Origin of the sequence: Sphaerisporangium flaviroseum (genome assembly GCF_039537005.1) — a bacterium.
Taxonomy (GTDB): Bacteria; Actinomycetota; Actinomycetes; order Streptosporangiales; family Streptosporangiaceae; genus Sphaerisporangium; species Sphaerisporangium flaviroseum.
In genome coordinates this window covers 184,933-242,603 of record NZ_BAAAZR010000004.1, presented here as the reverse complement: position 1 = coordinate 242,603, position 57,671 = coordinate 184,933, and the positions used below count along the sequence as shown (strand labels likewise).

At 71.1% G+C, this 57,671-nt stretch carries 41 protein-coding genes and 1 riboswitch (2 of these 42 only partly in view); of the genes, 16 read left to right on the top strand and 25 right to left on the bottom strand.

What is annotated here, in order from left to right; translation table 11 throughout:
- The 7 genes in view from ABD810_RS12755 to ABD810_RS12725 are tightly spaced (at most 8 nt apart) and all read right to left on the bottom strand, a layout consistent with a single transcriptional unit that may run on beyond the window.
- Positions 1 to 447: the beginning of a condensation domain-containing protein gene (locus tag ABD810_RS12755; protein ID WP_344938300.1), read on the bottom strand. The gene continues 1,437 nt to the left of window position 1, outside the view; 447 of the gene's 1,884 nt are visible here — the first part of the coding sequence; the start codon lies at positions 445 to 447; the stop codon falls past the left edge of the window.
- Entirely contained in the window at positions 444 to 1,760 is a 1,317-nt protein-coding gene (locus tag ABD810_RS12750; protein WP_344938298.1) for a 2-oxo acid dehydrogenase subunit E2, read from the bottom strand. Before ABD810_RS12750 ends, ABD810_RS12755 begins: the two co-directional genes overlap by 4 nt.
- On the bottom strand, positions 1,757 to 2,770 hold the full coding sequence (locus ABD810_RS12745; protein WP_344938296.1) for an alpha-ketoacid dehydrogenase subunit beta: 1,014 nt from the start codon (positions 2,768 to 2,770) through the stop codon (positions 1,757 to 1,759). Before ABD810_RS12745 ends, ABD810_RS12750 begins: the two co-directional genes overlap by 4 nt.
- Positions 2,767 to 3,693, bottom strand: coding sequence for a thiamine pyrophosphate-dependent dehydrogenase E1 component subunit alpha (locus tag ABD810_RS12740; RefSeq protein ID WP_344938294.1), 927 nt, complete (start codon positions 3,691 to 3,693; stop codon positions 2,767 to 2,769). Before ABD810_RS12740 ends, ABD810_RS12745 begins: the two co-directional genes overlap by 4 nt.
- A complete protein-coding gene (locus ABD810_RS12735) occupies positions 3,690 to 5,024 on the bottom strand; it encodes a glycosyltransferase family 4 protein (RefSeq protein ID WP_344938292.1) in 1,335 nt (444 codons plus the stop codon). The genes ABD810_RS12740 and ABD810_RS12735 overlap by 4 nt, the downstream gene beginning before the upstream one ends.
- Positions 5,021 to 6,376, bottom strand: coding sequence for a glycosyltransferase (locus ABD810_RS12730; RefSeq protein ID WP_344938290.1), 1,356 nt, complete (start codon positions 6,374 to 6,376; stop codon positions 5,021 to 5,023). Before ABD810_RS12730 ends, ABD810_RS12735 begins: the two co-directional genes overlap by 4 nt.
- 8 nt (positions 6,377 to 6,384) lie before the next feature.
- Positions 6,385 to 6,708: a phosphopantetheine-binding protein gene (locus ABD810_RS12725; RefSeq protein WP_344938288.1), complete on the bottom strand. Its 324-nt coding sequence runs from the start codon at positions 6,706 to 6,708 to the stop codon at positions 6,385 to 6,387.
- Positions 6,709 to 7,099: 391 nt separating this feature from the next.
- Between ABD810_RS12725 and ABD810_RS12720 the strand changes: the two genes are divergently transcribed.
- From ABD810_RS12720 to ABD810_RS12710, 3 genes are read left to right on the top strand one after another with little or no spacing between them, the layout of a single operon-like run.
- Complete coding sequence (locus ABD810_RS12720) at positions 7,100 to 13,417, top strand: amino acid adenylation domain-containing protein (RefSeq protein ID WP_344938286.1); 6,318 nt, start codon at positions 7,100 to 7,102, stop codon at positions 13,415 to 13,417.
- A gap of 55 nt (positions 13,418 to 13,472) precedes the next feature.
- Positions 13,473 to 19,025, top strand: a complete 5,553-nt coding sequence (locus tag ABD810_RS12715) for a non-ribosomal peptide synthetase/MFS transporter (RefSeq protein WP_344938284.1) — start codon at positions 13,473 to 13,475, stop codon at positions 19,023 to 19,025.
- Positions 19,022 to 19,213, top strand: a complete 192-nt coding sequence (locus tag ABD810_RS12710) for an MbtH family protein (RefSeq protein WP_344938281.1) — start codon at positions 19,022 to 19,024, stop codon at positions 19,211 to 19,213. Before ABD810_RS12715 ends, ABD810_RS12710 begins: the two co-directional genes overlap by 4 nt.
- A gap of 89 nt (positions 19,214 to 19,302) precedes the next feature.
- On the opposite strand, the gene ABD810_RS12705 is transcribed toward ABD810_RS12710, so the two are convergent.
- From ABD810_RS12705 to ABD810_RS12670, 8 genes are all read right to left on the bottom strand, one after another.
- The gene (locus tag ABD810_RS12705; RefSeq protein WP_344938279.1) at positions 19,303 to 20,622 is read right to left on the bottom strand and encodes a GH1 family beta-glucosidase; all 1,320 of its coding nucleotides are present in this window, start codon (positions 20,620 to 20,622) and stop codon (positions 19,303 to 19,305) included.
- A gap of 82 nt (positions 20,623 to 20,704) precedes the next feature.
- A complete protein-coding gene (locus tag ABD810_RS12700) occupies positions 20,705 to 21,724 on the bottom strand; it encodes a LacI family DNA-binding transcriptional regulator (RefSeq protein WP_344938277.1) in 1,020 nt (339 codons plus the stop codon).
- Positions 21,725 to 21,752: 28 nt separating this feature from the next.
- Entirely contained in the window at positions 21,753 to 23,186 is a 1,434-nt protein-coding gene (locus tag ABD810_RS12695; RefSeq protein ID WP_344938275.1) for a GH1 family beta-glucosidase, read from the bottom strand.
- Complete coding sequence (locus ABD810_RS12690; protein ID WP_344938273.1) at positions 23,183 to 24,067, bottom strand: carbohydrate ABC transporter permease; 885 nt, start codon at positions 24,065 to 24,067, stop codon at positions 23,183 to 23,185. The genes ABD810_RS12695 and ABD810_RS12690 overlap by 4 nt, the downstream gene beginning before the upstream one ends.
- The gene (locus ABD810_RS12685; protein ID WP_344938271.1) at positions 24,064 to 25,044 is read right to left on the bottom strand and encodes a carbohydrate ABC transporter permease; all 981 of its coding nucleotides are present in this window, start codon (positions 25,042 to 25,044) and stop codon (positions 24,064 to 24,066) included. The genes ABD810_RS12690 and ABD810_RS12685 overlap by 4 nt, the downstream gene beginning before the upstream one ends.
- Before the next feature lie 236 nt (positions 25,045 to 25,280).
- Entirely contained in the window at positions 25,281 to 26,627 is a 1,347-nt protein-coding gene (locus ABD810_RS12680) for an ABC transporter substrate-binding protein (protein ID WP_344938269.1), read from the bottom strand.
- Positions 26,628 to 27,155: 528 nt separating this feature from the next.
- The gene (locus ABD810_RS12675; protein WP_344938267.1) at positions 27,156 to 27,824 is read right to left on the bottom strand and encodes a CHAP domain-containing protein; all 669 of its coding nucleotides are present in this window, start codon (positions 27,822 to 27,824) and stop codon (positions 27,156 to 27,158) included.
- A gap of 10 nt (positions 27,825 to 27,834) precedes the next feature.
- A riboswitch (cyclic di-AMP (ydaO/yuaA leader) is annotated at positions 27,835 to 27,984 on the bottom strand.
- A 456-nt stretch (positions 27,985 to 28,440) separates the two neighbouring features.
- Positions 28,441 to 28,722, bottom strand: a complete 282-nt coding sequence (locus ABD810_RS12670) for a hypothetical protein (protein ID WP_344938265.1) — start codon at positions 28,720 to 28,722, stop codon at positions 28,441 to 28,443.
- A 225-nt stretch (positions 28,723 to 28,947) separates the two neighbouring features.
- Here ABD810_RS12670 and ABD810_RS12665 point away from each other — a divergent pair, with 225 nt between their 5' ends.
- Together ABD810_RS12665 and ABD810_RS12660 are read left to right on the top strand one after the other, a co-directional pair.
- Positions 28,948 to 29,934, top strand: coding sequence for a hypothetical protein (locus ABD810_RS12665; protein ID WP_344938263.1), 987 nt, complete (start codon positions 28,948 to 28,950; stop codon positions 29,932 to 29,934).
- Positions 29,931 to 31,160, top strand: coding sequence for a DUF6716 putative glycosyltransferase (locus ABD810_RS12660; protein ID WP_344938262.1), 1,230 nt, complete (start codon positions 29,931 to 29,933; stop codon positions 31,158 to 31,160). Before ABD810_RS12665 ends, ABD810_RS12660 begins: the two co-directional genes overlap by 4 nt.
- 44 nt (positions 31,161 to 31,204) lie before the next feature.
- On the opposite strand, the gene ABD810_RS12655 is transcribed toward ABD810_RS12660, so the two are convergent.
- The 4 genes from ABD810_RS12655 to ABD810_RS12640 all read right to left on the bottom strand — a co-directional run bounded on the left by ABD810_RS12655 (position 31,205) and on the right by ABD810_RS12640 (position 37,039).
- Positions 31,205 to 32,470, bottom strand: a complete 1,266-nt coding sequence (locus ABD810_RS12655) for a polysialyltransferase family glycosyltransferase (RefSeq protein ID WP_344938260.1) — start codon at positions 32,468 to 32,470, stop codon at positions 31,205 to 31,207.
- Positions 32,467 to 33,429, bottom strand: coding sequence for a glycosyltransferase family 2 protein (locus ABD810_RS12650; protein ID WP_344938258.1), 963 nt, complete (start codon positions 33,427 to 33,429; stop codon positions 32,467 to 32,469). The genes ABD810_RS12655 and ABD810_RS12650 overlap by 4 nt, the downstream gene beginning before the upstream one ends.
- 44 nt (positions 33,430 to 33,473) lie before the next feature.
- Positions 33,474 to 35,534: an N-acetylneuraminate synthase family protein gene (locus ABD810_RS12645; protein ID WP_344938256.1), complete on the bottom strand. Its 2,061-nt coding sequence runs from the start codon at positions 35,532 to 35,534 to the stop codon at positions 33,474 to 33,476.
- Positions 35,535 to 35,680: 146 nt separating this feature from the next.
- Positions 35,681 to 37,039 carry a sensor histidine kinase gene (locus ABD810_RS12640; protein ID WP_344938254.1) on the bottom strand — a complete coding sequence of 453 codons (1,359 nt, stop codon included), beginning with the start codon at positions 37,037 to 37,039 and terminating at the stop codon, positions 35,681 to 35,683.
- Between the two features lie 228 nt (positions 37,040 to 37,267).
- Between ABD810_RS12640 and ABD810_RS12635 the strand changes: the two genes are divergently transcribed.
- Together ABD810_RS12635 and ABD810_RS12630 are read left to right on the top strand one after the other, a co-directional pair.
- Positions 37,268 to 38,668, top strand: coding sequence for a right-handed parallel beta-helix repeat-containing protein (locus ABD810_RS12635; RefSeq protein WP_344938252.1), 1,401 nt, complete (start codon positions 37,268 to 37,270; stop codon positions 38,666 to 38,668).
- 160 nt (positions 38,669 to 38,828) lie between these two features.
- Complete coding sequence (locus ABD810_RS12630) at positions 38,829 to 39,437, top strand: ACT domain-containing protein (RefSeq protein WP_344938250.1); 609 nt, start codon at positions 38,829 to 38,831, stop codon at positions 39,435 to 39,437.
- 24 nt (positions 39,438 to 39,461) lie between these two features.
- On the opposite strand, the gene ABD810_RS12625 is transcribed toward ABD810_RS12630, so the two are convergent.
- Positions 39,462 to 40,754, bottom strand: coding sequence for an ABC transporter ATP-binding protein (locus ABD810_RS12625; RefSeq protein ID WP_344938248.1), 1,293 nt, complete (start codon positions 40,752 to 40,754; stop codon positions 39,462 to 39,464).
- A 420-nt stretch (positions 40,755 to 41,174) separates the two neighbouring features.
- Between ABD810_RS12625 and ABD810_RS12620 the strand changes: the two genes are divergently transcribed.
- The 6 genes from ABD810_RS12620 to ABD810_RS12595 are packed head-to-tail and all read left to right on the top strand — an operon-like array spanning position 41,175 to position 47,980.
- On the top strand, positions 41,175 to 42,473 hold the full coding sequence (locus ABD810_RS12620; protein ID WP_344938246.1) for an extracellular solute-binding protein: 1,299 nt from the start codon (positions 41,175 to 41,177) through the stop codon (positions 42,471 to 42,473).
- Positions 42,474 to 42,476: 3 nt separating this feature from the next.
- Entirely contained in the window at positions 42,477 to 43,472 is a 996-nt protein-coding gene (locus ABD810_RS12615) for a carbohydrate ABC transporter permease (RefSeq protein ID WP_344938244.1), read from the top strand.
- Positions 43,466 to 44,332: a sugar ABC transporter permease gene (locus ABD810_RS12610; RefSeq protein WP_344938242.1), complete on the top strand. Its 867-nt coding sequence runs from the start codon at positions 43,466 to 43,468 to the stop codon at positions 44,330 to 44,332. Before ABD810_RS12615 ends, ABD810_RS12610 begins: the two co-directional genes overlap by 7 nt.
- 49 nt (positions 44,333 to 44,381) lie before the next feature.
- Complete coding sequence (locus ABD810_RS12605; protein ID WP_344938240.1) at positions 44,382 to 45,998, top strand: glycoside hydrolase family 13 protein; 1,617 nt, start codon at positions 44,382 to 44,384, stop codon at positions 45,996 to 45,998.
- Positions 45,999 to 46,008: 10 nt separating this feature from the next.
- Positions 46,009 to 47,034, top strand: a complete 1,026-nt coding sequence (locus tag ABD810_RS12600; protein ID WP_344938238.1) for a LacI family DNA-binding transcriptional regulator — start codon at positions 46,009 to 46,011, stop codon at positions 47,032 to 47,034.
- A gap of 28 nt (positions 47,035 to 47,062) precedes the next feature.
- The gene (locus ABD810_RS12595) at positions 47,063 to 47,980 is read left to right on the top strand and encodes a carbohydrate kinase family protein (RefSeq protein WP_344938235.1); all 918 of its coding nucleotides are present in this window, start codon (positions 47,063 to 47,065) and stop codon (positions 47,978 to 47,980) included.
- A gap of 117 nt (positions 47,981 to 48,097) precedes the next feature.
- Here ABD810_RS12595 and ABD810_RS12590 read toward each other — a convergent pair whose 3' ends face one another.
- Positions 48,098 to 48,766, bottom strand: coding sequence for a choice-of-anchor C family protein (locus ABD810_RS12590; RefSeq protein ID WP_344938233.1), 669 nt, complete (start codon positions 48,764 to 48,766; stop codon positions 48,098 to 48,100).
- Between the two features lie 381 nt (positions 48,767 to 49,147).
- Between ABD810_RS12590 and ABD810_RS12585 the strand changes: the two genes are divergently transcribed.
- Positions 49,148 to 50,596: an MFS transporter gene (locus ABD810_RS12585; RefSeq protein WP_344938231.1), complete on the top strand. Its 1,449-nt coding sequence runs from the start codon at positions 49,148 to 49,150 to the stop codon at positions 50,594 to 50,596.
- A gap of 93 nt (positions 50,597 to 50,689) precedes the next feature.
- Positions 50,690 to 52,111, top strand: a complete 1,422-nt coding sequence (locus ABD810_RS12580; protein ID WP_344938228.1) for an MFS transporter — start codon at positions 50,690 to 50,692, stop codon at positions 52,109 to 52,111.
- A 22-nt stretch (positions 52,112 to 52,133) separates the two neighbouring features.
- Here ABD810_RS12580 and eda read toward each other — a convergent pair whose 3' ends face one another.
- The 4 genes from eda to zwf are packed head-to-tail and all read right to left on the bottom strand — an operon-like array spanning position 52,134 to position 57,254.
- Positions 52,134 to 52,748 (bottom strand): bifunctional 4-hydroxy-2-oxoglutarate aldolase/2-dehydro-3-deoxy-phosphogluconate aldolase, encoded by a 615-nt coding sequence (eda, locus tag ABD810_RS12575; protein WP_344938225.1) that lies wholly within the window; start codon positions 52,746 to 52,748, stop codon positions 52,134 to 52,136.
- Positions 52,745 to 53,803: a glucokinase gene (glk, locus tag ABD810_RS12570; RefSeq protein WP_344938223.1), complete on the bottom strand. Its 1,059-nt coding sequence runs from the start codon at positions 53,801 to 53,803 to the stop codon at positions 52,745 to 52,747. Before glk ends, eda begins: the two co-directional genes overlap by 4 nt.
- Positions 53,800 to 55,722 (bottom strand): phosphogluconate dehydratase, encoded by a 1,923-nt coding sequence (edd, locus tag ABD810_RS12565; RefSeq protein ID WP_344938221.1) that lies wholly within the window; start codon positions 55,720 to 55,722, stop codon positions 53,800 to 53,802. Before edd ends, glk begins: the two co-directional genes overlap by 4 nt.
- Positions 55,719 to 57,254, bottom strand: a complete 1,536-nt coding sequence (zwf, locus tag ABD810_RS12560; protein WP_425566894.1) for a glucose-6-phosphate dehydrogenase — start codon at positions 57,252 to 57,254, stop codon at positions 55,719 to 55,721. Before zwf ends, edd begins: the two co-directional genes overlap by 4 nt.
- A 189-nt stretch (positions 57,255 to 57,443) precedes the next feature.
- On the opposite strand from zwf, the gene ABD810_RS12555 reads away from it, so the two are divergent.
- Positions 57,444 to 57,671: the start of an ROK family transcriptional regulator gene (locus tag ABD810_RS12555; RefSeq protein WP_344938217.1), read on the top strand. Its footprint extends 1,029 nt past the window's final position; only the first 228 of its 1,257 coding nucleotides appear in the window; it begins with the start codon at positions 57,444 to 57,446; its stop codon lies beyond the right edge, outside the window.

The window sequence follows — 57,671 nt, the reverse complement described above, 5'->3', positions numbered from 1 at the left end:
ATCGAACCACTCGCCTCCCGCGGCCACCGCCAGCCTGCGCGCCGTGCGTTCCCCATCAGGATCGCCGGTGAGGTCGACCACCGTCACAGGCGCGTCGACCGAGCCGAGGACCATCTGGCGCGGTTCGCCGCCGGAGTTCACGAACACCGTACGCAGCGTCTCGTGCCGCTCGGTCAGGCCGATCAACGCCTTGGCCAGGGCTCCGAGGTCGAGCGGTCCGGACAGGCCGAGCCCGAGCGTGGCGTTGGGCGCGGCTACCTGGCGGTCCATCTGGGCGGCGAGCCAGAGCCGCCGTTGCTCGGGCGAGCATTCGAGCAGGCCGGAGTCGCGGGGGACGAGCGGGATGGCGTCGCCCGCCGGTCGCTTGCGCGCCGCGAGCAGCCGGGCGACCAGTTCCTGCCGTTGGGAGGGCAGACCGGCGACCCGCCCGCGCGTCTCGTCACTCATGCCGTCGCCCCGCCTTCGGCTTCCGGCGAGGCAAGGGATCGGGGGGAGGCGGGGCCTTCGGCGGAGGTGGCGTTTCCCGGGGCGGCCAGGGTTTCGGGGGAGGCGAGGGCTGTGCGGAGCGCGTCGAGGAACTGGACGGCGTCGCGGCCGTTCACCACGCGGTGGTCGAACGCCACTCCGAGCTGCACCACATCCCGTACCTCGAAGCCGCCCCCGCCATCCGGGACCACCTCCTGGTACGGCGCGGCGAGCGACAGCGCGCAGACGTGACCGGGGAAGATGATCGGCACGGCCAGCAGGACTCCGGGCTCGTTGTGCAGCGTCACGACGATGCCGGCCCCCCGCAGGTCACGTTCCCGGAACTCACCGCGCATGGCGGTCAGCCGGAAGGCCATGAGCGCGCGGGAGATGTCGGCCAGCGAACGCGCCGAGGCGTCGGTGAGGACGGGGATGACCAGGCCCTTGCCGACGTCGAAGGTGACCCCCACATGCGCCGCCCCGGCCACCCGTACGGTGCGCGCGTCGATGGGGGAGGCGAAGAACAGCGGGAACCGTTCGTGGAGCGAGCCCACCGCCTTGACGAGCAACTCGGGCAGCCCGACCAGCGTCCGCAGGCTCCTGGTGAGCGCGCGGCCCGCCGAGAGCGCCGCGCCGACATCGACCTTCATGACGGTGAAGGCGGCGGGGATGGTCCGGTACGACAGTTCCACAACCGAGGCGGCCCGCTGTTGCGCACGGGAGAGCGTGACGATCCGGCCTCCCCGCGCCTCATCCGCGCGCTCGGATGGCGGAGGGGCGGTGGACAGGAGCTCTTCGATGTCGGAGCGACGGATGATCTTCTTGTCGAGGGCGCGTATCCGCTCGGTGGTGATGCCGAGCCGGTCCATCAGGGCCCGTGCCGGTGCGGTGATCACCGGCTCGCCTTCGGTGAAGGTCGCGGGTTCCCGGCCGGCTTCGGTGGTCACCGGCTCGCCTTCGGTGAAGGCCGCGGGTTCCTGGCGGGCTTCGGTGGTCACCGGCTCGCCTTCGGTGAAGGCCGCAGGTTCGCGGCCGGCTTCCGTGAAGACCCTGCGTTCCTGGTCGGTGTCGAACAGGCGGGCGATGACCTGGCCGGGTTCGCAGTCGGCGCCCTCCGGAAGGTTCCGGCTGAGTAGCCCCTCGCCCTCGGAGACGATCTCCTCGGCCGTCTTCGAGGTCTCCACCACGGCCAGCGGATCGCCCGCCCGCACCGGGCTTCCGTCCTCGGCGACCCACTCCACCAGCACGTACTGGGCGTCGTTGGTGTTCAGCTTGGGCACGCGTATGTCGATCATGTGAGGCCCTCCAGGACGGCCTGGCGGATGGTGGTGTCCTGGAGCAGGACGTCGCGTTCGAGGTGGAACGCGGTGGGGACCACGTCCGGCGCCGAGTGCACCACGCTCACCGGCCGGGGAAGGGAGTCCCACAGGTGGCCGTGCAGCCGGTGGGCCACCTCGCTTCCCCAGGTCCCCCCGGCGGCGCTCTCCTCGGCCACGCAGATGTGCCGCGTCCCGCCGAGCAGGGGGAGCAGCGGCCCGGGGTCGAAGGGGTACAGCCGGGCCGGTACGAGTAGCTGGCAGGTGATCTCGTCCTCCAGCAGCAGGGTGCGCATCGCCGAGAGCGCCCGGTGCGCGACCCCGCCGGGCGCGATCAGCGTGCAGTCCGGCTCGCCGCCGTCGACGAGCCGGACGCGGGCGGTGTACGGCGGCGGGCCGGCCATGTCGAAGACGAACAGGTCGTCGAGCCGCCCCTGCCGGAATGAGCGCCGCGTGTACAGCACCTTGTCCTCGAAGAGCATGCACGGCTCGCCCAGCGACAGCAGGTGGGGGAGCAGTTCGCGGGCGTCGTGGAACGGGCTCATCTCGAACACCGACAGCCCGGGGATCCCGATGAAGTGCTTCTGCAGGCTCTGGCTGTGGGTCGGGCCGTACCCCCGGCCGCCGCCCGTCGGGCAGCGTACGACCAGGGGGATGGGGACGCGCCTGCCGTACATCATGGTGGACTTGCTCGCGAAGTTGAGCAGCTGGTCGAACGCCAGACCCGTGAAGTCCGCGAACATGATCTCGACGATGGCCTTGTCACCGGCCAGCGCGAGCCCCGCGCCGACCCCGACGATCCCGCCCTCGCTCAGCGGGGTGGCCATCACCCGGGAGCCGTACCGGGTGGAGAGCCCTTTGGTGATCTTGAACGCGCCGCCGTACGGATCGACGATGTCCTCGCCGAGCACGTGCACGCAGGGATCATCGGCCATGACCTGGTGCAGTGCCTGGTTGAGGTTGTCGGCGACCCGTTCCGTCCGGGTCACGGACGTTCCCGGGTGACGACCGGCCTGGCCGTGACCTCGGCGGCGACGCGGGCGACCAGGTCGCGCTGGCAGGCGTCGATCCTGGCGAACCGCTCGGGGAAGGCCTCGCTGTAGGCCCGGTGCCAGCCGGACAGCTCGGCGTCGAGCCGGTCGCGCGCGGAGCGGGTGTCGTCCCCCTTGCTGTGCGGGCCGATCCGGTGCGTGACGAACTCCACGACCAGCGGCCGGGAGCTCTGCCTTACCCCCGTGACCAGCGGCCCGAGCTGGTCACGGATGTGCGCGACGTCGACGGTCGCGATCCGGTGGTACCGGATGCCGAACGCCTCGGCCCGCGCGGCCACCGTGCCGGACATCTGCGCCGCCGTCGGAGTCGACTGGGCGATGCCGTTGTTCTCCACCACGACCAGCAGGGGCGCCCGCCACAACTGCGCCATGTTCAGCGCCTCGTACACCGAACCCTCGCCGAAGGTGCCGTCCCCGATGTAGGCGCAGGCGAGCCCGCCGTGGCTGGTCCGTTTCAGACGCAGGGCCACCCCGACCGCCACCGGCAGGCTCTCTCCCTGCACCCCGGTGGACAGGAACCGGCGGTGGTAGATGTGCTGGCTGCCGCCGACGCCCCCGCACAGTGCGCCCTCGCGGCCCATGATCTCCGCGAGCAGCCCGTGCGGCTCGGCGTACCGGGCCAGGAAGTGACCGTGCCCGCGGTGGTTGCTGAAGACGAAGTCGTCCTCGTACAGCAGCGGACTCAGCGCTACGGGGATGTGCTCCTGACCGAGACAGGTGTGCGTGGTGCCGTTGAGCGCCCCACGCTCGAACAGCTTCAGCAGGGTCAGCTCGAAGTGGCGGATGAGCAGGAGCCGCTCGAGGTCCTCGTCGTGGACCTTGGCCACGGGCAGCCGGTACGCCTGCGCGGTGCCGGTCACGATGGATGGTCTCCTTGCTCGGGGACGGATTCCGGAGCCGGTGGCGGCGGGGGAGCGGCGTGGCCCGCCAGCAGCGCGGCCAGCGCGGCCCGCCGCTCCGGGGTGAGCGCCTTCGCCCGGGGCCGGACGGCGGGGACGGGCGTGTCCGCGGGCCTCAGCTCGGTCAGGTAGCGCTCGAGCGCCCTCTCGTCCAGCGAGGCCACGAACGACGCGGCGGCCTCCCTGGACCGGCGGCCCAGCTCACGACGGTGGCCGGGGTCGGACAGCAGCCGGTCCAGCGCCGCGGTCCACGGCCCGGGGTCCTGCTCGGGCACGATCGGCGCCGGACGCGCGTGCGCCTCGGCCTGGTACCCGGTGATGCGCCGGACGGGCAGCAGGTACGGCACGCCGAGCTTGGCCTCCGAGAGCCCGCCGACATCGGACGCCAGCACCGGGACGCCGCGAAGCATCGCCTCCACGGCCGTGTAGCCGAACGTCTCGTCCCACAGCGACGGCATGACGAGGATCTCGGTCATGGCGAGGATCTCGCCGATGTCGTCGACCGGATCCACGAGCCTGATGTTCGGCCTGCTCCGCAGCGCGTCGAGGTCGGCGTCGGTGGAGCCCCAGGTGGGCACGGCCACGAAGGAGGTGCCGGGGTGGGCGTCGGCCAGGGCCAGGAAGAGCGGGAGCCCCTTGTAGGCGCAGGGGTTCACCATGGTCACCGCCCCCTGTTCGCCGGCCGGCGACGGCCGGGCGCGGGTGAACGGGCCGGGGCCGTACACCTGGGGATGGATCAGCTCCGACTCGATCGATCCCCAGGTGCGCAGATGGTCGCGCGCCGCGCGGCTGACGGCGACGACCCCCGCCGCGGCCCTCACCATGCGGGTTCCGGCGGCGCTCGGGTAGAACGCCTCCGGCCCGAAGGGCAGTTGCTGCAGCGTGTGCGCCAGGTAGACCACCCGTCCCGGCGTCGCGCGCGATGCGGCCCCGAGCATGATCAGCCCTGGGTCGTCGGAGGGCACCAGCGTCCAGGTGGGGTCCACCGCGCCGGCGACCGCGCCGACCTGCCGGGCCAGCCGCGAGGGATTGACGACGGCATGCGCCACCACTCCCCGGTACTCGTAGACCACCACATCGTCGCTCACCGACCGGATCTCCGCCCCCAGCCCCTGGAGGTAGGAGAGATGGGCGTTCAGGGACGTACGGCGGAGCGCGCCGCTGAGCGGGGCGATGACGTGACAGGCGTGGCCCTGGGCGGCGAGCTGCTCCATCATGATGCGGTTGGACTTGTTGGCCCCGCCGTGGGCCGGCAGGTGGAACATGTTCTGCGCGAGCAGGATCCGCATCATGACCCCCGCTGTGCGAGCCGGCCGCGCAGGCGCTCGGCGACGATCCGCCGTTGCTCGGCGGACAGGTGGTCGAGCCGGTGGCGCATGGCGTCGGCCCGGGACTCGGGGACGGGCGCCCCCAGCAGCGCCGCGATCCGCGCGGCCGCCTCAGCCGATCCGTCGGCCTGGGCCGGCCCGTCGGCCTCACCCGGCTCACCGGCCCGGTTCGGCCCGTTCGCCCCGGTGAGCCGGGCCGGACCGCCCGGCGTCCGGGCCCCCGCGATGCCCTCATGGGGAGCGGTGGCCTTGCCGAGGAGTAGGCCCACCTCCCCGGGGGTCCAGCGTGGCGCAGGGAGCCGGGAGGCCAGGCCGTGGCGTTCCAGGCGTTCGGCGTTGTCCGGCCGGTCGACCCCGTGGGCCAGGATGACCTGCGGGACGCCGGCCGCCAGCGCGCGGCTCAGGGTGCCGATGCCGCCGTGGTGAACGACGGCCGCGACTTCCGGCATGACGGCGCGGAAGGGAAGGCGCGGGTACCAGGTCACGCCCGCTGGCAGCGGATCCGGGACCAGATCGCGGTGCCGTACGACGAGCAGCACGGGACGTCCGGCCAGCCTGCCGCCCTCGACGGCGGCCGTGTAGAACTCCGGGTGCAGCATTCGCCCGGTGCCGCCGGTCACCAGCACCGGCCGTACGGGCCCGGCCAGGAGCTCCGCCACGCCTTCGGGCAGCGTGTCGTCCTCGTCGTCGTCGGGCAGGGGGAAGCCGGTGAGCCGGACACGCGCCGGGGAGCGCACGCCCGCCCGGTCGAACCAGCGTGGCCACAGCCCCAGTTCGAGCCGTGCCGAGGCGAACCAGGCGTCCCAGTCGGCGATCGGCCCGAGCCCGAGCTCCCGCCGCACGCGGCCGAGGCCGTCCGAGAGCACATGCCGGTAGGCGTGCAGCGCGGCCCGCGAGGCCATGACCTGGATCGGCGCCACGGCCACCCAGGCCGCGGGCGCACCGAGCGCCTCGGCCGCGAAGAGCACCGACAGCGCCGAGGTGTGCCGCCCGACGAGTACCGTCTCGCCGGGCCGGTGCCGCTCGGCCAGAGCGCGGAACTCCAGGACCATCTGCTCGTACAGCCCGTTGCGCTCGTAGAACTCCGGCCAGCCGAGACCGTCCAGCAGCCCCGGGGTGTCGGTCAGCGTCCGTTCGAACGCGGCCTGGGTGTCGATGGCGACGAAGCCCAGGCCGGCACGCGCGGCGTGGTCGCGGTAGTGGGCGTGCGTGAGCAGGGTCACCTCGTGGCCGCCGGCGCGGAGGCGGTGCCCGAGCCGCACGAACGGCAGCACGTCACCGTCCGTGCCGTGTGTCACCAGCATCATGGTGGCCATGAGGGTGGTCAGCCCTCCTCGGCGAGGAGCGCGAGCACGTCCTCGTCGGACATGCCGTCCAGCTCCGCGAGCAGCGCGGCGATCTCGCCGTCGTCGGCGGCCTCCAGGCGGGCCCTGTCGATGGCCCCGGCCGCCTCGGAGATCGTGAATTCGCCGGTGAACAGCAGGTCGATGGGCAGTTCTATCCCGTAGGTCTCCTGGACGCGTGCCAGGAACCGGACCATCGTCAGCGACTGGCCGCCGAGGTCGAAGAAGTCGTCGTCGACCGAACGAGGCGTGATGCCCAGCAGTTCGGTCCACATCGCGGTGACCGTGGCCTCGGTGACTGTCACGCGACCCTCCGCAAGGCGTTTCGGGTGGTTTCGGGCGTGCTCGGCAGCGAATGCGTCACTGAACCTCCAGCACGGGGGTTTCGTGGGGGGCCGCCATATGGGAGCGCTCCCAAGACCCTAGGGATCCGGCGGAACAAGTGTCAAGAACGATCAGGCCTTTGTGCGGTTCCGGACAAGTGCCTTTTATTAAAGTGCCTGATAAAAAGCCTATTCTGGACGAAACATGTATGACATCTTGACGCCGCCAAAGCGCAATCTCTAGCCTTTGCGCCGTGGGAGCGTTCCCACAACGTCGTCATAACGTCTTTTCGCCTTGGACGCGCGCTTGTCTAACGGACAAGACGGACAAGAGCCCCTTTTTCCGCCACAGTCCGGCAGAGGTACTGACGCAATGCGCGAGCCCACGGAAAAGATGCCCCTCTCGTTCGGCCAGGAACGGTTGTGGTTCCTCGACCAGCTCCATCCGGGGGACTCATCGCACCATCTCTTCACCACGGTGAGGCTGCACGGTCCGCTCGACGTGCGGGCGCTCGAAAGGGCGCTGACCGAAGTGGTGGCGCGGCACGAGCCCCTGCGCGCCCGTTTCCCCGGGAGGGACGGCGGGCCGGTCCAGATGGTCGACGCCCCGGCGCCGTTCGCGCTGGAGTACGCCGAGCTGTCCGCCGGCCAGGTGCCCGGCCACCTCGCCGAGCGGACGAACCGCCCGTTCGACCTGGCCGCCGGGCCGCCGATCCGTGCGAGCGTGGCCAGGACCGGCGCCGACGAGCACGTCTTCTGCCTGGTGGTCCACCACATCGTCTGCGACGGCTGGTCGCTGAAACTGCTTCTCGACGAGGTCGCCGAGCTCTACACGGCCTTCTCCGAGGGAAAGCCGTCCCCGTTGCCGCCCCTGCCCGCCCGCTTCGCGGACTTCGCCCGATCCCAGCGCGCACACGAGCCGGGCCGGTCCGGCCCGTCCCTGGACTACTGGAAGGCGCGGCTCGCCGGAGCGCGCACGCTCGACCTGCCCGCCGACCACCCCCGCCCCGCGGTGGCGACCACCAACGGCGCGAGCCTGGTCGTCCCCCTTCCGCCCGGCCTGATGGACGGCGTCCAGCGGCTCGCCGCCACTGAGCGATGCACGACCTTCATGGTGCTCATGGCGGCCTACCAGTCGCTCCTCGCCAGGTACAGCGGGCAGGACGACCTCTGCGTCGGCTCCGCCATGAGCGGACGCGACCGGCTGGAGTACGCGTCCCTCATCGGATACTTCGCCGGCACCCTGGTCCTGCGGGGCGACCTGTCCGGCGACCCCACGTTCCGCGAGCTCCTGCGGCGCACGCGGGACGCCGCCGTCGCGGCCTACCGCCACCAGGACGTCCCCTTCGAACTGCTGCTGAACGAGCTGGGCGTCGAGCGCGACCTCAGCCGCGCGCCGCTGTTCCAGACGATGCTCGTCCTGCACGACATGGGCGAGACGCGGCTCACGCTGCCGGGCGTACGGGTCGAGGTGCTCGACGCCGGCTACCACCAGGTCCACCACGACCTGGTGCTCGACGTCTTCGGCGAGGGCGACGACCGGCGGCTGGTCTTCACCTACAACACCGACCTGTTCGAGGCCGGTACGGTGGCCGGGTACGCCACCGCCCTGCTCTCCCTGCTCACCCGTGTCGTCACCGACCCCGGCGTACGGCTGTCGCGGCTGTTCGCCGTGGACGAGGCGGAACGGGAGCGGCTGCTGCGTGAGGGCGAGCACGCCGGCCTGCCGATCGCCGGCCTGCCCACGCTGGTCGAGATGTTCGCCGCCCGGGCCGCGGAGACGCCGGACGCGGTGGCGGTGGTGGACGAGCGGGCCGAGCTGACCTACTCCGAGCTGGTCGCCGCCGCCGGCCGGGTGGCGGGGGAACTGCGCGGTGCCGGGGCGGGACGCGGCACGCTGGTCGCGATCTTCGCCGAGCGTTCGGCGGAGATCCTGGCGGGCTTCCTCGGAACGCTCGCGGCCGGGGCCGCCTACCTTCCCCTGGACCCGGGTTTCCCGGCCGACCGGATCGCCATGGTGCTGCGGGACTCCGGCGCCGCGGTCCTCCTGGCCCAGCCGGATCTCCTCGACAGGCTCCCCGAGCACGACGCGAAGCTCCTCCTGCTCGACCGCCCCTTCGGCCACCGGGCCGCCGCCACGCCGGCGGACGCCTCCGAGATGTTCGAGGCGCCCCGGCCGGCCGATCCGGCGTACGTGCTCTACACCTCGGGCTCGACCGGACGTCCCAAGGGCGTCGTGGTGCCGCACCGGGCACTGACGAACTTCCTGTTCGCGATGCGCGAACTGTTCGCGCCGGACCCCTCGCACGTATGGCTGGCGGTGACCTCCCCCTCGTTCGACATCTCCGGCCTGGAGATGTACCTGCCGCTGGTCACCGGGGCGCGCGTGGTGGTCGCGGGACCCGGCGTCGCGCGTGACGGCTTCGCCCTCGCCCGCCTGATCGAGCGCTCCGGTGTCACGCACGCCCAGCTCACGCCCTCCGGATGGCAGGTCCTCCTCGCCGCCGGGTTCGCCGGGCCCTCGGTGACCGCGCTGGCCGGAGGCGAGGCGCTGCCCCCGCCGCTGGCGGCCGAACTGCGGTCCCGGGTGGGGCGGCTGTGGAACATGTACGGGCCCACGGAGACCACCATCTGGTCCACGGCCTGGGAGGTTCCCGAGCGGCCCGCGAGCGTCACCATCGGCGGCCCGATCGCGAACACACGCGTGTACGTCGTGGACGCGGACCTCCGGCTGGTCCCCCCGGGCGTCCCCGGCGAGCTGGTCATCGGGGGAGACGGCGTCGCCGACGGCTACCTGGGGCGCCCCGCCCTGACCGCGGAGCGGTTCGTGCCGGACCCCTACGGCCCACCCGGCGGGCGGCTGTACCGGACCGGCGACACCGTCCGAAGGCGCCCCGGCGGGACGCTTGAGTTCCTCGGCCGTTCGGACAACCAGGTCAAACTGCGCGGGCACCGCATCGAACTGGGCGAGATCGAGTCGGCGCTGACGTCCCAGCCGGGAGTGCTCCAGGCGGCGGTGGCGGTCTGGGGACGCAGCCTGGTCGCCTACGTCGTGGGGGAGGCCGACAGGGCCGCGCTCGCCGTCCGGTTGCCCGCGTACATGGTGCCGTCGGTCTACGTCACGATGGACGCTCTCCCGCTCACCCCCAACGGCAAGCTCGACCGGCGAGCCCTGCCGGAACCCCGTACCTCCTCGCCGGGCCCGGGCCGGAGGCCGGGCACCGAGGCCGAGCTGCGGATCGCGTCGGTCTTCGCCGAGGTGCTCGGGATCGGCGGGGCGACGCCCGGCGCGGACGACGACTTCTTCGCTCTCGGTGGCCACTCCCTGCTCGCCACCAAGGTGGTCGCGCGCCTCGCCGGCGCGCTGGGCGTGCGCATCCCGGTGCGCGAGCTGTTCGCCCATCCGACGGTGGCCGGGCTCGCCGCCGTCGCCGAACGGGCCGACACGAGCACCGCGCCCTACGAGCCGAGGCCCGACGGGGCGCCGGTGCCGCTGTCGGTGGCCCAGGAACGCCTCTGGTTCCTGCAGCGGTTCGACCCCGGCGACGCCTCCTACAACGTCTACCTGGTGCGGAGGATCTCCGGGGAACTGGACGCGGACCTGCTCGACGAGGCGCTGACGGGGCTCACCGCACGCCACGAAGGATTGCGGACCCGCTACCCGCACGACGACGGCAAGCCGCTCGCCGTCGTCGAGCCGGTGGTGCCGGTGCGGTTCGAGCGCGCCGGCGCCGCGGGCGAGGAGGAGGCCCGGCGGCTGGTCGCCGCCCGGATCAACACCCCCTTCGACCTCGCCTCCGCGCCGCCGTTCCGCGCCACGCTGCTGCGCCTGTCGCCCGCCGACCACGTCGTCTGCGTCGTCTCGCACCACATCGCCGCCGACGGCTGGTCACTGAACATCCTGCTGGACGACCTGAGCCGTCTGTACGGAGCGGCACGGCGGGGAGTGCCGCCGGACCTGCCCCCGCAGCCCCTCCAGCCCGGCGACGTCACCTACCGCCGCCGGCCGCGGGAGGGCGACGACGGCACCCTGACGTACTGGCGGGAGCGCCTGGAGGCGCTGCCCCCTCTGGAGCTGCCCACCGACCGGCCACGCCAGGCCACCTCGGCCCGCAGGAGCGGCTTCCACCGGCTGACGCTGCCCGCCGACCTCGCCTCCGGGCTGGAGAGGACCGGCAGGGCGCGCGGCGCCACGCTGTTCATGACGCTGCTGGCCGCCTACCAGGTGCTGCTGTCCCGCCACAGCGGCCAGGAGGACTTCGCGGTCGGGTCGCCCACCGCGGGGCGTGACCGGGTCGAGCTGGAACGGGTCGTCGGGTACCTCACCAACACGCTGGTGCTGCGCGCCGACCTGTCCGGGGACCCGGCCTTCGCCGAGGTCCTCGACCGGGTGCGGGAGACCGTGCTGGACGCCCACACCCACCAGGAGGTCCCCTTCGAACGGCTGCTGGTCGACCTCGGCGTGGAGCGGGACACCAGCAGGACGCCGCTGTTCCAGACCATGTTCATCCTGCACAGCGAGGAGGGCGGCACGCACGAGCCGTTCGACGGCCTGCCGTCCGAGCCGTTCACCGCCGCCAACGATCACGCGAAGTACGACGTGATGCTGGAGGCCTGGCGGGGTCAGGACGACCTGACGCTGCTGTTCGGCTACGACACGGAACTGTTCGAGGCCACGACGATCGAGAGCCTCGCCGGGCGCATGGCCGTCCTGCTCGGCGGCATCGTGGCGGGCCCGGACCGGCCGGTCTCGGTGCTCCCGATGCGCACCCGCGCCGACGACGCCGCCCTGCGCGCCCTCGGCGCCGGAACCGGCGACGCCGCCGGACGGGAACGCCCGCCAGGGGCTGGACCACACGCCGGAGGCGCCGTCCGGGATCGACACGGCGTCCAGGGCGAGAGCGGGTCCCCCGCCGTCCCCGAGCTGATCGCGGGCGTGGCGCGCCGCACGCCCGGGGCCGTCGCCGTGGAGTGCGGCGGCGAGGCGCTCACCTATGCCGGGCTGGACGAACGCGCCCGCCGCCTGGCTCCGCTGCTGCGCGGGCACGACGTCGTCGGCGTGTGCCTCGGACGCTCACCGGGCACCGTGGTCGCCCTCCTGGCCGTCTGGTACGCCGGAGCCGCCTACCTTCCCCTGGACCCGGAGTACCCCGCCGAGCGGCTGGCGGGCCTCATCGGCGACGCGGCCGTCTCCCTGGTGGTCACCGGCGAGACGACCGCCCATGGGCTTCCTCCCGTGGAGGTGGTGACGATCGACGCCATGGGCTCCGTCACCGGCGCCGCCGAGGCCGGTGGTGCCGCGGCGGGGCCGGTCCCAGGCGCCGGACCGGCCGCCTACGTCATCTACACCTCCGGGTCGACAGGGGTGCCCAAGGGCGTGGTGGTGGAGCACGCGGGACTCGCGGCCCGCGTCCGGTGGATGCGCGCCGGCTACGGGCTCGGTCCGGGCGACCGGGTCGTGCAGTTCGCGTCGCTGAGCTTCGACACCCACGCCGAGGAGATCTACCCCGCCCTGGCCGCGGGGGCGACCGTGGTCATGCTGCCGGACGGCGGCACGTCGCTGCCCGACCACCTGGCCACCTCGCCCGAGATCAGCGTGCTCGACCTGCCCACGGCCTACTGGCACCGGCTCGTGGACCTGATCGACGAGATCCGCTGGCCCGCGTCGCTGCGCCTGGTGATCCTCGGCGGCGAGCAGGTTCACGGGAGCGCGGTGGCGCGCTGGCGCGAGCGGTTCGGCGACCGGGTGCGGGTGATCAACACATACGGCCCCACCGAGACGACCATCATCGCCACCGCCGCCGACCTCGCCGGCGACCTGGGCTCTCGCCCGCCGATCGGACGGCCGATCGGCGAGACCAGCGCGTACGTCATGGACGCCAGGGGCGAGCCCGTCCCGCCCGGCGTGCCGGGGGAGTTGTACATCGGCGGAGCCGGGGTCGCCCGCGGCTACCTCGGGCGGCCGGCGCTGACGGCCGGGCGGTTCGTGCCGGACCCCTTCGGGCCGCCCGGCTCCCGGCTCTACCGAACGGGGGACCGGGCGCGCCACCGGCCCGACGGGCGACTCCAGTTCCTCGGACGGCTGGACGACCAGGTCAAGGTGCGCGGCCACCGGGTGGAGCCGGGGGAGGTGGAGGCCCGGCTGCTCGCCCATCCGCACGTGGGACAGGCCGCGGTCGTGGCGCGCGACGACGTGCTCGTGGCCTACGTCACCGGCTCCGCGTCGTTCGAGGACCTGCGGCGGCACACGGCGGAGGCGCTGCCGCCCTACATGGTGCCCGGTGCCTGGATGCGGCTGGAACGGTTGCCGCTGACGAGCGGCGGCAAGGTCGCCCGTTCGGCGCTGCCCGAGGTGGAACGGGAGCGGGAGTCGCGCTTCGTGCCCCCGCGCACCGACGCCGAGCGGCTGATCGCCGAGATCTGGGCCGAGGTGCTCCAACTGGAGGAGGTCGGCGCGCTGGACGACTTCTTCCACCTCGGCGGCCACTCGCTCCTGGCGGTGCGGGTGACGGCCCGGCTCCGCGCCGACGTCGAGGTCGACATGCCGATCCGCACGCTCTTCGCGCGCCGCACCGTGGCCGAGCTGGCCGCCGCGCTGGAGGAGCTCCTGCTGGACGAGCTGACCGGCCTGTCGGACGAGGAAGCGCTCCGCCTGCTCCAGACCCCGTCCGGCTCCCTGGAGGGGCCGTGATCCCGCCGGGACCGCGTTGGTGGACGCGGCCGAGACCAGCTCCTCAGGAGGCGCCATGACCACGGAGCTGTCGGCCGCCAAGCAGGCGCTGCTGGCGCGGCGACTGCGCCGGCGCGCGGCCGTGCCGACCATCCCCGCGCGCCCGTCCAACATCGCTCCGCCGCTCTCGCATGCCCAGGAGCGGTTCTGGTTCCTGGAGCAGTACGTGCCCGGCACGGCCGCCTACGTCGTGCCCTTCTCCGTGCGGCTGACCGGTGACCTGGACGAGTCCTGCCTCATCCGGGCGCTCACCGACGTGGTGGCCCGCCACGAGAGCCTGCGCACCCGCTTCCTCACCACCCACGACGGGCGGCCCGAGGTCGTCGTGGACGACGAGTCCCGCGTCCGGCTCCGTGTCGCCGAGGCCGGGGACGAGGAACGGGCAAGGGAACTGGTCCACGAGGAGATCGCCCGTCCGTTCGACCTGGAGAACGGGCCGCTTCTCCGCGCTCTGCTGGTGCGGATCGGCCCGCGCGACCACGTGCTCCTGCTCACCATGCACCACGCCGTGACCGACGGCTGGTCGTGCGACATCCTGATCCGCGAGATCCTCACGCTGCACGACGACCACCGGTCCGGCCGTCCCGGCGCGCTCCCCCCGCTTCCCGTGCAGTACGGCGACTACGCGATCTGGCAGCGCGCGCGGACCGGATCGCCGGGCCACGATCGCGACGTCACCTACTGGAAGGGGCGGCTGTCCGGGCTGGCCCCGCTCGAACTGCCCGCCGACCTGCCGCGCCCGGCGACGCAGCGGTTCGACGGCGCCGAGCACGGCTTCCCTCTCGACGCCGAGCTGGTCTCGTCGATCGTGCGCCTCGGTGACGCCCACGGGGCCACGCCGTACATGACCCTGATGGCCGCCTTCCAGGTGCTGCTGGGGCGCTACTCCGGTGCGACGGACTTCGCGGTCGGCTCGCCGATCAGCGGGCGCGCGCTTCCGGAGCTGGAGGCGGTGGTGGGAGTGTTCGTGAACACGCTCCCGATGCGCGCCGACCTGTCCGGCGACCCCACCTTCGCCGAGCTGCTCGGCCGCTGCCGGGAGACGGCGCTCGACGCCTACGCCCATCAGGAGCTGCCCTTCGACCAGATGGTGAACGAGCTGGCGGTCGAGCGTGACGTCAGCCGCTCACCGGTCTTCCAGGTGCTGCTGGCATTGCAGAACTTCCGGGGAAAGGACGGGAAGGCGCCGGAGCCGCCGCCCGGCTTCTCGATGACCCCCTTCTCCTTCGAGACGGCCATCACCCGGTTCGACCTGGCCCTGTACCTGACCGACACCCCAGACGGCGGTTTATGGGGAAATTTCACCTTCAACACCTCTCTGTTCTTCCGGGAGACCGTCGCGCGGATGGCCGGTCACTTCGAGGACCTGCTCCGCTCGGCCGTCGCCGACCCCGGAGTCCCGATCTCCCGGATCCCGCTCGCGTACGGCCGGGCGCTGGAGTTCGCGAGCTCACCCGGCGCGGAGCCGCCCGCGTGCGAGCTGCTGCACCGGCTCGTCACCGCCCAGGCGGCGCGCACGCCCGGCGCCGTCGCCGTGGTGTACGGCGAGACCTCCCTCACCTACGCCGAGCTGGACGAGCGGTCCGACAGGCTGGCCCGCCACCTGGTGGGCCTGGGAGTGCGGCCCGACGAGCGGGTGGCGATCTGCCTGGAACAGTCGGCCGAGCTGGCCGTCGCCGTCGTCGGCGTGCTGAAGGCGGGCGGGGCGTACGTGCCGCTCGACCCCGAGCATCCCGAGGAGCGGCTGGCGTACGCGGTGGCCGACGCGGGGGTGCGGGTGGCGGTCACCGGCACCGGACCGCGTGACAGGCTGCCACGCGAGCTGACCACCGTCGACCTGGACACCGGCGTCCTCGACCGGGTGGCTCCCGGGCCGGTGGAGACCGGCGTCACCGGCCGCAACCTGGCCTACGTCATCTACACCTCGGGCACCACGGGAAAGCCCAAGGGCGTCGCCGTGCAGCATCGCGAGGTGCTGCTCTACCTGTCCGGCGTGCGCGAGCGGTTCACCGGCCACGCCGGGCAGGAGCCCGGGGGCGTCTTCGCGCTGCTCCAGTCGCTCGCCTTCGACTTCGGCGTCACCGTCTTCTACCTGTCCCTGATGACCGGTGGCACGCTCCACCTCATCCCGTCCCGCACGGCCGCGCCCGACCTCGCCGCCTACTTCGCCAGGGCCGGAATCGACTACTTGAAGATCACCCCGTCGCACCTCGCCGCCCTGCTCACCGAGGCGGGCCCGCGCGAGCTGCTGCCCCGGCGCCTGCTCGTCCTCGGCGGCGAGGCCTCGCCCTGGGCGTGGGCCAAGGAACTCGTGCGGCCGGGCGGGTGCGCGGTGGTCAACCACTACGGCCCCACCGAGGCCACGGTGGGGGTCACGACCCTGCGCGTCGACCCCGGCGTCCCCGACGTGGCGCCCGCGCTGCCGATCGGCCGGCCGCTGCCGGGCGCCCGGGTGTACGTGCTCGACGAGCACCTGCGTCCCGTCCCCGTCGGGGTGCCGGGGGAGATCTGCCTGGGCGGCGAGCGGCTCGCGCGCGGCTACCTCGGGCGGCCCGCGCTGACGGCCGAACGGTTCCCGCCCGACCCGTACGGCGAGCCGGGCGCGCGCATGTACCGAACCGGGGACCTCGGACGCTGGCTTCCCGACGGGAACCTGCAGTTCCTCGGCCGCCGCGACCTGCAGGTGAAGGTGCGCGGCTACCGGGTCGAGCTGGGCGAGATCGAGACCCTGCTCCAGGAGCACCCGGCGGTCGCCCAGGCCGTGGTGGACCTGCGCGGCCGGGGCCTGGTCGCCTACCTCGTCGCCACGGGCACGCGGCCGGGCGTCGGCGAGCTGCGGAGCTGGATCCGGGAACGGCTGCCGGACTACATGGTCCCTGCCAGGTACGTGTGGCTGGACTCGGTGCCGCTCAAGTCCCACGGCAAGGTCGACAGGGCCGCACTGCCCGAGCCGGACGACGAGCGGCCCGACCAGGAGGCGGGGTACGTCCCGCCGCGGACCCCGCTGGAGGAGGCCGTCGCGGAGGTCTGGGCGGCGGTGCTCGGCCTGGACCGCGTCGGCGCGCTGGACGACTTCTTCGACCTCGGAGGGCACTCGCTGCTCGCGATGCAGGTGATCGCCCGGCTCCGGGCACTGGGCGGCCATCCGGTCACGATCATGGACCTGTTCGGGCACTCCACCGTACGCGCGCTGGCGCGGCTGATGCGGGTGGGCGACGACGGGCCACGCAAGCTCCTGCACCGCCTCACCCCCGCCCGCCGTACGACCGCGACCCTGGTGTGCGCGCCGTACGGAGGGGGGAGCGCGGTCATCTACAAGCATCTGGCCGACGCGCTGCCGCCTGACTGGGCGCTGTACTCGATCGCGGTCCCCGGCCACGAGCTGGGGGAGGAGCCCCGGCCCCTCGCCGAGGTGGCCGCCGGGTGCGTCCAGGAGATCCTCGCCACGGTGGACGAGGGCCCGCTGGTCGTGTACGGGCACTGCGGGCTCGGGGTGATGCTCGCGACGGAGATCGTCCGCCACCTGGAGGCCGTGGGGCGCACGGTCGAGGCCGTCTACCTCGGAGGCATCTTCCCCTTCGCCCGGCCCAAGGGGATCCTGGCGCGGGTGCCGGACTGGATGGAGCGCCTCCGCGGCGACCAGGCGATGGCCAACGCGCTCACGGCGGCGGGCATGGACGTCGAGGAGATCGATCCGGAGCAGCTGAGGCTAGTCATCCGCAACCGGCGGCAGGGCACGCGCGAGGCGGAACGGTACTTCGGCCGGCTGTTCGAGGAGCGGACGCCGCCGTTCGCGGCTCCGGTGATCGCGGTCGTGGGGGAACGCGATCCCGCGACCGAGTTCTACCAGGAACGGTTCCGCGAGTGGCATTGCGTCACGGACTCCACCGCCCTGGTCGTCCTGGACGAAGCAGGCCACTTCTTCCTGAAATATCGGGCGCAGGAGCTGGCGACGATCCTCACCGAGATCCACCCGGCCGTCGCCGGCGGCGACACCGGGCCGTACCTGCGCCGCGAGGACTCCACCTGGTGGCTGCACGACGTCTCCACCACCGCACCCGGCTCATCCACCACCGCTCCGGGCCCGTTCACTGCCGCTTCCGGCTCGTCCACCACCACACCCGGCTCGTCCACCGCCCCTCCGGGCCCGTTCACTGCCGCTCCCGGCGTGCCCGGTCCGTCCACCGCCGTGCCTGGGCCGAGGCCGAGTATGCGGCGGTTCGGGGTCGTCGCCGCGGGGCAGCTCGTGTCGATCACCGGATCGGCGCTGACGGAGTTCGCGATCCCGATCTGGATCTACCTCACCACCGGCTCGCTGGCGAACTTCGCCCTGTTCGCCGTGCTCGGCCTGGTGCCCGGCATGCTGGTGTCACCGCTCGCCGGTGCCATCGTCGACAGGTCCGACCGCCGCCGGGTGATGCTGGCGGGCGACATCGCCGCGGGCTCCACGCAGGCGGTCCTCGGCACGCTGCTCTGGACCGGCACCCTGGAGATCTGGCACATCTACCCGCTCCTGGTGTGCCTGTCGGTCGCGCTCACCTTCCAGCGGCTGGCCTACGGCTCCGCGATCCCGCAACTGGTGCCCAAGCGGTATCTCGGGCACGCCAACGGCGTGGTGCAGATGGTCGTCGGCACCTCGCAGCTGATCGTCCCCCTGGCCGCCGCCGGGTTGATGGCCACGATCGGCCTGGCCGGCATCCTCGTCATCGACGTGGTCAGCTACGCCGTGGCGATCCTGAGCGTGACGCTCGTCAGGTTCCCCTCCTCGATGGCGTGGAGGCGGCGCGAGTCCGTGGTCACCGAGATGGCGAACGGCTTCCGCCACTCGTGGGGGAACCGGTCGTTCCGCTCGATGCTGGTGTTCTTCGCCGTGCTCAACATCTTCCTCTCGCCGCTGTTCCTGATGATCTCGCCCCTGGTGCTGTCGTTCGCCACGCTGGCGGACGTCGGCCGGGTCGCCTTCGCGGGCGGTCTCGGGGTGCTGCTGGGCGGCCTGGCCATGACCGTGTGGGGAGGCCCGCGCCGCAGGCGCCTGCGCGGCGTGCTGCTCGCCACGCTCGCCCTGTCGGTCTTCTGCCTGGTCACCGGCCTGCGGAACGACCTCGTCGTGATCGGCGCCGGGGCCTTCGGTATGTCGTTGTGGCTCACCCTCCTCAACGGCGTCTACGCCACGATCATCCAGGTGAAGGTGCCCCAGCGGTTCCACGGCAGGGTGATCGCCCTGAACACGCTGGTCGCCTGGTCCACCCTGCCCATCGGCTTCGGCCTGGTGGCCCCGTACGGGACGGCGCTGTTCGAGCCGCTGCTGGCCCACGACGGCCCGCTGGCCGGCACCGTGGGCACCCTGCTGGGCACCGGCCCCGGACGCGGCATCGGCCTCATGTACGTCTGCTTCGCCCTGGCCATGACGGTGACGGTGCTGGTGGCGATGCGGGTGAAGGCGCTGGCCCGCTTCGATGACGTCGTCCCGGACGCGCTTCCCGACGATCTGGTCGGCGTCGAGGCACTGCGCGGCCGTACGGAATCGAACGCACCCAGTCGAACACCATCGATCAAGGAGCCATCGTGACAGAAGCCCGGTACCGCGTCGTCGTCAACGGCGAGGAGCAGTACTCCCTCTGGCCGGTGGACGGTGAGACCCCCGCGGGCTGGCGCCCCGACGGGTTCGAGGGCACCCGGGAGGAGTGCCTCGCCCACATCGAGGAGGTCTGGACCGACATGCGTCCCCTCAGTGCGAGAACGCCCGGCCCTCGCTGACGGCCCGGACCGTCGTGGTCCTCACCGTGCGCGGGCCCGGACCGCCGTCGTCCTCATCGCGCGCCGGGCCTCCGTTCCGGGCCACACGGTCAGCCGAGGCGGCCGGTGGCGATCACGTCGCGGTACCACAGGGCGCTGTTCTTGAGGGTTCTCTTCTGGGTGGCGTAGTCGACGTGGACGATGCCGAAGCGGGCGCTGTAGCCCTCGGCCCATTCGAAGTTGTCCAGCAGGGACCAGACGTAGTACCCCTCCACAGGGACGCCCTCCGCCAGGGCGTCCCTGACGGCGGCCAGGTGGTCGCGCAGGAAGGTGATGCGCCCGCCGTCGTCGACCGTGCCGTCCGGTCCGACCTCGTCGGGCGCGGGCACGCCGTTCTCGGTGACCACGATCGGCACCTCGGGGTAGTCGGACCTCAGCCTGGTCAGGGTGTCGTACAGGCCCCTCGGGTAGATCTCCAGCCAGTCGAGCTGCGCGGTGGGGTGCTTCAGCACGCGGTTGCCCTCGGCGTCCAGGAAGTTCGGGTTGTAGTACTGCACGCCGAGCACGTCGACGGGCTCGCTGATCGTGGCCAGGTCCCCGTCGCGGATGTGGTCCTTCATCGGGCTGCGCTCGGCGATCCACGCCAGCGTGTCCTCGGGATAGGCGCCGGTGAAGATCGGGTCGAGGTACAGCCGGTTCTCCAGGCCGTCCTGGTGCCAGACCGCCTTCGCCGTCTCGGGGGCGCCGTCGGCGGCGTAGGTCGGATGCAGGTTGAGCGCGGGACCGATACGGCGCCCGGGGTGGCGGTCGTGCAGGACGCGCGAGGCGAGCCCGTGGCCGAGCAGCAGGTGGTGAAGGGCCACGAACGCCCGGCCGTCGTCCTGGATCCCGGGCGCGTGGACGCCCGCACGGTACCCGCACTCGACCACGGTCTTGGGCTCGTTGATGGTCAGCCAGTCGCGGATCTCCAGGGCGTCGAACATGATCTCGGCGTACTCGGCGAACCGCTCGGCGGTGTCCCTGTTCTCCCAGCCGCCCGCGTCCTGCAAAGCCTGGGGAAGGTCCCAGTGGAACAGCGTGGCCATGGGGTGGATGCCGCGCTCTCTCAGCCCTTCCACCAGGCGGCGGTAGAAGTCGATCCCCCGCTGGTCGGGCCGGCCGGCGCCGGTCGGCTGGACGCGCGGCCAGGCGATGGAGAAGCGGTAGCCCCGCAGCCCGAGGGACGTCATCAGGCCGAGGTCCTCGCCGAGCCGGTGGTAGTGGTCGGCGGCAGGCGTCCCGGTGTCCCCGTTCTTCACGTTGCCCGGGACGGCGGCGAAGGTGTCCCAGACGGACACCCCACGCCCGTCCTCCTCGGTGGCGCCCTCGATCTGGTACGCGGACGTGGCCGCGCCCCAGACGAACTCGTCGGGGAAACGCTGGTCAGGCACGGTCTTCTCCTTCTGAGGGGTGGGCGGGGGCATGCCGCTGCCCGGGCCCTCGATCGTGCGAGGGCCCGCGGGGACGGCGGTGTCAGGCCGAGCCGCGCTCGACGAGATACGTGTCCAATATGACGACGGGCTGCTCCAGGCGCTCGCCGTTGATGCGGGCCACCAGGAGCTGTGCCATCTGGCGGCCCATGTCCTCGGTGGGCTGGTGGACGCTGGTGAGCGGCGGCAGCGTCTGGGCGGCGACCGCGGAGTCCTCGAAGCCGATCACCGCCACGTCGCCGGGAATGGCCTTGCCGTGCCGCTTGAGCACCCGCATGGCGCCGATGGCCATCGCGTCGGAGGCGGCGAACACCGCGTCGAGAGAAGGATGCTCCTCGAGCAGCCGCTCCATCGCGCTGACGCCGCTGGCCTCGAGGAAGTCTCCGTACACGACCAGCTCGGGCATGCCGGTGACCAGCAACGCGTCGCGGTAGCCCGCGAGACGGTCGACGCCCACGCCCATGTCCTGCGGGCCGGCGATGGTGGCGATCTGCCGCCGGCCCCTGCCGAGCAGGTACTTGACCGCCTGCCTGGCACCCGCGCGGTTGTCCACGTCGACGTAGCTGAAGGGGGTGAACCCCACGGGACGGCCGCCGAGGACGGTGGGCACGCCCATCTCCTCCAGCCGGCCGGGCAGCGGGTCGGCGCCGTGCAGCGAGATCAGCAGGACGCCGTCGACGTGCTGGCCGGTGAGGTAGAGCTCCAGGCGCTCGTGCTCGTCGGAGGACTGCGCCATCGTCAGGATGAGCTGCAGCCCGGTCTCGGACAACGACGAGCCGATGCCGCGGATGATGCCCGCGAAGAACGGCTCGTCGAAGATGCGCTGTTCCGACTCCGACACGACCAGAGCGATCGTGTCGGTGCGTCTGGTGACCAGGGTGCGCGCTGCCCGGTTGGGCACGTAGCCGAGCTCCTCGATCGCCTGCTGCACCGCTTCACGCGCCTTCTCGCTGACCTTCGGCGAGCCGTTGATGACGCGTGAGACCGTGCCGCGGCCGACCCCGGCGCGAGCTGCGACGGCCTCGAGGGTCGGTCGCGCTCCCGAGCGGCGGTCCCCGTTCATGAAAAGTGCCCCCTCCTGAGGTTAGGCCTTATTCTGCCGGACCACGAAGACCACCTCGGCGTATCGTGTCGGCATACCACAAGGCGCTGGCTTTGGGGGTTCTGCGCTGGCTGGCGTAGTCGACGTAGACGAGCCCGAAGCGCTTACCGTATCCCCACGCCCACTCGAAATTGTCCATCAAGGACCAGGCGAAATATCCCTTCAGGGGGATCCCGGCCTGGATGGCGGCGTGGCAGATGCGCAGGTGCGCGTCGATGTACGCCAGGCGCTCCTGGTCGTCCACCTTGTCGCCGTCCAGCACGTCGTCGAAGGCGGCGCCGTTCTCCGATATGACCAGCGGCATGCTCGGGTAGTCGCGGGCCAGCCGCTCGAGCACCTCGTACAGGCCGAGGTCGTCGATCTCCCAGCCCATCGAGGTGACCGGGCGGCCGCCGTTGACGAACGACACCTGCTCGCTGCCCGGCCACGGCGACCCGGCGCCGGTCGGCGCGGCGGCGGCGGACGCGGCCCCGCCGGGCTTCCCTGACACGGTGAAGCGGCTGTAGTAGTTCACCATCAGCGTGTCGAACGGCGTGGAGATCGTCTCGAGGTCGCCGTCCTCGATGAAGTCGATCTCGGTGACCTGGCTCAGGTCTTCCAGGACGTCCTCGGGATAGGAGCCCTTGAGCAGCGCGTCGAGGAAGAACCGGTTCTGCAGGCCGTCGATGCGCCGGGCGGCGTCCAGGTCGGCCGCGTCGTCGGAGGCCGGCGTGATCGCGTACAGGTTGACGGACCCGCCGATCTGCGCGCCCGCGCCCTGGGCGCGCAGCGCCTGGACGGCGAGCCCGTGGGCCAGGTTGAGGTGGTGGGCGGCCCTGATGGAGGCGGCCGGCTCCCGCCGTCCCGGAGCGTGCTCGCCTGAGGCGTAGCCGAGGAAGGCGGCGCACCAGGGTTCGTTGACGGTGCTCCAGTTGCGGACCCGGTCGCCGAGGGCCTGGTGCACGCACGCGGCGAAGTCGGCGAAGCGCTTCGACGTGTCGCGTACGGGCCATCCGCCGAGATCCTCCAGTGACTGGGGCAGATCCCAGTGGTACAGCGTCAGCCAGGGCTCGATGCCGTGGCCGAGCAGTTCGTCGACCAGGTTCCGGTAGAAGTCGAGACCGGCCTGGTTGACCTTGCCCGCCCCGTCCGGCTGGATCCGCGGCCAGGAGACCGAGAACCGGTAGGCGCTCAGGCCCAGGTCCGCCATGATCGCCACATCGTCGCGATAGCGGCGATAGTGGTCGATCGCCATCTCGGCGTTCTCGCCGTTGAGCACGCGCCCGGGCTGCCGGACGAACGTGTCCCAGATGGAGGTCCCGCGCCCGTCGGTGCTGATCGAACCTTCGATCTGGTAGGCCGAGGTGGCGGCTCCCCAGACGAAGCCGGTGGGGAACACCAGGGCGGGGGCGTCGGTCTCGGGTTGAGTCTCCTGCGTGGTCACGCTTTGACCGCACCTTCCATGAGTCCGCCGACGATCTGTCGGCCGAACGCGACGAAAACGATAATGAGCGGTAGTACGGAGAGCGCCGTGCCGGTGAAGATCAGCACGTAGTCGGTGGTGTGGGCCGCGGTGAGGAAGCTGATCGAGACCTGCACCGTGGGGTTCTCCGGGGTGAGGACGATCATCGGCCACATGAATTCGTTCCAGTTCAACATGAACGTCTGCAACGCGAGGACGGCCATGCCGGGCCGTACGGCGGGCAGGATCACGTTCCACCAGATGCGCATGGTGGACGCGCCGTCCACCCGGGCGGCCTCGACCAGCTCCTCCGGAACGGCCTGGTCGGTGTACTGCGTCATCATGAACACGCCGAAGCCGTTGAGCAGGTACGGCAGGATGACGGCCTTGAGCGTTCCCACCCAGCCCAGGCTCACCATGAGCTGGTAGAGCGGGACGATGCCCATCTGCTGCAGCGGCACCATCATCGTGATCAGGATGGAGGCGAGCAGCAGGTTGCGGCCCCGGAACTTGAGCCGGGCGAAGGCGAAGCCCGCGAACGTCGAGATGACCACGACGGACAGCGTCACGGTGGACGTCACGATCAGCGAGTTCAGCAAGCCGGTGACGAAGTGCGCGTCCTCGGTGTTGAGCACCCTCTGGATGTTCTCCCCGAGGTTCCCGCCGGGAAGCAGCGGCGGCGGCACGTCCACGGCGTCGGAGTTCGTCCGCGACGCGATGATGATCATCCAGTAGATCGGGAAGATCGACAGGAGGACGGTGAAGCCGAGGGCGATCTTGGTCAGCGGCGTGGCGTGGAACGGATCCCGCCTGCCCCGGCCCTTGGCCCTCGGCGCGGGCCTGACCTGCGTGATCGCGGTCACTTACTGCCCCCAATCCGGCGGACGAACGAATAGTTGATCGCGACGCCGAGGAGGATCAGCACGAAGAGCAGCCAGGCGGCCGCGGCCGCGTAGCCGTAGTCGAAGTTCCTGAATCCCTGCTCGACGATGTACATCGCGATCGTCTGGAACTGGCCCGTGGTGCCGCCGTCCATGCGGTTGCTGCCGAACATGACCGGTTCGGCGAACAGCGTGAGGCCGCCGATGGTGGAGACGAAGACCGTGAAGATGATCGTGGGCCGGATCATCGGCAGCGTGATGCTCCAGAACTGCCGGCGGGGAGACGCCCCGTCGATCGAGGCCGCCTCGTAGAGGTCGCGGGGGATCGTCTGCATCCCGGCGAGGTAGATGATCGCGTTGTAGCCGGTCCAGCGCCAGTCCACCATGGTGGCGATCGCGGTCCATGACGACCACTTGGCGCTCTGCCAGTCGATGTGGTTCTCGATGCCGACGAAGCCCAGCAACCAGTTGAACAGGCCGAAGTCGCGGCCGTAGAGCTGGGTGAACACGATCGCGACGGCGACGACCGAGGTGACCAGCGGGAGCAGGACGCCGAGGCGGAAGAAGAGCCGCCCGCGCAGCCGCTTGTTGAGCGCGTTGGCGAGCAGGAGGGCCAGGATGAGCTGAGGGACCGTGGCGAGCACGAAGATGCCGACGGTGTTGACGACGGCGTTCCAGAAGTCCCTGTCGGCCAGCAGCTTCGAGTAGTTCTCCAGGCCCGTGAAGGTGGCGTCGCCGCCGGCCAGCCCGTAGTCCTGGAGCGAGACCCACAGCGTGAACACCAGGGGGAACAGGCCGAAGATCGCGAACAGGATGAAGTACGGCGAGATCAGGAAGTACGGGGTCGCCTTGAGGTCGATCTTCGACCAGAAGCGGCGCGAGGCCCGCGAATGATGGCGCCCCGGCCGGGGCGGGGGCGGCGCCGGATCCGCCCGCTGCGTATGGAGGTTGACGCTCATCGGAATTCCGGGGCGGGATCCTGGCCTTCGGCCACGGAGGGGAGCCCCATTCTCCTTCTTTCGTCGGTAACGCTCGGTGGGAGTTCCGCTACCAAGCGATGACCAAGCTCGGCATCGGTCGTACTGCGGGCCACGGCCCGGGCGAGGACGGCGGCGGGGCCGCCGCTCGCTCCGGACCGCAGGTCACCGGCTCGCCGGGTGATTGCCGCGGCGAGCCGGTGACGATCGGTGGACGATCAGCCCGCCGCCTTCTGGCCCGCCTCCACGAACTTCTGCCAGGCCTGGTCGTAGGGCACCGAACCCTGGTCCATACCGGTGATGACCTGCTCCACCTCGCGCTTCTCCTGAGCGTGCTTCTCACCGAGGAAGGTCGGCTGAAGCGACTTGATGGACGGCCCGAAGATCTTGCCGATGGGCGCGTTGTTGAAGTACTCGTTGGTCGCGCTCTGCAGTTCGGGGTTGTCCTGCGCCGGGATGGTGCTGGGCAGGTTGCCGCCCTCCTTGAACGCCATGAGCTGGGCCTCGGGGCTGGTCAGGTAGCTGGCCAGCTCGGCGGCCTCCTTCGGGTGCTTGGACTGCTTGGGCACCGCGAGCCAGGAGCCGCCCCAGTTGCCGCCGCCGCCGGGCACCGTCGCGACGTCCCACTTGCCCTTGAACTTGTCACCCGCGGTCCCCGAGACCACGCCCAGCATCCAGCCGGGGCAGCCCAGGGTCGCGAACTGCGACTTGACGAACCCGGTGTTCCACGGGTCGGTGAAGTTCTGCAGCTTGGCGGTCAGCCCCGCCTGGCTGATCTTCTGGGTGAAGTCGAACGCGGTCTTCACGGCCGGGTTCTTGTCCACGATCAGCTGCTGGTTCTTGTCGAAGTAGGTGACGTTGCCGTTCTTGGCGGCCTCCTGGGACAGCACCACGTTGTAGATGGTGTTGACGCTGTCGACGAACTTGGCGTCCTTGACCTTGGCCTGGAAGTCCTGGCCGGCCTTGATGAAGTCGTCCCAGCTGCCGCCCCACAGCTTGGAGACCTCGTCGCGGTCGGTGGGCAGCCCGGCCTTCTTGAACAGGTCGGTGCGGTAGCAGATGCTCATGCCGCCGACGTCGGTGCCGAGGGCGAACAGCTTGCCCTCCGAGTTGAGTCCGTTCTCCCACTTCCACGCGGGGAAGTCCGCCTGACGGCTCTGCAGGCCGTACTGACCGAGGTCGGTGAAGAACTGGGGCCGCGCCTTGGCCAGGCCCATGCCGCCCTCGTCGATGCCGATGACGTCACCCGCGCCGGTGCCCGACTGGAGCCACTGCAACATCTGGGGCCAATAGACGTTCTCAAAGCTGTCGGTCAGGTTGTTGTACTTGACCTGCACGTTCGGGTGTTCGGTGTTCCACTTCTCCACAGCGGCCTTGTAACCGAAGTTGGTGCCGCCGCCGAAGGTCTGCAGCGTGAGGGTGATCTTCTCGGCCGGCGCGGCCGACGACGAGTTCCCGGCGGTGCCGCCGGTGTCACCCGACCCGCATGCGGCGGTGATGCCCAGCGTGGCCGTCATCACCGATGCGACCGCGAGCATTCTGCCGCGGCGCATGTTGTTCTTCATTCCGGACCCCTCTCAGGTGGTTGCCCGATAGATGGGAGGTGCATCGAGGGCCGGCCCCGACAGTCGGGCCCCGCGATGTGCTGGATCCCTCAGCCGTGATCTCGTGGGTGTCATCCCGCGAGCGAAGTTTTGGGAGCGCTCCCACGAAGAGTCTCCGATAGGCAATGCTGGCGTCAATATGCCGAAACCTAACTGTTACTCCTGGGGCTGTTAGAAGCTCGAAACCAGACTAAGAGCTCGAAACTCACCATTGGCGCTATTGGGAGCGCTCCCATCGCTACCGGCACAGTCGGGCGCAAATCATCCATGCGTCACGCGGAACCAGGGTCGGCGGCCTGTGGACCCGGCCCCGGAGCGGTGTCTCGCCGGGGCCTGGAACGTCCGATGCCGTACGACCGGCGGCGGGACGCCGGTCGTACGGCACTGGGGACGGGCGCCGCCGCGGAGTGGAGTCGGCGGGCGCCCTCGATGGTCGACGAGCGGCGCCCCGCGCGGGAGATGGGTCAGGGCGCCGTGGGGAGAGGGAGATCAGGCGGCGTAGGCGGGGTAGCCGTAGCCCGCGACCTGAGAGGTCGGACGCGTACGGATCTCCACGACGCCGTTGCCGGTGTTGCCCTCGACGGTCTTGATCGTGCCGTCGCCGTTGTCGTCGATGACGTAGCCGACGTGCTGGATGGAGTCGAAGCTCTTGTCGCCGTTCCAGGCGAAGAAGACGACCGCGCCCGGCTTGGGCGTGGTGCCCCAGCGGTCCTTGGACGCGAACCACTTGGCGTGCTCGACGGTGTAGGCGTCGTTGCCGACCGTGTCCTCGAGCCCGAGCTGGTTGCCGACCCAGGAGACGAACATGTCGCACCAGGAGGCGTTGGCGAACCCGGCGACCGAGCCGCCGTCGCGTGCGACCGTCTCCTTGGCCCGCGGGGAGCTCATGTACCAGGAGTGGAACTTCGTGCCGCCGCCCGAGCTGTTCTCGGAGATGCCGACCTGGGCTTTGGCGAGCTTCAGGAGCTGCTGGGCGGAGACCTTGCCCGCGTGCTCCCTGACGTGGGACTCGGCGCTCGCGGTCTTGATCTTCTCGTCGGGGGCGGCGGCGTGTGCCGCGAGGGTGGTGCCCGCCACGACCTGGGCGACGACCAGGCCACCGAACGCTAGGGCCTTCAGCTGGTTCTTCGGGGCATCCAGAAGCCGATGTAGGAACATAGACAAGGGGAAACTCCTTCCAGACCGCCTACCGGGTTAGCTGACGGGTTCGGGCGTGGAAGTTCGCCCTACGGGGGCGTCCGTGGGAGGCGGCCCCGATTCACCCCAGAAGAGGTGGGTCCCCGGCTTCGCAATGAAGCGGACTCGGCGGTAGCACGCATCGGTGGGAGAGGGGTCTCCGCAAGGGGCCGACTCGCGCCAGGCAATCTCCATAGCCCGAGCGCATTGCCCAAACGGGTAGGTCCCGTGCCAGGAGTCCTCTCAGAGTAATACATCGGACAAAGGTACGCAAACAGGACAAAACTCCGGGCTGCACCGGGGGTTGGAAGGGCAAATCCCGGCTTGACGCTTACGGGGACGGTCTCCGGGAGCAGGCGCGACATGTGGGGTTCACCTGCGGATGCCCGGGTAAGGGGGAGCGCTGCGGGCCGACCGGCGAGAGCCGTAGGGGCGCCTGCGGTGGTCTGAGTGAGCCGATGGGGCGGAAGTGATAGTTGTGGCGGTCGGTGCCGGCGATGTCAAGTGAGCTAATGGTGCCTGAGAAGCGGCCGGTTCAGCGATACGGCGAACCCCGCCAGATTCGCTCACATGCAGCAAATTCCGTTAACCGTATATATCAATTCGTGTGCGCTTCGTTACCGAGCAAGAAAGCGCAGGACGGGCACATCCGGATACGCCAGGAAGCCAGGAAGGGTGACCCGGCGTGCTGCCCACCTGAATACAAAGAAATCCGGGAATCGTCCGCCCAGCCGTCGACGGAGAAACCCAGGAAAGGCGAACGCGTGCGCAGTTCGAGGGTTCTCGTACCGCTGACCACCATCGCCTCCTCGGAGGTGTCACGGGCCCGGTCATCCTGCCCCACCGAAGGTCCCATCTCGCCGGCGGCCACGGTGTCCACGCTCTCCACCGGGAAGTCGCCGAAGAAGGCCGGCGCCAGGCCTGTCCCCCTGTGAACGGACGCGCGCCGGTCCTGACCTTGGGCGGAAGAGAGCGACGGGACCTGGCTGAGCCACCGTTGTCCGCTGTTCACCAGGTGTTACCCCCCGCGTAGGCTCACGCGGCTACATTGCTTTTCGTCGTGAAAGTGGCAATGCCCGGCGTGGAAAGGATCGGTCGAAGCCGCGTGCGGGAGCAGGGATCGGCCGTCGCCTGGGTGGAGTCGCCTCTTCAGCTGCTGTGCGCGGTCGAGGCGCGGTACGCCGGCGTGTCCGGGTCCGCCCTGCGCATCGTGACCCGGGGCAGGCTTCCAGGCCTCGGCGTGACCCGCGCCGAGCTGGCCGCGCTCGACCTGCCGGGCGGGGTGGAGATCCAGACCGCGGAGGACACGATGCCCCGCCCCGGGCGAGGGGACACCTGGGTAATCGGCGACGCCTTCTCCGGCAGGACGCAACTCACCTCGCTGACCGCCGCCCCCGCCCAGATGGTCGTGGTGGACGACGGCCTGGCCACGATCCGCCTGCTGGAGATGCTCACCTCCCGGCTCGGCACCCCGCTGCTGCGCGCCCGCACCAGGGCGAAGGCGTCGCGACGGGTGCTCGGGGCCGCCGCGGCGATCCGCCTGCGGGCCGCCGCACGAGCCGGACGGCTCACGGTGTTCACCGCCCTTCCCGTGCCGGCCGAGCTGGCCGAGGCCGTACGGGCGCGCGGGATCCGGCTGGTGACCCACGACTTCGCCTGGCTGCGCTCCCAGCCCGCGATCGCCCATCCGCGTCCGCGCGAGGACACCGTCGTGCTCGGCACCTCGCTCGTACGCAACGGGCTGATCCACCGCGACCGCTACCTGTCGTGGCTCTTCGCGCTCCAGGGGCCGCTGGCCTACTACCCGCACCGGCGGGAGGACCCCGGCGACCTCGCGGCCGTCCGTGACCACCCCGGCGTCACCGTGTACGACGGCGGGGTGCCCGTCGAGATGACCCTGCGGGACCTGCGGCCGGGCCAGCGGGTGCTGAGCCTGCCCTCCACGGCCGTCACCTCGCTGCGCGTCCTGCTGTCGGCGCGCGGCGTCCCCGTCGAGACGGTGGACGTCCCCGATGACTGGTGGACGCCCTCGGCCACGATCTCGCTTCGATCACACCTCCAGATGTTCGCGCACGAAGGGGCTTCTCCTTGAGCCGGGTTCTCGCCGTGGCCGATTCGGATTCGTACCTGAAGTGGGCGGCGGGCCTGCTCGACCAGCTACCGGCCGCGTGGACCTCCACGCTCTCCGTGGTGCGCACGCCGATCGTGCCCTCGCCCGCCCAGATCGCCGCCGCGGTCAGCGGGACGCGGTCCGGCGCCGGCGAGCCGCCTTCCGTGGTGCCGGCCAGGGGGCTGCGGCGGCTCGCCGAGCAGATCAGGCCGGACGTCGTGCTGGTGGCGTGCACCGGGCCCGTGGTGGACGTGCTGGTCAGCGAGGTGTTCGGCGGGCTCAGCCCGCGCCCGGTCTTCGTGTCCGGCCTTCCCGGCATCTCCATCCCCGCGACCGAGAAGGCCTGGATGTACCGCGGCGGCTGCGACCTGTTCGTGGTGCACAGCGGCAAGGAGGTTGAGGAGTTCGGCCGCATCGGCAAGGAACTGGGCGCGACGGGGTCGGTGGCCCTCGCCCGACTGCCCTACCTCGGCCAGGGACCGGCACACCGGCACGACGGATCCCCGGCCGCCCCCGGTGACCGGGTGATCTTCGCGACCCAGGCCAAGGTTCCCAAGCGGCGGGAGGACAGGGAGAGCATCCTGCTGGCCCTGGCCGGGCTCGCCGAGGCCCGGCCCGACCTGGACGTCGTCGTCAAACTTCGTGCGCTGGAGACCGAGCGCCAGACCCACAACGAGCGTTACCACTACGAGCGGCTCTGGCGCTCGCTGGCCGATTCGGGCGCGGTACGCCCCGGCGCCGTGCGGTTCGCCGCCGGCGCGATGCACGAGCACCTCGCCCTGGCCGCCGCGTTCGTGACGGTGAGCTCCACGGCGGCCCTGGAGGCCATCATGGGGGAGGTCCCACTGCTCGTGCTCTCCGATTTCGGGGTGAACGCGGAGATGATCAACCTGGTGTTCGAGGACAGCGGCTGTCTCGGCACCCTGGAGGACCTCGCGCGTGGTGACTTCCGCCGGCCCGCTCACACGTGGTGCGACGCCAACTACTTCCACGATCCGGCCGTCAGCGACTGGGTGGGAGGGCTCGCCGTGCTGGTCGAGCAGGCTCGCTCGGGCGGGCTGGCCCCGGTGCGGTCGCTGCTCGACGGCCCGGCACACGCGGCGGCGCGCCGTCGCGCCCGTCTTCGGGTCGAGGTCCCGCCGGAGGTGCTCCGGGCCGGCTACCGCGCGGGCCGCCGCGTGCGCCGCTACCTGAAGGCGCTCGGCTAGGAAGGGAACGGGCCGGCGCGGATCGGCCGGCCCGGACGGGGACGTCAGCGGGTGAGAGCGCGGCGCAGGCGGGTGAGCGCCCTGCCCTTGGGGGGCTCGGGGGCCGGCACCAGGCCGACGGAGGCCAGGCGGCGGTTCTTGAAGTAGCGGGCCTGCGCGCCGTGGGTCTCGATGTGACGGGCGGCCACCTCGCGAAGCTCCGGGTACGCCTCGCTCTGCATGCAGAAGCCCACCGCCTCGACCAGCGCGGGGAGGTCGACCTCCGGCGGCGCGCCCAGCGATCCGTCCGCGGCCAGGCGGGGCACGGTCGCGTCGACGATCGTCACCGGCACACGGTTGCTGTTCTCGTACGGAGCGAGCCGTTCGAGCACCAGGTCGCAGCCCATCGTCGCGATCGGGACGCCGAAGAGCCGGTGGGCGGTCATCAGCGCGGTGGAGAAGCAGCCCACCACCAGTTCGGGGCGCAGGGCCTGGAAGCAGATCTCCGCCGGGACGGTCTCGCCCGCCACGCTCAGCTCCACACCGAGCTGCCCGGCCACCTGCCTCAGCTGCTGGGCGTGGCGGCGCCCCGCGGCCGGATGCGGTTTGAACAGCACCTTCCGGTGCCCCCGGGCGGCGAGCGCGCGCAGCATCCCCGAATGCAGCTCCGCCTCCTCCTCCGGCGTGACGATCTCCAGGGCCGACAGGTACTGCCCGAGGATCACCGCCTCGCCGGACAGGCCGTCCGGTGCGGGCATCTCGTCCAGCACCCCGCGGAACGCCGCGTCCGGCAGCGGGTCGGGCGCGACGCCCACCTCCCTCAGCAGCAGCGGGGTGAGCTCGGGCACCAGATCGAGGTGGAGAAGCCGGGTGATCCGGCCGGAGATCTCCAGCGGCAGCGGGTCGCGTGTGGGCCCGTAGCTCATCAGCCCGTCGGAGTACACCGTGATCGGGCAGTCCCGGATCAGCGCCGCGATCGTCCGCGCCGGTGGCACCGCGATGGACTCCATGACCAGCTCCGCCGGGCCGTCGTCCAGCGACAGGTGCGACCGCAGCAGGCGCCCGAGCATGGGCACCTCGATGACGCGCGCCTTCCAGTCGGAGGGGTGCAGGGGCGCCACGATGTCGTTCCAGGACCACACCTCGTCGAAGCGCGGGCGGAGCGAGGCGAAGCCCGCCGCCTCCAGCGAGGGGGTGATCTCCGGGATCGCGGCGTTGCCGGACACCAGCAGGATCCTGCGCCCGGTGTGGGGGCCGAACCTCCCCGCGTCCATGGCCGCGGCCAGCGTCATCGCCCCGAAGAGCGTCGAGCTGTAGAAGACCTGGGTCACGGGAAGCGCTCCTCGGGCTCTTTGGGGTGCCGGGGCAGCAGCGGGCGCAGCAGGGCGGCGCGCTCGGGCTCCAGGCCCGAGCCCGCCACCAGCCCCGCGGGCAGGCCGGCGAGGACGTCTTGCGCCCTGGCCTGGAAGCGGGCGCGCAACTCGGGGGAGAAGCGGTCGCCGAGTTCCAGATGGTGCGCCAGCAGGGCGCAGAAGGTGCGCACGGCCTTGGGAAGCAGCTCCTCCTCGTCCTGGACCTGCTTGAACACCAGCTCGAACGCGTCGAAGAAGTGCAACTGCCGCTCGTCCCCGATCTGGGTCAGCGACGCGGGCACCATCCGGCGGTAAAAGACGCCCGCGAGGGAGACCACCGCGAACGAGCGCGCCTCCCGGTGCAGCCGCCAGATCCACGGGCGGTCCTCGGCGGTGTGCAGGTGCCCGGGGAAGGCGAGCAGGTCGCCCAGCTCGCGCCGGTAGATCCCGGCCCAGGCGTACGGGTAGTCCACCATCGTCTTGGCGGCGGCCGGCAGGATGCCGCCCCGGGGATCGAGCACCACTCCCCGCCGGGCCTCCGGCGCCCGGTGGACCACCCGCTTGCGCCCCTCCACCTGTACGTGGTCGGTCCTGACGAAGTCGCAGCCCAGCGCGTCGATCGCGGCCACCAGATCGGCCAGATACCCCCGCGCCAGCCAGTCGTCACCGTCCACGAACGTGACGTACCGGCCGCACGCGAGGGACAGGCCGCGGTTGCGGGCGTCCGCCAGGCCCACGGGGGAGGCGTCGCGCAGGACGGTCAGGCCCGGCAGGTCGTCGCGGAAGTCGCCGATGATCTGCGGGGTCGCGTCCACCGAGCCGTCGTCGACGACGATGAACTCGAAGTCGTGCCGGGCGTTGCGCTTCAGCGAGGTGAGGGCGTCGGCGATGTACGGCTCGGCGTCCCGCACCGGCACCACGACGGACAACGTGATCAACGGCGGCCTCCGGGGCCGGTCACCGTGTGCACTCTGCCCGGCCCTCAGACCGTGACGCGGCGCAGCCGGGCCTTGGGGGCCTCCTCGCCCGGGAACACCCGCTTGACCCCGTCGCCGAGGGCGGACTCGATGACGCGGATGTCGCGAACCAGGTGTGCGAGCCCGCTCGGCTCCAGGGAGGCGGCGTGGTCGGACCCCCACATCGTGCGGTCCAGGGTGATGTGCCGCTCCACGGTGACCGCTCCGAGCGTGACGGCGGCCAGCGAGATCTGCAGGCCGCGCTCGTGGCCGGAGTAGCCGACCGGGACGCCGTACCGGTCCTGCAGCGTGATGATCGTCCGCAGGTTGGCCTCCTCAGGCGGCAGCGGGTAGGTGGAGGTGGCGTGCATGATCACCAGCTTGGAGGTGCCGAGGATGTCCACGGCCTCGTCGATCTCCTGGAGCGTCGACATCCCGGTGGACAGGATGATCGGCTTGCCGGTGGCGGCGAGCCGGCGCAGCAGCTCGTGGTCGGTCACGCTGGCCGAGGCGACCTTGTGCGTGACGACGTCCATCTCCTCCAGGAAGTCGACCGAGGGGATGTCCCACGGGGAGGCGAACCAGTCGAGGCCGCGCTCGGCGCAGTACTTGGCGATCTGCGTGTACTCGTCGTGGCCGAACTCCGTCCGGATCTTGTACTCCATGTAGGTCATCTCGCCCCACGGAGTCTGCCGGATCTTGCCGCGCTGCTCGACCGGCACGCAGATCTCGGGGGTGCGCTTCTGGAACTTCACGGCCTGGCAGCCCGATTCGGCGGCGACGTCGATGAGCCGGCGTGCGATGTCCAGGTCGCCGTTGTGGTTGATGCCGATCTCGCCGATGACGTACACCGGCTGCCCGGGGCCGACCAGCGACTCGCCGACCTGGACCGGGGCGCCCTTGACGCGGAGCGTGGCCCGCGGGCCGGCCACGGCGGGCTCGGCGTCGACGGGGCGGGCGGCGAGCACGCGGTCGCACAGCTCCCGTACGGCGCCCGCGCCGCCCTGGTGGCTGAGCACGATGCGCGCCGCGGCCCGCACGCGCGGGTGGGAGTCGGGTACGGCGACCGGCCAGCCGACCATCTCCATGCAGCCGAGGTCGTTGAGGTCGTTGCCCACGTAGGCCACGCGCGAGGGGTCCAGGCCCTCGATGCTCAGCCAGTCGCGCAGCGCGGTGTGCTTGGAGGCCAGCCCCTGCAGCACCGGCACGCCGAGCTTGCGCGCGCGGGCGGCGACGACCGGGTTGCGCTCGGTCGACAGGACCAGCAGCCGCACTCCAGACCGCTTGAGCAGGGAGATCCCGAGCCCGTCCGAGCGGCTGACGGCCACCATCTCGCGACCGTCCTGGTCGACATAGACCAGGTCGTCGGTGTGCACGCCGTCGAAGTCGGTGATCACCGCGTCCACGTCCAGCGGTCCCGGCTGGTCCACGAAGGGCGCGAGCGCTCGTACGATCTCGAGGTCCTCGGGGGTGTCGACCTCGACGGCGTGGCGCGAGGGCACGGGCTGGACGCCGACGGTGCCGAAGAACCGGTGCCCGTGCTCGCGCAGGCCCGCCGTGCGGATGGCGTAGAAGGCGCCGGTCTCGCGGTATTCGGGATCGCGGTCCTGGCGGCGCGGGCGGTGGGCCGGGTCGTGGTTGACCCCGCTCACGCCGCCGTCGCGGGCGGACCACACGAACTCGTGGGTCGCCAGCCCGGAGAAGACCACGTCACAGGTGCCGTCGAGGACCTTGGCGATCGCGGCGTCGAGGTCGGTGGGGTCGATGAAGGCGCTGGTGCACTGCACGAGCACGACCACCTCGGGGTCGGTGCCGATCCGGTCGAGCGCGTGCAGCAGGGCCGACTCGCTGGAGGCGGTGGCGCCGCTGAGCTCCGCGGGGCGGTTCACCACGCGAGCGCCCGCGGCGGCGGCGACGGCGGAGATGCCGTCGTGGTCGGTGCTGACGACGACCTCGTCGATGAACTCGGCCGCCACACAGGAGGCCACCGCACGGGCGACCAGGGGCGTGCCGCCCACCTTGGCCAGGTTCTTGAGCGGCACGCCCGCAGAACCACCACGGGCGGGGATGACGGCCAGGACTCGCAAGGTGACTCCTTGATATGCGGCGTAGCGAGCGTTCGCCGCGGCGAGACGCTCGTAAGGTGCCACGCACGCTAACCACCGGGGTGGTCGGGCCGGGGGAGCCTGAGCTGAACACCCAGCGTCGCTCCTGTTAACTCTTGGAGCTCGGGTTACTCCACCACGGGCAGCCGGAGGACGAACCTCGTGCCCTCAGGGACGTCCTCGACGTGCAGCGTCCCGCCGTGCGCGATGGCCACGTCGCGGGCGATGGCGAGCCCGAGGCCGGTCCCTCCCTTGTTCCTGCTGCGGGATTCGTCCAGCCGGGTGAAACGGTGGAAGACGCGTTCACGGTCCTTCTCGGCGATGCGGTCGCCGTCGTTGATGACGGCCAGCACGGCGGCGTCACCGGAGGCGCTCACCTCGACCTTGATCATGCCGGCCGCGTGGCGGCGGGCGTTGTCCAGCAGGTTGACGATCACCCTGTGGAGCTGGGTCCGCACGCCCAGCACGGTGACGTCCTCCTGGAGTTCCGCGGTGATCGGGATCGGGCCCTTCCTGCGTGCGATCTCCTCGGCGGCCAGGTGCCCGAGGTCGACGCTCTCCTGCACCGCCGCCCCGCTCGACCCCAGCCTCGCCATGAACAGCAGGTCGGTGACGATGGCCTCCAGCCGGTCGGTGTCGCGCAGCGCGCCGGTCACCAGGGTTTCGAGCTCGGTGTGCTCGGGATGCAGCCGAGCGCTCTCCAGCTGCGTGCGGAGTCCGGCGATCGGGGTGCGCAGCTCGTGCGAGGCGTCCGCGGCGAACCGGCGCTGCTGCTCGACCGAGTGCTCCAGGCGGGCGAGCGTGCTGTTGACGGTCCTCGCGAGGTTGGAGATCTCGTCTTCGCCCGGCGGTTCCTGGACCCGCCGCGAGAGGTCGCTCACGGTGATGTGGGCCAGTTCGGCCTGGATGTTCTTGACCGTGTGGAGCCCCCGGTCGGCCGCCTTCCAGGCGATCCAGCCGATGAGGCCGGCCAGGGCGGCGATCTGGAGACCGACGGCCACGTCGAGGATGCGGCTGGACAGCACCGTGGGGGTGCGGTGCGCGGCGTAGACGATGGGCGCGCCGGATCTGGCGTTGACGAGGGCGGCCGTCACGTGGAAGCAGTCCGCGGGGGAGGACCGCCTGCAGGTGGTGAAGTCCACGGGCCGGTCGGACAGGTCGGGCCGCCTGTCGCTGACCGGGGGCATGCCCTGGGCCTCGGCGGTCGAGGCGAGGATGTGACGACCGGGGCCGATCAGCTGGATGATGGTCACGCCGTCGGGACCGGGGGCGATGGGGTTGCGCAGGGTCGAGTCACGGTAGGCGACGACGACTCGTGAGGCGGCCTCCCTGGTTCCACGCCAGATGGAGTTGGAGACCGCGTTCCTGATCACCATGTCGGCCGCGATGCCGAGCGGGATCAGGAAGAGGCCCGCCAGCACGACGGCGAGGAGGGTGACCTGCCCTCGGATGGATCGAGGCCAGAGGACGGCCCATGAGAGGGGCATTGGCAAAGGCTACTCTCGGGATTCTCCGCCAAGATCCACAAGCTGGGAAAGACGTCGTCAAAGGATGGCAAAGTCGACAGGCGAGGATCCGGCCGCGGCGCCGGGGACGCCTACCGTCCGGCGTGCCGGATCACTTGATCCGGACGCGGGTGAGGTTGGGGTCTCCCGGTGGGAACCCCGGACCGCTACCGTGAGCGCAGCGATCGTTTTGATACTAAGTGTGGGGTTATGGCGCCGAACTTGTGGCGGGCCGGTCTCTCGTTGCCGCTGACTTTTCTGCTGCTCGCCATCCCGGCGGCGGCCCGAGCCGTGCCCGAGGAGCCCCGCGCGAGGGCGGCGGAGCCCGAGGAGCCCCGCGCGAGGGCGGCGTTCCGAGTGGGACCGGTGAAGGCGGCGGCGCCCGCCCCGGCGTTGCCCGTCTTGGAACGCTCCGGCGCCGCGGCGGGCAGGGTGTACTACGTGGACAGCCGGAAGGGTGACGACGACGCGCAGGGGACCTCACCCGGCAAGGCGTGGCGCTCGCTCGGCAGGGCCGGTGACGCCCGCCTGCGCCCGGGGGACACCCTGCTGTTCAAGCGCGCGGGCCGGTGGAAGGGCACGCTGGAGCTCCGGGGCAGGGGCACCGCGGCGCGGCGCATCGTCGTGGCGGCGTACGGCAAGGGCCCCCGTCCCAAGATCAGCGGGCGGGCCGGCGACTGCGTCGTGGTCAAGGGGGCCTACTACCGGATCTCCGAGTTGCGGGCGAGCGACTGCGGGTGGGGAGGCTTCCGGATCGACGGCCGCCACAACGACCTGTGGGACGTGTACGCCGACCACAACGTGGCGGGGGTGTGGGTGACCGAGCGCGGCGGGCGCAACGTCATCCGCAACAGCCAGATGGTCGGCAACGACCGGATGAGCGTCAACGACGGCGAGCCGGACAACGACTCCGGCGCGTTCGGCGTGCTGCTGAACGGGGACGACAACCGGGTCATCGGCAACCTGATCTCCGGCAGCTACGCGCCCAGCCAGGACTACGTGTCCGACGGCGCGGCCGTGGAGGTGTACGACGGCGACCGCAACCTCGTGACGCACAACATGGCCCGCGACAACGAGACCTTCGCCGAGCTCGGCCACAGCCCCGGTGGCACGGCCCGGGGCAACCGGTTCGCCAACAACGTGGTGACCTCCACGCGCAAGCGCGGATCCTTCCTCATCACCCGCGGCCCCGGCCACCTGGTGGGCCCCGTCCTCGGGACGGTGGCGGTCAACAACTCGGTGTACCTGCCGGCCCGTGCGACCATCGGGGTCTCCTGCGCGGACGGCTGTTCGGCGAAGATCCTGGTGATGCGCAACAACGCCATCAAGGTCGGCGGCGTGGTCGGGTTCGAGGACGGCTCCGGCATCGACGACGCGGGCGGGGTCTACAGGGGCAGGACCACCGGCCTCAAGCTCGGCCACCGGTCGATTCGCGCGGATCCCGGCTTCCGGAGCAGGCGTGACCTGCGGCTGCGGGCCGGAGCGTCCGCGATCGGCCAGGGGGTGCCCCTCGGGCCCTCCTGGTACGGCGGCGCGGGCCTGGCCCACGACGTGGCGGGGCGGCCCGTCCCGCGCGCCAAAAACCCGGATTCAGGCGCCTATCAATACTGAATTTGCCTTATTTCGGACATATCTTCGGAACATTGCCGAAACCTCCGTCCAGCACGCTGTGTGGCGTGGTGCAGTGGATGAAAGAAACAGGAGGTCGGCCCCTATTCGTGGTTCGGCTGCATATACAGAGGTGGTGGTGACGGTGCTGCGGATACGGGTTGTGCTTCCTGATCGCCCGGGCGTGCTCGGGCAGGTGGCCCGGGCCTTCGGGGTCCTCGGCGCGGACATCCTCCAGGTGACGGTCCTGGAGCGGGAGGGCGGCCGGGCGGTGGACGACTTCACCCTGTCCTGGCCAGGGGGGTTCGCCGCCGAGGACCTGCGTGAACGGCTCTCTGTCGTGCCGGGGGTGCGCATCGAGGGGGTATGGCCGACCAGGGAGGCGCCGGGCGCGAATCCCGACTACGACCTGCTCGGCCACGTGGTGTCCGACTCCGAGCGTGCCTTCGTCACGCTCGTCGACGCGGCGCCCGACCTGGTGAGCGCGGAGTGGGCGGTCGCGGTCGACTCCGACACCGGCGCCGTCGTCCACGGAAGCTGGCAGGCTCCGGGCGTGGAGGAGATGCCCGACCTCACGCCCCTGCGGCCCGCCGCGTTCAGCGAGGGCCCGTTGCACCTGCTCAGCCTGCCGATGAAGGCCGCGGGCCTGCACCTGGTCGTGGCCCGATCGGAGGGGCCGGCCTTCCACCAGGTGGAGCTCGACAAGGTCATCCGCTTGGTGGAGATCGTCTCATTGCTCGCGCGCGCCACGGCGGACCGTACGGTCGCCTGACCCGGGGCGGGCGTACCGTCCCGCCTAGCGGCGGGGCGGGTCGATCCTGTTCCCCTGCAGGGTGAACAGCATGAGCCTGCTCAGGTCCACGGCGACGCGGCCGTGCTCCCCGGCGCGCCAGACCGGCCGGGAACCGAGCCGTACGACCAGGTCGGAGCGGCGGTGGTGGCCGCTGCCTGCCGCCGCGGGGGCGATGTACTCCGGCGTGGGCTCCTCCGCCCCGGACATCAGGCGCCGCATCATCGAGCGGATCTTGCTGGTCGCGGCGTGCCCGTTGCCGTTGGAGTGGCCGTTGAGGTTCGGGGCCGGCCCCGGCTCGGGAGCGGGCACGGCCGGGATGCCGACCTCCAGATAGGCGAGCCATTCGTGGCCGTGGTACTCGAGCGTCCTGACCCGGCCGCTGAAGTGCGGGCCGTCGGCTCCCTCGGGGATGGGGGCCAGCCCGTCGGGACGGATCCCCACGATGATCTGGCTTCCGGTGTGCTGGGAGACCGCGTACGCGCGCGGGTCGGTCCAGGGCATCGTGATCTGGTGGAGGCCGAAGTCCAGCATGATGTACTGGTTCTGCGGGGTCCGCACCGTCGCCGACAGCAGATTGAGCTGCTGGGAGCTGAGGAAGGCGGCCACGAAGGCCGTCGCCGGGTCGTTGTAGATCTGCCCGGGGGTGCCGACGTCCTGCAGGATGCCGCGGTTCATGATGGCGATCCGGTCGGCGAGGGTGAGCGCCTCCACCTGGTCGTGCGTGACGTAGATCGTCGTCACACCGAGCGCCCGCACCAGTGAAGAGATCTCCATGCGTAACTCGGTGCGCATGCCCGCGTCGAGGTTCGACAGCGGCTCGTCCATGAGGAACAGCGACGGCTGCCGGACGATGGCCCGGCCCATCGCGACCCGCTGACGCTGTCCGCCGGAGAGCGTTCCAGGGCGGCGTTCGAGGGTCTCGTCGATGTGCAGCGCGCGGGACAGTTCGACCACGCGCTCCCTGACCATGGCGGGGTCGGCCTTGGCGATCTCCAGCGGGAAGGAGAGGTTGCCACGGACGGTGCGGTGGGGGTAGAGGGCGCCGTTCTGGAAGACCATCGCGACATCGCGGTCACGGGGGGCGAGGTCGTTGGCGAGCCGTCCGTCGAGGTAGAGGTCGCCGTCGGTGATCTCCTCGAGTCCCGCGATCATCCGGAGCAGGGTGGACTTGCCACATCCGGAGGGGCCGAGCAGGACGAGAAGTTCCCCCTCTTCCGCGCGCAGACTCATGCGATCGACCGCGAGATGCCCCCCCGGGTACACCTTTGTCACGCTGTCGAGAACGACGGTACTCATCGTCACTCGTTCCTCCCGGGCATCAAAACCCGGATCCCAGCCGTCAATGTGATTGATGAGGTAGTACATCGCGTCTCGGGCCATCGTGTCCATACATGGGGTGAGAAATCGCTCATCTCCCGGTTACTTGACCGTTAGCTGTCTGTTGAGGTCAGGACATGTGGAAACCACCGATGACGGCGCGCGGCGGGGGACTGGTGCGGCCCACGGTGCGGGCGGGCACGGGAGTGCCCGGCGAGGTGGGTAACGGGAGCGTAATGACAGGCGTGTCACAATTTGCAGAAAGTTTCCGAAAGGTCTTTCATGTCGGTTCACGCGGCTGTTACGTTCCGCCTACCCCGGTGATGGCGCCCGCTCCCAGGGATGTGGGCGCCGTCGACCGAACCTTTGGGCAATGAAGCTGAGCAAGGAGTGCACAACATGCGGCGAGGCATCTCGGTCGCGGCGGCAGCCGCGGCGCTCGCGCTGGCGGTCTCCGCCTGTGGCGGCGAGGACACCCCCAACCAGTCGGCCGCTCCGGCGAACAGCGCCGACGCCGCCGCCGTCTCCGGTGAGGTGACGTGGTGGGACACCTCTGACGCCACCAACGAGGGTCCCGTCTTCCAGGAGTTGATCAAGGACTTCCAGGCGAAGTACCCGAAGATCAAGGTCAACTACGTCAACGTGCCGTTCGCCGACGCGCAGAACAAGTTCAAGACCGCCGCGCAGAGCGGCTCGGGCGCGCCGGACGTGCTCCGCACCGACGTGGGCTGGGTCGCCGAATTCGCCTCGCTCGGCTACCTCGCGCCGCTCGACGGCACCGCGGCCCTCGACAAGCCCGAGGACTTCCTCCCGAGCCCCGCCAGCAGCGGCAAGTACCAGGGCAAGACCTACGGCATCCCGCAGGTCACCGACACCCTGGGCCTGCTGTACAACAAGGAGCTGCTGAAGAAGGCCGGCCACGACGCCCCGCCGAAGACCTTCGAGGAGCTCAAGTCGGTCGCGCAGGACGTCAAGTCCAAGACCGGCGCCGAAGGTCTGGCGCTGAACGTCGACGCCTACTTCCTGCTGCCGTTCATCTACGGCGAGGGTGGCGACCTGCTCGATGTCGGCACCAAGAAGATCACTGTCGCCTCGCCGCAGGCCGTGGCCGGCGTCAAGGTGGTCGAGGACCTGATCAAGTCCGGCGCCGCGGCCAAGCCGGCGATCCAGGACAGCTACATCAACGCGGAGACCGCCTTCAAGGAGGGCAAGGCCGCGATGATCTTCAATGGCCCGTGGTCGAACACCGACAACCTCGGCGGCAAGGTCTTCAAGGACAAGCCCGACAACTTCGGCATCGCGCCGGTGCCGTCCGGCTCGGTCAAGGCGGGCGCCCCGACCGGCGGACACGACTACACCGTGTACGCGGGCTCCAAGAACCTCGAGGCGTCGTACCAGTTCGTGAAGTTCATGGACTCCGCCGAGAGCCAGGCCAAGATCGCCGGAAAGCTCGGCCTGCTGCCGACCCGCCAGTCGGCCTACTCCCTGCCCGAGGCGCAGGGCAACGAGATGATCGGCCGCTGGAAGGAGCCGATGGCCGCCGCCGTCGAGCGCCCGTGGATCCCCGAGGCCGGTCAGCTCTTCCAGCCGCTCGTCGAGGGCTACCAGAAGCTCGCCACCGGCGACACCACCAGTGACGCGATGCTCCAGGACGTGGCCAAGGCCTACCAGGGCCTGCTCAAGGGCTGGAGCCTGTGACCGATGACGACGCAGGTCGTTGACGGGACGGCCGCGGGCGAGCACGCCCGCGGCCGTGCCCGCGGCCCGGGGCGGCGAGAGAGCGCGGGCCGGTTCTTCACCAGGCACTGGTACGCCTGGGCCATGTGCGCGCCGGTCGTCATCGTCACGCTCGTACTGATCGGTTACCCGCTGGTGCGCGGCATCTACCTGTCGCTCACCGACGCCACCGAGGCCAACATGGGCCGCACGATCGGGATGAACGTCATCCCCTCGACGTACGAGTTCGTCGGACTGGCCAACTACGGCGCCATCATCACCTCCAGCGAGTTCCTCTCGCGGCTCGGCTGGACGATCACCTGGACCCTCGTCTGCGTCGCCCTGCACTACGGCATCGGCCTGGGGCTCGCGCTGCTGCTCAACCGGCCCCTGCGGTTCCGCTCCCTGTACCGCATGATGCTCGTGCTGCCGTGGGCGGTGCCGGCCTTCGTCTCGGCGTTCATCTGGCGGTACCTGCTCAACGGCGAGTTCGGCGTCGTCAACGCGATGCTGAGGGCGGCGGGCTTCGCCGGGATCGACTGGCTGGACGACCCGCTGTGGGCCAAGATCTCGGTGATCACCGTGAACGTCTGGCTCGGCGTGCCGTTCATGATGCTCGCCCTGCTGGGCGGCCTGCAGGCCATCCCGCGCGAGCTGTACGAGGCGGCGGAGGTCGACGGCGCGACGCCGTGGCAGCGCTTCAGGCACATCACCCTGCCCGGCCTGCGGCCGGTGTCCAGCACGGTGGTGCTGCTCGGCACGATCTGGACCTTCAACCAGTTCCCGGTCATCTACCTGGTGACGCGGGGCGGCCCCGGCGGGTCCAGCGAGATCCTCGTGACCTACGCCTACCGGCAGGCCTTCGAAGGCATCAGGAACTATTCGGGCTCGGCGGCGTGGGGAGTGCTCATCCTCGCACTGCTCATCGTCATGGCCGTGGTCTACCGCCGCGCGCTGCGCCGGCAGGGGGAGGCATGGTGACCCAGGTCAGCGCGTCCAAGGGCAGGGGGCGCTCCTCGCGTGGCGCCGGCGCTTCCCTCGGCCTGCACCTCACGCTCGTCGCGGCCAGCGTGGTGGCGGTCTTCCCGGTCGCATGGCTGGTCCTGACCTCGCTCAAGCCCCGGGACGCGTGGCAGTCCACCACGGTTCAGCTCTTCAACAACCCGAGCCTGGACAACTACGTCCAGGTGCTCGGCCAGACCGCCTTCCCTCGCTGGCTGTTCAACGCCCTGTTCGTGGCGGCAATGACCACCGTGCTCGGCGTGGTGCTCGCGGCGACCACCGGCTATGCGGTCAGCCGTTTCCGCTTCCCGGGCTTCAGGTCGATCATGTGGATGCTGCTGATCACGCAGATGTTCCCGGTGGCGATCCTGATCGTGCCCATCTACAACCTCATGGCCGGCCTCGGGCTGATCAACCAGTTCCCTGGCCTCGTGATCGCCTACCTGACCTCGACGGTGCCCTTCTGCGCCTGGATGATGAAGGGCTACTTCGACACGGTCCCCGTGGAGATCGACGAGGCGGGCCGGGTGGACGGGCTCACCCCCTTCGGCACCTTCTGGCGGCTCATCCTGCCGCTGTCGAAGCCGGGGCTGGCCGTCGCGGCGTTCTACTCCTTCATCACCGCCTGGGCGGAGGTCGCGTACGCGACCGCGTTCATGACGGGCGACGACAAGTACACCCTCGCGGTGGGCATCGGGCAGTTCGTCGGCCAGCACAAGGCCGAGTGGGGCCTGCTCACCGCGTCGTCGGTGCTGATCGCCGTGCCGGCGGCGGTGGTGTTCCTGCTGGTCCAGCGCAACATCGTCACCGGCCTGACCGCCGGTGCCACGAAGTCGTAACGCCACCGTGGTATCAGATCTTGGTATTTCGGAGAATCGGGGGATCCCAATGACCGACGTGGTCCGTGAAGCCCGTCCCGTGCAGGCGGCCACCCGCTGGTGGCGGGACGCGGTGATCTACCAGGTCTACGTGCGCAGCTTCGCCGACGGGAACGGCGACGGCGTCGGCGACCTGCTCGGGGTCCGCAGCCGGCTCGACTACCTGGCCGAGCTGGGCGTGGACGCCATCTGGCTGACGCCCTTCTACACCTCGCCCATGGCCGACTTCGGATACGACGTGGCCGACTACCGGGACGTCGACCCGATCTTCGGCACGCTGGCGGACGCGAAGGCGCTGATCGAGGACGCGCACCGGCACGGCATGAAGATCATCACCGACGTGGTGCCGAACCACACCTCCGACCGGCACGCGTGGTTCACGGCGGCCGTGCAGGCCGGGCCGGGCAGCCCCGAGCGCGAGCGGTACATCTTCCGCCCGGGCCGTGGCGAGGCCGGCGAGCTTCCCCCCAACGACTGGGAGTCGGTGTTCGGCGGCGCGGCGTGGACGCGGCTGCCCGACGGCGAGTGGTACCTCCATCTGTTCGCCCCCGAGCAGCCCGACCTGAATTGGGAGAACCCCGAGGTCCACGCCGAGTTCGAGGCGATCCTGCGCTTCTGGCTGGATCTGGGCGTCGACGGCTTCCGCGTCGACGTCGCCCACGGAATGGTCAAGGCCGCCGGGCTTCCCGACATCGGGTCCGCCGGCCAGGTCGAGATGCTGGGCACCACGGTCCTGCCCTACTTCGACCAGGATGGCGTCCACGAGATCCACCGCGTCTGGCGCCGCGTCCTCGACTCCTACGACGGCGAGCGCATCGGCGTGGCCGAGGCGTGGGCGCCCTCGCAGGAGCGACTCGCCCGGTACGTACGGCCGGACGAGCTGCATCAGGCCTTCAACTTCCACTTCCTGAAGGCGCCCTGGGACGCGGAGATGCTCCGCGCGGTGATCGACGAGTCGCTCGCCACCGTCGTCCCTGTCGGCGCGCCGCCGACCTGGGTGCTGTCGAACCACGACGTCAAGCGGCACGTGACCCGCTACGGCGACGGCGAGCGGGGCCTGCGCCGGGCCAGGGCGGCGGCCCTGCTGATGCTCGCCCTGCCCGGTTCCGCCTACCTCTACCAGGGTGAGGAGCTCGGCCTCCCCGAGGTGCTCGACCTGCCGGAGGAGGTCTGCCAGGACCCGCAGCGGCTGCGCGCCCCCGACGACGGCCGGGACGGTTGCCGCGTCCCGATCCCGTGGGCCCACTCCGAGCCGCCGTTCGGCTTCAGCCCGCCGGGGATCGAGGAGACGTGGCTGCCGGTGCCGTCCGCCTGGGGCCCGCTCAGCGTGGAGTCCCAGCTCGGCGACCCCGGTTCCACGCTCGCGCTGTACCGCGCGGCGCTGCGCCTGCGGCGCGAACACCCGGCACTGGGGGACGGATCCCTGCAGTGGCGGGAGTCACCCGCGCAGACCCTGGTCTTCGTCCGGGACGACACCTTCGTGTGCACGGTGAACGCGTCCTCAGAGCCGGTCGAGCTGCCCCGTCCGGGTGACCTTCTGATCGCCAGCGCCCCGGTGGCGGAGGAGGGCGACACCGTACGGCTGGCGCCGGATTCCGCCGCATGGTGGGCGCTCGGTGTTGCGTAAAGTAGCGGCCATGAACGGTAACGCCCGGCTTTCCGATATCGCGGCCCAGGCGGGCGTGAGCGAGGCCACCGTCAGCCGCGTGCTGAACGGCAAGTCGGGTGTATCCGCGAGCACGCGCCAGCTCGTGCTGACGGCCCTCGACCTCATGGGGTACGAGCGCCCGCAACGGCTCCGTCAGCGCAGCAACGGACTGATCGGGCTGGTCACCCCCGAGCTCGACAACCCGATCTTCCCGGCGTTCGCGCAGGCCATCGAGAAGTCGCTGACCCAGCACGGCTACACGCCGGTTCTGTGCACCCAGAGCCCCGGTGGCGCCCCCGAGGACGAGTTCACCGAACTGCTGCTCGAACGCGACGTCAGCGGCATCATCTTCGTCTCCGGGCTGCACGCCGACACCACCGCGCGCATGGACCGCTACACCCGGCTGACCGACCGCGGGCTGCCGATCGTGCTGGTCGACGGCTACAGCGAGCACATCGACGCGCCGTTCATCTCCCCGGACGACCGCCTGGCGGCGCGCCTGGCCGTGCAGCACCTGGTCGATCTCGGGCACGAGCGCATCGGGCTCGCGCTCGGCCAGCGGCGCTTCGTCCCGGTCATCCGCAAGATCGAGGGCTTCACCCAGGCGATGTCGCAGCTCCTCGGCGTCTCCAGCTGCGACCAGCTGATCCAGCACTCCCTGTTCTCGGTGGAGGGCGGTCAGGCCGCCGCGGGGGCTCTGATCGAGCGAGGATGCACGGGCATCGTCTGCGCCAGCGACCTCATGGCGCTCGGCGCGATCCGGGCGGCCCGCGAGCGGGGCCTTTCCGTGCCGGGTGAGGTCTCGGTCGTCGGCTTCGACGACTCGCCGCTGATCGCCTTCACCGATCCGCCGCTCACCACCGTGCGTAAACCCATCGGCCCGATGGCCTCCGCCGCGGTCCAGACGCTGCTGGAGGAGATCAATGGGGCGCCGCCGAAGAACATCGAGCTGGTCTTCCAGCCCGAGCTGGTCGTCCGAGGCTCCACCGGCTCCGGCCCCCTCGTCAACCGCTGAGGAGGGCCTCCGGTCCTCCTCCATCGCCATGTACGACGTCGTCGTGGTCGGCGGGGCGGGGATCGACACGACCGTCTACGTGCCCGAGCTGCCGTTGCCGTACGCGGACACCTACGGGGTGCCGCCGGTGGTCGATCGCATCGGCAACACCGGGAGCGGGGTCGTCCTCGGCTGCCACGCGCTCGGCCTTCGGTCCCTGCTGATAGACCTGATCGGCGACGACCCGCAGGGCGCGCTGATCCGCGCCCACCTGGAGGCGGCGGGTGCGGGCTTCGCCTGGGCGATCGTGCCCGAGGGCACCCGGCGCAGCGTGCTGCTCGTCGGGCCCGATGGGCGGCGGACCTCCCTGCACGACGCGCGCGCCGCCGCCGGGCAGCGGCTGCCGCGGGAGCTGTACCTGCCCGCGATCCGCCAGGCCCGGCACGTGCACGTGTCCATCACCGACTTCTCCCGCCACCTGTATCCCGAGCTGCTGGAGCTGGGGGTGCCGGTCTCCACGGATCTGCACGACTGGGACGGGGAGAACGGCCACCACAAGGACTTCGCCTACTCCTCCGACCTGGTGTTCCTGTCCGCCGCCAAGCTTCCCGACCCGGTCCCGGTGATGCGCGGCATCCTCGATCGCGGTCGCGCGTCCCTGGTCGTCTGCACGGCCGGGGCCACCGGGGCGTACCTCCTCGGCGACGCCTCCGGCCAGGTAAGGCACTTCCCGGCCACGCCGCCGCCCGGTCCGGTGATCGACGGCAACGGGGCCGGGGACGCGTTCGTCTCGGGCTTCCTCTACGGTCACCTGCGCGGCCTGCCGCCGCACGAGTGCGCACGCCTGGGCGGCGTCGCCGGCGCCCACGCCTGCACCACCGAGGGCACCCACGAGAACCCCATCGACGAGGAGACCCTTCTCGGCCGCCTGCCTCCCAGCCGACCGGTGCCCGGACCGGCCCTCTAGGCGCTCAACCCCTCCTCGACGCGGCCTTCGGCACCCTGACCGCCCCCTACCCGCCAGACCGCGGACTGACAAGCGCCTGACGATCAAGTGGACAGCGGCCACGAGAGACCGGCCGCGTCAGAGGTGGCAGATGATGACCAGGCAGCTCTTGACGGTGACGTCGTCGATGACGGGGCCGAAGACGCCCGGGACGGTGCCGGCGAACTCCACCGTCATGGACAGGCCGGTGGCGACGAAGCTCACCTTCTGGTGGACGTACCCCATGCCGGCGAAGCTCCTGCCCGTGGCGTCGAACGAGAAGTCCCGCGCCACCTCGCCGTTGATCCGGACCCGGCCGGTCTTCACGGCGGGCGGCCCGCCGGGGTTGCCCGCCAGCTTGTAACCGATCTCGTACTTGACGAGCGGAAGCGTGCTGAACGTCTGGGAGACGGCGCCCGAGGTGTCGCCGTTCAGGTCGAGCGACTGCGCGCCGTTCGCCGCCTGCCAGAAGCCCTCGCCCACCAGGTCGACGGTGCCGCGGGTGACGGTCCACGCTCCGATGGACCGGCCCGCGGGCAGGGTCTGGAAGGTGTGCGGCTGGACCCGCGGGGTCTCGAAGCCGCCGTTGCTGCTGCCGCTCGTCGCGTCGGCGGGGGCCGCGGTGACCGTGGCCAGGGCCGCGAGCGCGCTCAGCAGACCGGCGCCGGCGCGCCACTGCCGCCACCGGCCGGAGCCTTCGCATGGCGTGGTGACCGGCTCGGCCCGGGGGGCTGCGCGCGTTTCCGTCGTGGCGCTCGGAGCAGTCATCGTCGTCCTTCTCGGTGTGCTTTGTATGGGTGCCGGACGCCGAGGCGTGCGGATGCTCCGTCGGATCATCCGGCCACCGTGCCCGTGAATGTCGCGCGCTCTCCCGGCACGGCCGATTGTCCGAACAGGAGATTAGCGTCGCCCGGCGAACCCGCTGGTCCGGTGCGTCTTTTGGCGAGGTCAACAATCGGCATTCGTGATCACACCGGGACGCCGCCGCTCACACCTCTCTCCCGTGGTCGTGAATCTTTCGTTAAGAGGCGCGCGGCCTGGGAAGAGGCAGTCGCCGAAGCGTCCGCTGGATCTGGCGGCCCCCCGCCGCTGTGCCCCGGTGGAATCGGGCAGGATCTGATCGCAAGGCAGGTCTTCATGGAAAGTGCTGTGAGAACCCTGGTGCCGGCGCGTCTCGACCGGCTGCCCTGGTCGCGGTTCCACACGCGGCTGGTCGTCGCCCTCGGTGTCGCGTGGGTCCTGGACGGGATGGAGATCACGATCGCCAGCGCGGTCGGGTCGGTCCTGCAGGAGAGGCAGACACTGGGCCTCTCGGCGGTGCAGGTGGGGTTCACCGCCACCGTCTACCTGATCGGGCAGGTGGCGGGCGCGCTGGTGTTCGGGCGGCTGTCCGACCGGTTCGGCAGGCGCAAGCTGTTCATCCTCACGCTGGGGCTCTACCTGGTCGCCAACGGGATCACGGCCTTCTCCCCGAACCTCGCCTTCCTCCTGGTGTTCCGGTTCTTCGCCGGGGCCGGCATCGGCGGGGAGTACGCCGCCATCCACTCGGCCATCGACGAGCTGATCCCCTCCCGCTACCGGGGCAGGGTCGACCTGGCGGTCAGCGGCACGTACTGGCTGGGCGCGATCATCGGCACGGCCAGCACGTACATCCTGCTCAATCCCGACATCCTGCCCGTCGACCTGGGCTGGCGGGCCGGGCTGCTGATCGGGCCGTTGCTGGGCGCCATGATCTGGGTGCTGCGCCGCCACCTTCCCGAGAGTCCTCGCTGGCTGCTCATGCACGGCAGGCACGAGGAGGCCGAGCGGGCCGTGGAGACGGTCGAGGCGGCGGTGAGCGAGGGCGGGCGCTCCCTGCCGCCCGTGGACGAGAGCAAGGCCATGGAGTTGCGCCCGCACGGCGCCCCGTCGTACCGGGAGATCGTGCGGGTGGTGCTGCGGGATTACCCCAAGCGCACCTTCCTCGGCGTCACGATGATGGTCAGCCAGTCGTTCCTGTACAACGCGATCTTCTTCACCTACGTCATCGTGCTCAACACCTTCTACGGCGTGTCCGCGAGCGACGCCTCCAAGTACCTGCTGATCTTCGCGGTCGGCAACCTCGCCGGCCCCTTCATCCTCGGTCCGCTGTTCGACACGATCGGGCGCAGGCCGATGATCTCCAGCACCTACATCGCCTCGGGCCTGCTGCTCGCGGTCACGGGATGGCTGTTCAACCAGGGCGCGCTCACCGCGACCACCCAGGCCCTGCTCTGGTCGGTGATCTTCTTCGTCGCCTCGGCGGCGGCCAGCGCGGGGTACCTGACCGTCAGCGAGCTGTTCCCCCTGGAGATCCGGGCACTGGCGATCGCGCTGTTCTTCTCGGTGGCCCAGGGAGTCGGCGCCCTCGGTCCCGTCCTGTTCGGGGCGCTCATCGGTGACGAGGCGAACCCCGATCCGTCCGGGCTCTTCTACGGCTACCTGCTCGCCTCGGGGCTGATGGTGGCCGCCGGTATCGTGGCGTACTTCTTCGCGGTGGACGCCGAGCGCCGGTCCCTGGAGGACCTCGCGCCCTCGCTGTCGATGCTGGACGCCAAGGCCGGCGCGGGGGCCGCATAAGCGAGGGGCGGGCCGCACCCGCGACGATGATCGAGGACTCCGGGTGACCGGTCGCTACGCTGGGTCACCATGGAGACGGTTGCCCGGAGTCTGGTGCCGGCGCGGTTGGACCGGTTGCCGTGGTCGGGCTTCCACAACCGGCTGGTGGCGGCGCTCGGCGTCGCGTGGGTGCTGGACGGGATGGAGATCACGATCGCGGGGGCGGTCGGGTCGGTCCTCCAGGACAGGCGCACGCTCGGGCTGTCGACAGTCGAGGTGGGGGTCACCGGCACCGTTTACCTGCTCGGCGAGGTGGTGGGCGCGCTGGTGTTCGGGCGGCTGTCCGACCGGTTCGGCAGGCGCAAGCTGTTCATCCTCACACTGGGCCTCTATCTGATCGCCAACGGGATCACGGCCTTCTCCCCGAACCTCGCCTTCCTTCTCGTCTTCCGTTTCCTCGCGGGGGCGGGCATCGGCGGGGAGTACTCCGCGATCCACTCGGCCATCGACGAGCTCATCCCCTCCCACTACCGGGGCAGGGTCGACCTGGCCGTCAGCGGCACGTACTGGCTGGGCGCGATGATCGGCACGGCGAGCACCTACGTGCTGCTCAACCCCGACGTCCTGCCCGTGGACGTGGGCTGGCGGGTCGGGCTGCTGATCGGGCCGTTGCTCGGGGTGGTGATCTGGACGCTCCGCCGCCGGCTTCCCGAGAGTCCTCGCTGGCTGCTCATGCACGGCAGGCAGGAGGAGGCCGAGAGGACCACCGCGGCGATCGAGGAGGCCGTCGAGCGGAGCGGGCGCCCGGTGCCGCCGGTGGACGAGAGCAGGGCCATGGAGTTCCGCCCGCACGGGGCCCCGTCGTACCGCGAGATCGCCCGGGTGCTGGTGCGGGACTATCCCCGGCGCACGATCCTCGGCACCACCCTGATGATCAGCCAGTCGTTCCTGTACAACGCGATCTTCTTCACCTACGTCCTGGTCCTGAGCACGTTCTACGGCGTGACCCCGCAGGACGCCTCGAAGTACCTCTTCGCGTTCGCCCTCGGCAACCTCGCCGGGCCGCTGCTGCTCGGGCCCCTGTTCGACACGGTGGGGCGCCGGGCGATGATCTCCAGCACCTACATCGTCTCCGGGGTGCTGCTCGCGGTCACGGCATGGCTGTTCAAGCAGGGGGCGCTCACCGCGACCACGCAGACGCTGCTCTGGTCGGTGATCTTCTTCTTCGCCTCGGCGGCGGCGAGTGCGGGGTACCTGACCGTCAGCGAGCTGTTCCCCCTGGAGATCCGGGCACTGGTGATCGCGCTGTTCTTCTCGGTGGCCCAGGGGTTCGGCGCGCTCGGCCCCACGATCTTCGGCGCGCTCATCGGCGACCGCGCGCACCCGCACCCGGTCAGGCTGTTCTACGGTTACCTGTTCGCCGCGGCCATGATGGTGACGGCGGGGCTGGTCGCGCTGGTGCTCGCGGTGAACGCCGAGCGCCGGTCACTGGAGGACATCGCGGCCCCCCTGTCGACGCGCGACGCCGGCCGCTGACGGCCGGCACGGCGCCCGTGGGTCAGCGCCGTAGCGCCGCGGCTTCCGAGGCGAGCTTCTCGATCCGCGCGTAGTCGCCCACGGCGAGCGCGTCGGCCGGGGTCAGCCAGGTGCCGCCGACGCAGCCCACGTTGGGGAGCGCGAGGTACTCCGGAGCGGTCTCCAGCCGGATGCCGCCCGTCGGGCAGAAGCGCACCTCCGGGATCGGCCCGGCCAGTGCCTTCAGGTAGGCGACGCCGCCGGCGGGTCCCGCGGGGAAGAACTTCAGCTCGGTCAGGCCGCGCTCGGCGAGCGCCAGAACCTCCGAGGCGGTCGCCGCGCCCGGCAGGAACGGCACCCCGCTGTCCAGCATCGCGTCGATCAGCCTCGGCGTACCGCCCGGGCTGACCAGGAACCGCGCGCCCGCGCGGGTGGAGGCGCGTACGTCGGCCGGGGTCCGCACCGTGCCCGCGCCGATGACGGCGTCCGGCACCTCGGCGGCGATCCGGCCGATGGCGTCCAGGGCGCACGGCGTGCGGAGGGTCACCTCGATGACCGGAAGGCCGCCCGCCACCAGGGCTCGGGCGAGCGGGACCGCCGTCTCCACGTCGTCGATCACGACGACCGGGACGACAGGGGCGAGATCGAGGATGGTCACGGGGCGGTGCTCCTTGCTGCGGGGGATGCCGCCGGGTGGGCATCCGGTGGTCGGGGCGACGGCGGGAAGGGGATGGCGCGCTCGTCGTCGGAGACGCGCTGGGCCAGCCAGGCCGCGGCGCCGGTCAGCGCGGGCTGCTCGGCGACGATCGCGGTGGTCGCGATCGTGCTCAGGTAACCGGAGAGCACGAGGTTCGCCTCGAAGCGGCGACGGAAGTCGCTCTGCCGGATGCGGCTGACGACGCGCGGCACGATCCCACCCCCGAGATACACGCCGCCACGGGAGCCCAACGTGAGCGCGACGTTGGCGGCGAAGCTTCCCAGTAGCCCACAGAACACCTCAACCGTACGCGCGCACAGCGAGTCGTCCAGCCGGGCCACGATCTCCGACGCGGGAAGCGGTTCGACGGGGGTCCCGTTCACCAGCGCGAGCCCGTGGCGCAGCCGTACGAGCCCGGGGCCGGACAGCAGGTGCTCGGCGTCCACGAACGACATGCCGTCGGCCCGCAGCGCCCCTACGACCTCGATCTCCAGGCCGGTGACGGCGGGCGCGGAGACGTGCCCGCCCTCGCCCGGCACGGGCACCCAGCCGCCCCGCGCGGGGACCAGCCCGGCGACGCCCAGCCCGGTGCCGGGACCGAGCACCGCCTTGACCATGTCCGGCGCCGGGGGCGGGCCGCCGAGCGATGCCAGGTCCTCCGCGGGCAGGTGCGGCAGGGCCAGCGCGAGCGCCTCGAAGTCGTTGAGAAGCTCGACGCGCGGGATGTCCAGCTCCGTCACCGAGCCGGACCAGCCGGTGTTGGTCAGGCGGTAGCGGTCGGCGTTCACTGGGCCCGCGATCGCCAGGCACGCGGCGGCCGCCCGCACCCCGCCGGCGTGGTCGGCGAGGTAGGAGTGCACCGCGTCGGGCAGGCCGTCGTACTCGGCCCCGGCCAGCACGGTGACCGACCCGGGACGCCCGCCCGGGCTGGTGACCAGCCCGAAGCGCGCGTTGGTGCCGCCGACGTCGGCGACGAGCCAGGGGCTCTCCGGTGACGGGAGGGGGATCGGGCTCACGCGCCTGTCTCCGCGCCGTCGAGGGCGAAGGCTCCCGAAGGGGTCTCCGCGCCGTCGAAGGTGAAGACCCCCGTGCGGCCCTCCGCGCCGCTGAGGGCGAAGACGCCGGCGCCGCGCTCGGCCGGGCCGGCGGCGCGGCGGAAGGCGGCGAACAGCTCGCGCCCGGTGCCCACCCACTCGTCGTCGCGCAGCGGCCGGCCCTCGGGGGTGCGGGCGGCCAGCTCGGCCTCGGGGATCAGGATGTCCAGCTTGCCGGTCCTGGAGTCGAGCCGGATCGGGTCCCCATCCCTGACCATGGAGATCGGGCCGCCGTCCGCCGCCTCCGGCGACAGGTGGATGGCCGCGGGCACCTTGCCCGACGCCCCGGACATGCGGCCGTCGGTGACCAGCGCGACCCGCTGCCCCCGGTCCAGCAGCACGGCGAGCGGCGGGGTCAGCTTGTGCAGCTCGGGCATGCCGTTGGCGCTCGGGCCCTGGTAGCGGATCACCGCGACGAAGTCCTGGGCGTCCAGCTCACCGGCCTCGAACGCCGCCAGCAGCTCTGACTGGTCGTCGAAGACCTTCGCGGGTGCCTCGATCACCTGGTGCTCGGCCTTGACGGCCGACACCTTGCTGACCGCGCGGCCGAGGTTGCCGCTGAGCATGCGGATGCCGCTGTCGGCGGAGAACGGCTCGGCGGCCGGGCGCAGCACGTCGAGGTCGGTGCTCGGTGCGGTCCGCTCCTCCCAGACGACCTCGCCCGCCTTCAGCTCCGGCCCGCTGCGGTAGTGGCCGAGGCCGCGCCCGGCGACCGTCAGCACGTCCTCGTGGAGCAGCCCGGTGTCGAGCAGGTCGCCGATCAGCGCCTGCATGCCGCCCGCCGCCTGGAAGTGGTTCACGTCCGCCTGGCCGTTGGGGTACATCCGGGTCAGCAGGGGGACGACCGCCGACAGCGCGGCCAGGTCGTCCCACAGCAGCTCGATGCCGGCCGCGGCGGCGATGGCGACCAGGTGCATGGTGTGGTTGGTGGAGCCGCCGGTCGCGAGCAGCGTGACGGCGGCGTTCACCAGCGCCTTCTCATCGACGACCTCGGCCACCGGGGTGTACTCGTCACCGTGGGCGGTGATCCGCACGACGCGGCCGGCCGCGGCGCGGGTGAGCCCGTCCCGCAGCTCGGTGCCGGGGTTGACGAACGTCGCACCCGGCAGGTGCAGGCCCATGACCTCCATGAGCACCTGGTTGGAGTTGGCGGTGCCGTAGAAGGTGCAGGTGCCGGGGGAGTGGTAGGACTTGGCCTCCGCGTCCAGCATCGCGCCCCGGCCGATCTTGCCTTCGGCGAAGAGCTGCCGGGTACGCGCCTTCACCTTGTTGGGCAGACCGGAGGGCATCGGCCCGGCGGGCACGAAGATCGCGGGCAGGTGCCCGAAGTGCAGGGCGCCGATCAGCAGGCCCGGAACGATCTTGTCGCAGACGCCGAGCAGCAGCGAGCCGTCGAACATGTCGTGCGAAAGGGCGATCGCCGTGGCCATCGCGATGACCTCGCGGCTGTAGAGCGACAGCTCCATCCCCGCGCGGCCCTGCGTGATGCCGTCGCACATCGCGGGCACCCCGCCGGCGAACTGCGCGACGCCCCCCGCCTCACGCACGGCCTCCTTCAGGACGGCCGGGTAGGTCTCGTACGGCTGGTGGGCCGACAGCATGTCGTTGTAGGCCGACACGATCGCGACACCGGGCCGCTCGTTCCCGCGCAGGGCGAGCTTGTCGCCCGGTGAGCAGGCGGCGATGCCGTGGGCGAGGTTGGCGCAGCCAAGGCTCGCCCGAGCGGGCCCGCGTTCCCTGGCCTCGCGCGCGGCGGCGCCGGTACGCGCCAGGTAGGCCGTACGGCTGCGCAGGCTCCGCTCGCTGAGGCGCTCGGTGACCTCCTGGACGGTGCGGTTCACGGCAGGTCCTCCTCGTACCAGGCGCGGCCGCTGCGGCCGAGCAGTTCACGGGCGGCGGCCGGGCCGGGCGTCCCGGCGGCGTAGGGTTCGGGAGGCGATCCGCCCGACTCCCAGGTGGCGATGATCGGGTCGATCCAGCTCCAGGCGGCCTCGACCTCGTCACGCCGCATGAACAGCGTGGGATTGCCCGAGAGCACGTCCATGAGCAGCCGCTCGTACGCCTCCGGCACGCGGGCGCGGAAGGTGTCGGCGAAGCTGAGGCTGAGCGGGACGGGACGGGGGACCACCTCGCCGGCGCCCGGCTCCTTGGCCATGATGTGCAGGTGGATGCCCTCGCTCGGGCCGAGCCGCAGCACCAGCCGGTTGGGGCCGCCCCCCGGGAAGATCGAGTGGGGCACCTCCTTGAACTGGACCACGATCTCCGAGCGGCGGTGGGGCATGCGCTTGCCGGTGCGCAGGTAGAACGGCACCCCGGCCCAGCGCCAGTTCTTCACCTCGGCGCGGATCGCGGTGAAGGTCTCCACGCGGTGCGAGGCGACGGTCGGGGCGGTGTGGTCGGGTTCGTCGAGGTAGCCGGGCACGGCCCGCCCGTCCACCTCCCCGGAGACGTACTGCCCGCGCACGGTGAACCGGTCGGCCTCGGTGCCGGCGATCTGCCGCAGCGACTGCAGGACCTTCAGCTTCTCGTCGCGGATGGACTCGCGGTCGTTGCGCGACGGCGGCTCCATCGCGACCAGGCAGAGCAGCTGGAGCAGGTGGTTCTGCACCATGTCCCGCAGCGCGCCCGCCTGGTCGTAGTACCCCCGCCGCCCCGGCGTGCCGACGGACTCGGCCGCCGTGATCTGCACGTGGTCGATCCACAGGGAGTTCCAGACCGGTTCGAGGAACGCGTTGGCGAAACGCAGGACCAGCAGGTTCTGGACGGTCTCCTTGCCCAGGTAGTGGTCGATGCGGAAGATCTGGCGCTCCTCGAAGATGGCGCCGACCTCGTCGTTGATGCGCCGAGCGCCCGCGAGGTCGCGGCCGAGCGGCTTCTCCAGCACCACCCGTGAGCGGGGGGTGGCCAGCCCGGCCTCCTGCACGCCCCTGCAGAAGGGGCCGAACGTCATCGGCGGGCTGGCCAGGTAGAAGACCCTGTCGATGTTCTCCCGGCCGGCGAGCAGGTGGGTGAGCGCGCGCCATCCGGCGTGATCCGGTCCGCCGACGTCGACCGAGACGTGGTGCAGCCGCCCGAGGAACCGGGCCCAGCCCTCGTCGTCGCCGGAGTGCAGGCGCGGCCGTACCTCGGCCTCGACCTTGCCGCGGAAGTCGGCGTCGGTGAGCCCGCCGCGGGACATGGCGATGACGCGCGTCTGCGGCGCGAGCCGGCCGTCGCGGTCGCTGTGAAAGAGGGCCGGGAGCAGTTTCCGCATCGAGAGGTCGCCGGTGCCCCCGAACACGACCAGGTCGGCGACGTGCGCGGTGGGGTGCACGGATGCCGCGGAAGAGACGGGCGCGGCGCCCGGCGCCGAGGACGCGGGGGCGGGCGGCATGGGCAGGGGCGGTGGCGCGAACGCGGTCGTGGTCGCGGGCTGAGGCACGGGGGAAAGCTCCGTAGATCTACCAAGTAGGACAGGCCGGACACTAGCCCGGTCTTAGGTTCCACACAACCGCAGTTTTGATATTTGAGATGATGAACTTAGGAACTTCAGATTACAAAAGAGGTGTGGTTGACTTGGTCAATGGGTCGACGATCAGCTTCCGCGCTCGCCACCAGCGGTGAGGTCCTGCATCTCATACGCACCGGTGAGGCGGTCACGCGGGCCGAGATCGGCAGGGTGACCGGCCTCTCGCGTCCCGCCGTGGCGCTGCGGGTGGCGGGCCTGCTGGAGCGTGGCCTGGTGGTGGAGGACACCGAGGGGCCCTCCACCGGCGGGCGCCCTCCCGCCCGGCTCGCCTTCAACGCCGCC

What these genes read in the sequence shown, in the direction of transcription:
- ABD810_RS12750 (WP_344938298.1), bottom strand. Translation starts at nt 1,760, where the DNA reads ATGATCGACATACGCGTGCCCAAGCTGAACACCAACGACGCCCAGTAC.
- ABD810_RS12735 (WP_344938292.1), bottom strand. Translation starts at nt 5,024, where the DNA reads ATGATGCGGATCCTGCTCGCGCAGAACATGTTCCACCTGCCGGCCCAC.
- ABD810_RS12730 (WP_344938290.1), bottom strand. Translation starts at nt 6,376, where the DNA reads ATGGCCACCATGATGCTGGTGACACACGGCACGGACGGTGACGTGCTG.
- ABD810_RS12720 (WP_344938286.1), top strand. Translation starts at nt 7,100, where the DNA reads ATGCGCGAGCCCACGGAAAAGATGCCCCTCTCGTTCGGCCAGGAACGG.
- ABD810_RS12715 (WP_344938284.1), top strand. Translation starts at nt 13,473, where the DNA reads ATGACCACGGAGCTGTCGGCCGCCAAGCAGGCGCTGCTGGCGCGGCGA.
- ABD810_RS12700 (WP_344938277.1), bottom strand. Translation starts at nt 21,724, where the DNA reads ATGAACGGGGACCGCCGCTCGGGAGCGCGACCGACCCTCGAGGCCGTC.
- ABD810_RS12685 (WP_344938271.1), bottom strand. Translation starts at nt 25,044, where the DNA reads ATGAGCGTCAACCTCCATACGCAGCGGGCGGATCCGGCGCCGCCCCCG.
- ABD810_RS12680 (WP_344938269.1), bottom strand. Translation starts at nt 26,627, where the DNA reads ATGAAGAACAACATGCGCCGCGGCAGAATGCTCGCGGTCGCATCGGTG.
- ABD810_RS12675 (WP_344938267.1), bottom strand. Translation starts at nt 27,824, where the DNA reads ATGTTCCTACATCGGCTTCTGGATGCCCCGAAGAACCAGCTGAAGGCC.
- ABD810_RS12640 (WP_344938254.1), bottom strand. Translation starts at nt 37,039, where the DNA reads ATGCCCCTCTCATGGGCCGTCCTCTGGCCTCGATCCATCCGAGGGCAG.
- ABD810_RS12635 (WP_344938252.1), top strand. Translation starts at nt 37,268, where the DNA reads ATGGCGCCGAACTTGTGGCGGGCCGGTCTCTCGTTGCCGCTGACTTTT.
- ABD810_RS12625 (WP_344938248.1), bottom strand. Translation starts at nt 40,754, where the DNA reads ATGAGTACCGTCGTTCTCGACAGCGTGACAAAGGTGTACCCGGGGGGG.
- ABD810_RS12620 (WP_344938246.1), top strand. Translation starts at nt 41,175, where the DNA reads ATGCGGCGAGGCATCTCGGTCGCGGCGGCAGCCGCGGCGCTCGCGCTG.
- ABD810_RS12615 (WP_344938244.1), top strand. Translation starts at nt 42,477, where the DNA reads ATGACGACGCAGGTCGTTGACGGGACGGCCGCGGGCGAGCACGCCCGC.
- ABD810_RS12610 (WP_344938242.1), top strand. Translation starts at nt 43,466, where the DNA reads ATGGTGACCCAGGTCAGCGCGTCCAAGGGCAGGGGGCGCTCCTCGCGT.
- ABD810_RS12605 (WP_344938240.1), top strand. Translation starts at nt 44,382, where the DNA reads ATGACCGACGTGGTCCGTGAAGCCCGTCCCGTGCAGGCGGCCACCCGC.
- ABD810_RS12600 (WP_344938238.1), top strand. Translation starts at nt 46,009, where the DNA reads ATGAACGGTAACGCCCGGCTTTCCGATATCGCGGCCCAGGCGGGCGTG.
- ABD810_RS12595 (WP_344938235.1), top strand. Translation starts at nt 47,063, where the DNA reads ATGTACGACGTCGTCGTGGTCGGCGGGGCGGGGATCGACACGACCGTC.
- ABD810_RS12590 (WP_344938233.1), bottom strand. Translation starts at nt 48,766, where the DNA reads ATGACTGCTCCGAGCGCCACGACGGAAACGCGCGCAGCCCCCCGGGCC.
- zwf (WP_425566894.1), bottom strand. Translation starts at nt 57,254, where the DNA reads ATGCCGCCCGCCCCCGCGTCCTCGGCGCCGGGCGCCGCGCCCGTCTCT.